Below are 56,887 nucleotides of genomic sequence, written 5' to 3' on the forward strand. Positions count from 1 at the left end.
CCCCCCCCCCCCCCGCCCCCCCCCCCCCCCCCCACCCCCCCGGGGCCCCCCCCCGGGGGGTGGGGGCCGCGCCGCCCCCGGGCCGGGGGCCCCGGCCCCACAATTCGGCGACCAACCCCCCCCGGCGCGCCCGGTTTGGCTCCACGTCGGCTCACGCCGAGGGTGTCTGCTCAGCCGCGGGATGAGGCCCTGAATGCTGCGGCCACCGCACCGGCAGTCCCGGAAGTGACTCAGACTTCCTCGGAGGACACAATCTTCTCGCCGTCTTTGGTGGCGCTGCCGGCCTTGAGCGCCGCGAGCCGCGCCTCGATCTCGGTTTGCTGACCCATGTCCTCGAGCGCCTCGAACTGGCGGTCCAGGGAGGAATCGGCGAGCTCTTGCTGGCCGGCCACGCGAGCCTCCTCGCGGCGGACCTTGTCCTCAAACCGGGAGACCTCGCTCGTGGGGTCCATGACGTCGAACGCCTTGAGGGAGTCCTGCACCTGGGCCTGGGCCTGGACGGTCTTCTGACGAGCGGCCAGCTCGTCACGCTTGGCGGAGAGCTCCTGGAGCTTGCCGCGCATGGTGTTGAGCCCGTCCTTGAGCTTCTCCACGACCTCGGTCTGGGACGCGATCTGGGGTTCGACCCCGCGGGCCTCGCTCTCGGACTGGATCTGACGTTGCAGCGCGACCTTGGCGAGGTTGTCGAACTTCTGGGCCTCGCTCTCCTTGCCGGACGAACGGAACTCCTCCGCCTTGTTGGACGCGGCCAGTGCCTTATTACCCCACTGGGCGGCCTCCTGGACGTCCTCGGCGTGGTCCTTCTCGAGCAAGCGGAGGTTACCGATGGTCTGGGCCACGGCGGACTCCGCCTCGCGGATGTTCTCGGTGTAGTCGCGGACCATCTGGTCCAGCATCTTCTGGGGGTCCTCCGCGGAATCGATCATCGCGTTGATGTTCGCCTTGGCCAGCTGAGCGATCCGCCCGAAAATGGACTGTTTGGACATGGTGTTCTCCTCTTCTCGTATCTCGGACAAAACTGAAATCTGTCACGGGGCGGCGGGTGCGTCGCTCACCCGGAGGGGGTCAGAAGTTCCCGCCCACACCGCCGTCGAAGCCACCGAAATCGCCGCCTCCGCCGCCGAAACCGCCGCCGAAGTCACCGCCTCCGCCGCCGTAGTGGCCCCCGCCGATGCCGCCGTTGAGGATCCCGCCCAGCAGGATCCCGCCGAGCATGGCACCACCGAGGCCGTTGCTGCGCCGGCCGTAACCCATGCCGCCGTAGCCCATGGGGGAGTTGTAGAACTCGTCCACGTCCGTCTGTGCGGAGCGCTGTGCGGAATCCGCGAGGCGGATGGACTGGTTGGCCTCGTTGAGTGCCCGCTCGGGATCAGAGTTCTGCAGTTGCTGCGCGATCTCCAGGTGGCGTTCGGCCTCCGCGAGTTCCGTGCGCGCGCGGGCGCCCACACCGCCGCGGCGCGCCCACACGTAGTCGGACGCGGTGGTCAGGCTCGCCTGCGCGCTCACGAGCGCGTGGGACAGGGTCTCGCGCGCGGAGCGGGCGCGGTCGTTCGCGCTACGGACGTCGTCCAGGCCCTTGTCGAGCTCGGCCTTGGCCTGCGCGAGTCGGCGGGCGGAGCCCATGGGGTCGTAGCGCCCGGAACGCATGTTCTGGGTCACGGTCTGCAGCACGGAGCGCACCCCGGCGGCGGCACCCGCGAGCTCGGGACGGGAGCCCTGCTGGACCAGTCCCTCGGCCTCGGCGACGTCCCGCTGGGCGATGCTCACGGCGTCCTTGAGGGACTCCTCGGCCTTGGCCAGTTCCCGGCGGGCGTTCTCCACCGAGGTGATCAGACCCTCGGCCTGGCCCTGCGCCTCCTCGGCGGCTCGGATGTTGAGCACGGCCTGGGAAACCTGTCCCGCGTCCAGGTGCTGTTGGGCCTGGGTGATCGCGGAGTCGGCGAACTCGAGGCGTTCGCGTGCCTGCTCGCCGTTGTCCCGCACGGGGGCCAGAGCGGCGTCGTCGTACGTTGCGTGCAGCGAGACGAGCAAGGACTCGGCGTCCTGCAGGCGCGGCTGGACACCGGCCACGGCGTGGCGCACGTCCTCGAGCGCCTCGGGGGCGCGGGTCTCGAGTTGACGCAACTGCGAGAAGTTCTGTTCCTGTTCCGCAAGAGAGCCGCGCGCCTGGTTGGAGCGCTCGATGATTTCCCCGAGCCACGCGCGCTGGTCCGCCTCGGTGTCCGGGATGTGGTCCTCGAGCTTCTGCTGCAGCTCGAAGGACGCGCGCATATGCTCCTTGGCCCGCGCGAGCGCGTGCTCGAACGGCTGGGTCTGCTCGCGGCCGTACTGCAGCTGCGCGAAGGTGAGTTCCTGCTCGGAGTGCTGGATCGCGTTGTCCGCCTCCACGAGCGCCGAACCCGCGCGCTTGTGCAGCTCGGGCAGGGGCACGAGCGGTCGCTGCGGCGCGCTGCTGCCGTTGTGCGGTCCCGGGGCCTGGGGTGCATCCGCACGACGACGCCGCCCGCGCATGAGCGACGCGACGCCCACGCCCGCGGCCGCGAGCCCGCCGAGCACCACGACCCCGCCGACCACACCGCCGGCCCCGTTCAGGCTCACCCCGCCGAGTTTCGAGTCGATCCCCTTCACGGCACCCTGGGCGGCGGCGTCCCAGTTGCCGTTGCGCAGGGCCGGGACGATGTTCTCGTTGTAGATCTCCTGGGTGTCCGAGCGGGACAGGGGACCCGCCGAGTTGGCCACGAACCGCGCCTGGCGGGTCTCGGTGGCCACGGTGAGCACGGCGTCGTTCGTCCCGAAACCATTGTTCCGGGCGAAGTCCTGGACCCACTGACCGGGATCGGTGGGGTTCGTGAACCGGTCCACGTACACCACGTAGAGCGTGATGTTGTGTTCGCTGGCGACCCTGTTGATCTCGTCCTGCAACTGCGACGTGTTGCCCAGGACGTTGGCCGAATCCACGATCCGTGTGCCGGGGTCCACCTGCTGAGGGGGCTCGGCCAGGGCGGCGGGCGCCGCGAACAAGCACACTCCCGAGAGTACGGTCGCGGAAACAGCGCGGCGCCAAACGGTGTGTGAATTCATGACCCTCGTTCCAATCGATCTCAGCCCGGCGGACGCCCGCCCGGGGATCGTCCCCGGGACATGATGGTCGTCCGAGTCACAGACTACGCTGAACGGACAATGCGGTCACGAGATCAGCGAGCGTCCCGGAGATCGCCAGACAACGTGCAGGAATCGGCCAGTTCTCACAGCCGCGGCTCAGTACGCCCGGGCATACTGGGCCACCGGAAGCCGCCGGGCGGGTCCCGGTATCCGCATCCAGACACACGATCCCTCGACGTCCTGTCACAGTCCTGAAGGAGAGAACATGGCCGATTCCTATGACCCCCGTGCGGGCGGCGATCCCCAGCGTCCCGTGCCCCGGTACGGCCAGTACGGCTCCGGGACGGAGGGCACCGGCCAGGGTTCGCCGTGGCACGCGCAGGACACCCAACCCATCCCGCCCGCGGGCGAACACCCCGGCGCCACCGGGGGTTACCAGTACGGCACCTATTCCGGTGGTCAGGACGGCTACACCGCGGCGTCGCAACCGGCCGGTGGTGCTGCGACCGCCACGACGCCCAAGCGCAAGTTCTCGGCGGGTGCCCTGGTCGCCGGGATGGTGCTCGCAGGGCTGATCGGTGCGGGGACCGCGGTGGGGACCGGCGCCCTCGCCGAGAACAACGGCGTGTCCGCGGCGGGCAACAGCTCCCCGGTGATCGTGAACAACACGGAATCGGTCAACCAGATCACGGGGGCCACCCACAAGGCCTCCCCGTCCGTGGTGACGATCTCCGCGTCCGCCGGGGACCGCGCGGGGACGGGGTCCGGTGTGATCCTGGACGATCAAGGACACATCCTCACCAACACCCACGTGGTCACGCTGGACGGCGCGAGCTCGGATGCCAACCTGGAGGTCCAGACCTCGGACGGTTCCGTGCGCAAGGCCAGCCTCGTGGGCACGGACCCCGAATCGGACCTCGCGGTGATCAAGGTGGACCCGAGCGGTCTCACGCCCGCGGAGTTCGGGGATTCGAGCAAGCTCAACGTGGGGGACACCGCGATCGCGATCGGCTCACCGCTCGGGCTGAGCGGGACCGTCACGGACGGCATCGTCTCCACGCTCAACCGGACGATCGCCGTCGCCTCCTCAGCGGCGCAGGAGACCCCAGAGGACTCCCAGCAGGGCGGCGGCGGGCAGGACTTCTTCTTCAACTTCCCGGACAACGGGCAGTCGGGCTCGCAGTCCGCGAAGTCGAGCGTCTACCTCAACGTCCTGCAGACGGACGCGGCGATCAACCCCGGCAACTCGGGCGGCGCGCTCGTGAACTCGAGCGGTCAGGTGATCGGCATCAACGTGGCGATCGCCTCGGCGGCGGGGTCCTCCTCGAACGACTCCTCCAGTGCGGGGAACATCGGGGTGGGATTCTCGATCCCGTCCAACACGGCCAAGCGGGTCGCGGACGAGATCATCAAGGACGGCAAGGCCACGCACGGCTACCTGGGCGCGTCCGTCTCCGCCTACACGCCGTCCGGGAGCAACTCGGAGCAGTTCTCCTCGGGTGCCCTCGTGCGCAGCGTGCAGGACGGCTCCCCGGCTGCGGACACCGGGTTGCGCGCGAACGACGTGATCACGCAGTTCAACGGCAAGCGCATCACGGACGCGGACGCCCTCACTGCCGGCGTGCGGGAACTCGCGGCCGGGACGGAGGCGGAGGTCACCTACCGGCGCGGCGGGGACGAGCACACGGCCAAGGTCAGGGTGGGCAACGCCGCCGAGCAATCGGGCAAGTAGGCGCCCGCGGCTCCGGCCGCGCCGACGGCGTTCACGACGGCGCTCGCAGGGTGTGCATACGCACGGTACCCGGCGAGCGCCGTCGTCGTGGCGGGATCACACGCCGTCGGGGAAGCCCAACTGCCGCCAGGCCTCGTAGAGTGCGATGGATGCGGAGTTGGCGAGGTTGAGGGAGCGACGCCCGGGCAGCATGGGGATCCGGACGTGTTCGGTGACGTGCTCGTCCTCGAGGACATCGGTGGGCAGCCCCGTGGACTCGCGGCCGAAGAGCAGGACGTCCCCGTCCTGGTAGGTCACGTCCGTGTGGCGGGTGCTCGAGTGGGACGTGAACGCGAGGACCCGGGCGTCCCCGAGCGCGTCCCACAGCGCTTCCACGCTGGGGTGCACGTCCATGACCGCGAGATCGTGGTAGTCCAACCCCGCCCGGCGCAGGTGGGCGTCCCCGAACGTGAAGCCCAGGGGCTCCACGAGGTGCAGGCGCGCGCCCGTACAGGCCGCCAGGCGGATGGCGTTTCCCGTGTTGCCGGGGATCTCGGGGGTGTGGAAGACGAAATGCAGCATGGCTGCGAGTGTAGGCGCGTCCGCCCGGCACGGCACCGGCGGGGCGGGGCGTTGTATCGACGCAGCCGGGGGTCTCACCGGCGGTGCGCTGGGGGAGGTCGCACCGGAGGTGCGCGGCCGAGGGAGGGCCGCGGTGGGCGCGCCTAGAATTGGACCCATGCCCACAACGCGCGTCTACATGGATCACGCCGCCACGACCGACATGCTGCCCGAGGCCGTCGAGGCCTACGTGGCGCAGGTCCAGCGCGGCGGCAACCCCGCGTCCCTGCACTCGGGTGGGCGCTCCGCGCGCATGGCCCTGGAGACCGGGCGGGACAGCGTGGCCGCCGCGTTGAACGCGGAACCGGTGGAGATCATCCTCACGTCCGGCGGGACGGAAGCGGACAACATGGCCGTGCTCGGGCTGTTCCGGGCGGCCCGGGACGCGGATTCGCGTCGCACCGTGATCGCGCTGTCCACCGTGGAACACCACGCGGTATCCGAGGCCGCCGAGTGGCTCGCCGCGCACGAGGGCGCCGAGCTCGCGTGGCTCGAGGTCGATGCCGACGGCCGGGTGGACCCCGACGACCTGCGGGAGCTGCTCGCCCGCCGCGGCGACGAGCTGGCCCTGGTGACTGTGATGTGGGCCAACAACGAGGTCGGCACGGTGCAACCGATCGCGGAGCTCGCGGCCCTGTGCGACCGGGTGGGGGTGTCCTTCCACGTGGACGCCGTGCAGGCGTTCTGCGCGGTGCCCGTGGACGCGCACTTGCCCGGGATCAGCACTCTTGCGGTGTCCGCACACAAGCTCGGCGGTCCGATGGGTGTGGGCGCGCTGTACGCCCCCCGCACGGTGACGTTGGCCGCCACGAGTTTCGGCGGGGGCCAGGAGCGCAGCGTGCGTTCCGGCACGGTCAACGCCGCGGGGGCGGCCGCGTTCGGTGCCGCAGTGCACGCCGCCCAGCGTGATGCGCACGCCGAGTTCGTGCGTCGCGCACGATTGCGCGACACCCTCGTGGCGGGGATCCGCGAACGGGTCCCGCAGGCCGTGCTGCGCGGGCCCGAGCCCGGCGCACCCGAGGACGAGTGGGCGCGCCCCACGCGGCTGCCGGGCAACGCACACTTCACGTTCCCCGGGTGCGAGGGCGATTCCATGCTCTTCCTCTTCGACGCCGCGGGGGTCGCGCTGTCCACGGGCTCGGCGTGCAACGCGGGCGTCCCGCGCGCATCCCACGTGTTGCTGGCCATGGGCGTGCCCGAGGAGACCGCGCGCGGTGCCCAGCGCTTCTCCCTGGGACACTCGAGCACGCCGGACGACGTCGCCGCGGTGCTGGCTGCCGTGGCGGAGGTCTACGACCGCGCCCACACCGCGGGGCTGTCCGGGCACGTCCCGGGCTTCGCGTCCTGAGCAGCGCCGTCAGGAACCGCGGAGTGGCCGGGAACGGCGGGGTCGGGAACGGCGTCGTCGGGAACTGCGGCGCCGTCGGGAATAGCCCCGGCGGCGCGCTGGTTGTTAAACCGGTTCGACCCACAATTTTCGACCCTCGACGGACCTGGAGGAATTGACGTGCGTGTTCTGGCAGCGATGAGCGGCGGTGTGGACTCGGCGGTGGCCGCGGCGCGCGCCGTGGACGCGGGGCACGACGTCACGGGCGTGCACCTGGCGCTGTCCCGCACCCCGGGCACGCTGCGCACGGGCGCGCGGGGGTGTTGCACGATCGAGGACTCCCGGGATGCGTGGCGCGCGGCCGAGAAGCTCGGGATCCCGTACTACGTGTGGGACTTCTCCGAACGGTTCCAGGCGGACGTCGTGGACGACTTCGTGGCCGAGTACGCTGCGGGGCGTACCCCCAACCCGTGCATGCGCTGCAACGAGAAGATCAAGTTCGCGGCCCTGCTCGAGAAAGCGCTCGCCCTGGGGTTCGACGCCGTGTGCACGGGCCACTACGCCAAGGTCGTGACGGATGCGGACGGGCACAAGGAACTGCACCGCGCGGCCGATTGGGCCAAGGACCAGTCCTACGTGCTGGGCGTGCTCACCGCCGAGCAGCTTGAGCACGCGATCTTCCCCCTGGCCGAGACCCCGTCCAAGGCGCAGGTGCGCGCCGAGGCTGAGGAGCGCGGGCTGTCCGTGGCCAAGAAGCCCGATTCGCACGACATCTGCTTCATCCCGGACGGGGACACCCGCGGGTGGCTCGAGGACCACATGGAGCTCGCCCCCGGGAGGATCGTGGACACCCAAGGCACCGAACTCGGTGAGCACCGCGGCGCGCACGCCTACACGGTGGGTCAGCGCCGGGGTCTGCACATCGGCCGGCCCGCCCCGGACGGCAAGCCCCGCTTCGTCCTGGAGATCCGGCCCAAGACCAACGAGGTGGTCGTGGGGCCGGAGGCCCTGCTGTCGATCGACGTCATGGAGGGCATCCGCCCGTCGTGGGCTGGGCTCCCGCCCCGCGAGGTCGCGGCGATGGCCGAGGACGTGGACGGTCGCTCCGATGAGTTCCCCGTGACGGTCCAGGTGCGCGCCCACGGCGATCCCGCGCCGGCGCGCGCGTGGCTCACCCGGCAGGACGGGCAGCAGCGGTTGTCCGTGCGCCTCGACGAGCCCCAGCGCGGTGTGGCTCCCGGGCAGACCATGGTGCTCTACCAGGGCACCCGTGTGCTGGGCCAGGCCACCATCGACGCCGCCTTCGCCGATCGCGCGGCCGCGGCCGCGTCCTGAGCCCCACGTGGGGCGGCATGACCGCCACACGACCGGGCGCCGGGCGCGCCACCATTACAGTGGACGCATGAGTGCAGTTACCGACCCCGCCGACCACGCGCCCGTCGACTCATCGGGAGCCGATTCACCGGGCACCGACCGTCCCGCGGACAGCGCGTTGACGCGATTGGAAGCCATTCGCGGCACGATCGACAACATCGACGCCGCACTCGTGCACCTGCTTGCCGAACGCTTCAAGGCGACCCAACAGGTGGGCAAGCTCAAGGCGGAGAACGACCTCCCGCCCTCGGACCCCGAACGCGAGAAGACGCAAATCCACCGGTTGCGCCGACTTGCGGAGGCCGCACACCTGGATCCCGAGTTCGCGGAGAAGTTCCTGAACTTCATCATCAGCGAGGTCATCCGCCACCACGAAGCCATTTCCGAAAACCACCAGCGCAGCACCGACGCATGAGCGAAGCAGTCACCGCGACCCTCACCCGTTCCCTACGGGGCACGGACCTCCTCGAGACGTTCACCGTGCTGCGCGGCGAGCTGGGCGCACCGCACCTGGCCACCGTGCCGCTGCTGCCGGAGCGGGGTCCGCACGCCGAGCTCGCGGCCCGCACGTGCGCCGTGCTCGATTCCCTCTACGCGGACCGGCAGCCCCACGGGTGGCGGATCAGCGGTGTCCCCGGCGACGACTCCCGCCGTGCACGCCGGCAACTGGAGAGCGACCTCAACATGGTCGCGGACGTCCTGGGCGCCGAATCCGGCGCGGACACGGGACCGATCACCTTCTCGCTGCTCGGCCCGGTCTCCCTCGCGGCGACCGTCCACGTGCACAACGGGGAGAAGCTGCAGTCGGATCCCGGCGCTCGCCGTGATCTCGCGCAGTCGTGGTGCTTGGGCATCGCAGACCTCGTGGCCGTGCTGCGGCGCAACACGGACGGGCGCGGTGTCGTGCTGGTGCTCGAGGAACCCGAGCTGGAACGCGTGGTGACCGGGCGCATCCCGACCGCGAGCGGCTACCGCACCCTGCGTGCGCTGCCGCGCCAGGAACTGCGCGCCACGCTCTCGGACGCCGTGGCCGCGTGCCGTGCGACGGGGGCGGAGACCGTGGTCCTGGACGCGGGCGCCGTCGGGATCGACTGGACCCCGCGGGTCGGCGCGGACGCCGCCGTGCTTGGTCTGCCGGACGGGCCCACCGAGCAGTGGGAGCCCCTCGCGGCCCTGCACGAGGCGGGGGTGCGGTTGTGTTTCGACACCGTCCCTGTGGCCGGGCGCACGCCCGTGTCCGAGCTCGTGCGGCGCGTGCTGGGCCCGTGGCGTGAGCTGGGCATGGATCCGGCGGCGTTGCTGGGAACCGTGCTGGCGCCGTCGGCGCGGATCAGCGAGCTCACCCCGCCGGAACTGCCGGACGCCCTGCAGCGGGTGACGCACCTGGGCGGCGCGCTCACCGAGGCGTGCAACGAGGGTTGAGCCCGGCCAGGCCGTAGAATCGAGGGCGTACACGGACGCCGATCCCGGCCGCTCCGGGTGTCAGGGACGAGCGCGAAAGCGGGCCATGAAAGCAAGAATCCTGGTGGTGGACGACGACGCCGCGTTGTCCGAAATGATCGGCATCATCCTCGCGTCCGAGGACTTCGAGCCCGTCTACTGCTACGACGGCGCCGGCGCCCGGGACGTGTTCCGCGCCTCCGAACCGGACCTCATCCTCCTGGACCTCATGCTCCCCGGCATGGACGGGATCCAGGTGTGCCAACAGATCCGCGCCGAGTCGGACATCCCGATCGTGATGCTCACCGCCAAGTCCGACACCGCGGACGTGGTGCGCGGGCTCGAGGCCGGCGCGGACGACTACGTCCCCAAGCCCTTCAAACCCGCCGAGCTCGTGGCCCGCGTCAAGGCGCGTCTGCGCCCTATGGACCGCGGGGCCACCCAGGAGATCACGCTCGGGGACATCGTGATCGATGTGACCGGGCACAGCGTGACCCGGGCCGGGCAGGAGATTTCCCTGACCCCGCTGGAGTTCGACCTGCTCGCGACCCTGGCGCGCTCGCCGCACCAGGTGTTCAGCCGGGACGAGCTGCTGCGTGACGTGTGGGGCTACCCCCACGCCGCGGACAACCGCCTGGTCAACGTGCACGTGCAGCGGTTGCGCTCCAAGGTGGAACGCGATCCGGAGAACCCGGAGGTGGTCCTCACGGTGCGCGGGATCGGCTACAAAGCCGGGGGACACGCGCATAAATGACGTCCGCCCCGGCGCGACCCGTGGCGCACAGCCCCGCCGAGCGGCGTCGACCCAAACGCTTCCGCAGGATCCGGCTGGGTCGGCGCATGCTCATCCGCCGCTGGCGGCAGTCCCTGCAGTTTCGCGCGATCGCCGTGGCGCTCACGCTCACGTCCGTGGCGTTCCTCGCCACGGGTAGCTTTCTGTCCCACCAGATCGCGGACCGGTTGTTCACCGACCGCCTGGACCAGGTGCTCGAGGAGGCCCGCAGCGACATCCGCACCGCCCAAGCGAGCTTCGACGCCTCGGACGCCTCCGACCGCACCGAGGTCCAGGCGCTGATCAACTCCACGCTGGGCGGGCTGAGCCAGGACACGAGCACCACCGACCACCGCTGGATCCTGATCCCCCTGGACCAGGGCGCGGGGCAGTTGTTCGTGGGCGTGCAGACCGAGAGCGCGTGGATGACCTCCGCCACCGTGCCCCAACAACTGCAACGGCGCGTGGCCAATGGGGACGGCACGTACTGGCAACCGGCCTCGGTCCGTATGGCGGAGAACGAGCCGAAGAAACCGGTCATCGTGATCGGGGACGTAGTCCAGCTCAATCAGAACTCTCGCTACGGGTTGTACTTCGTCTACGATTTCTCGGACCCGCAGGCCACCCTGGACTCGATCCACGCGGTGCTGTTGCTGTCCATGGTCGCGCTGTTGCTGCTCGTGGGAACCATCGTGTGGTACGTGACCCGGGAAGTGGTGCGCCCGGTCTCGAGTACGGCGCGCGTGTCGCAGCGGTTGTCCGAGGGTGATCTGGACGTGCGCATGGAGGTCCACGGCAGCAACGAGGCCGCCCGGTTGAGCCGTTCGTTCAACCGCATGGCGGATTCCATCCAGGAGCAGATCACCCAGCTCGAACAACTCTCGTCCATGCAGCAGACATTCGTCTCGGACGTCTCCCACGAGCTGCGCACGCCCTTGACCACTGTGAAGATGGCCGCGGAGGTGCTCTACAATGCACGCGAGGACTTCGATCCCGTCAACCGGCGCTCCGCCGAGCTGCTGCACAACCAGGTGGACCGCTTCGACTCGTTGCTCTCGGACCTGCTCGAGATTTCACGGTTCGACGCCGGCGCGGCCCGCCTGGACATGGCGTCCACGGACATCTTCACCGTCATCTACGACGTCGTGGAGGCGTGCGCGCCGCTCGTGCTCGAATGCGGTTCGGAGCTCACGGTGCGGTCCACCCTGACCCGCTGCGTGGTGCAGATGGACCAGCGGCGGATCGACCGGATCCTGCGCAATCTCGTGATCAACGCGCTCGAGCACGGGGAGAGCAAGCCCGTGGACATCTACGTGGGCGCCAACGAGAACTGTGTGTCCGTGGCGGTGCGCGACCACGGCATCGGGATGACCGAGGAGCAGACGACCAAGGTCTTCAACCGGTTCTGGCGCGGGGATCCCGCGCGCGCTCGCACGGTGGGCGGTACGGGCCTGGGGCTCGCGATCGCCACGGAGGACACGCGGTTGCACGGGGGCGCGCTCACGGTGTGGGCCGAACCCGACAATGGCGCATGCTTCCGGCTCACCCTGCCCCTGCTGCGGAACCAGGTGCTGGATCCAGAGCAGCCCAATCCGCTGCCCATGCCACCCGTGGAACAGCACAGCGAATCCACCGCTCGGGTCACCGACACCGGTTCGTTGCAGCTCACTGCCCCGGCCGTGCGCCCGAGCGAGGACCGGGACACGGGCCAGCTGCTCATGGACTTTTCGGACGCCGACGTGGCCGCCGGGGAGCCAGCCGCGACGACGGATGCGAACGCCTCGGCACAAGAGCGCACGGGCTCGAGCGCCTCGCGACACCGTGATCGGACGGAGGAGTCATGAATCCCGCAGACCACGATCGGACCCGTGATCGGGCGGATGCCATCCGGGCCGTCGGGGACGCGCGCCGGGTGAGCGACGTCGTGTTCGGGACCACGCGGCGTCGGGCGCGGTACACGGGCCTGGCGTGCGCGATGGTTCTGGGCCTGACCCTCTCCGCGTGCGGGGCCATGCCGCGCTCCGGGCCCGTGCACAAGGTGATCGAGCCTACGGAGCAGACCCAGCAGTCCGCGATGCCCTTCAATCCCCAGGGGCCCCGGGTGGGGGCCACGGCCCAGGAGATTGTGGAGGGGTTCCTGGCCGCCGGGGTGGGCGCGCAGGACGACTACTCCGTGGCCCGCCAGTACCTCACACCGCAGCTCGCCGCGACCTGGAAGCCGGATACCCGCGTGCTCATCCACTCGGGGGAGCCCACCACGGTGCCGCGGCTCAACGACGGCGAATTCCGCACGAGCATGGAGGTCAGCGGGGAGCTCAGTGCCAGCGGCGTGCTCGCCAAGCAGCCCTCGGGCAGCACGCGCGTCCTGGATTTCGTGCTCACCTCGGTGGACGGGCAGTGGCGGATCTCCCGGGCGCCCGACGGCGTGGTGGTCCCGCAAGCGGACTTCGAGAAGATCTTTTCGCCCACCAACCTCTACTTCTACTCGGCTCAGGACAGCAAGTACCTCGTTCCGGATCCGCGGTGGTTCGCGACCCGCTCCACGACCTCCACGGCGGCGGTGCGCGCGCTCATGCGCGGGCCCGCCGCGTATCTGGGCAATGCCGTGACCAGTGCGATCCCGCAGGGTACCGCGCTGTCCCGTTCGGCCGTGCCGGTGTCCGGGGGGACCGCGGCGGTGGACCTCACGCTCGCGAGCTTCGACCCCGCGGAGGTGAACCAGGCACGCCGGATGGAACAACAGCTGCGGGCCACCCTGCGCACCATCCCGAACGTGGACGACGTCGAACTGCGGATCAACGACGCCCCGGTGGACACCTCCGGCGGCAGCGACAACGACCCGATCCAGACCGTGACCGTCCCCAACCGGCAAATCGGGGTCTCCGACAACAAGCTCGCGTTCTACCAGGGCGGCCAGACCGAACTGATCCCGGACCTCACGGTGCCCGAGGGCGTCACGCTCAGCAAACCGGGAATGGGCGTGGAGGCCGGGGCCTTCGGGTTTGTGGACAGCGCCGGTTCCACGGTCTACACCGTGTCCCCCGGACAGCAACCCCGGCAGCGGTGGTCCGGGTACAAGCCCACCCGGCCGAGTTTCGACAACCTGGGGTGGGTGTGGGGCGCGGACCGCTCCGGGACCGTCCGGGTCGTGCGGGCGTCGTCGGAGGGGCAGGGTGACACCGTGTCCGCCTCGTGGCTCGACGACCAGCACGTGGCGTCCCTGCGGATCTCCCGCGAGGGCAGCCGGGCGCTCGTGGTCACGACCGACGCCGCCGCGACGCGTTCCACCGTGTGGATCGCGGGCGTGGTGCGGGACGCCTCCGGCAGACCCACCGAACTCGCGAAGGGCAATGCCGTGGCCACGGGCGTGGACGTGGACACCGCCCAGTGGATCGGCCCGGACGAGTTCGTGTCCAGTGCCCTGGACCAGGACACCAACGCGCAGCCCCGCCGGTACACGATCGCGGGCAAGGTGGACGAGCTGCCTGCCCTGACCGGGGTGACCTCCCTGGCCGGGGGCAACGGGTCCGCCGCGGTGTACGGCGCCTCGGACGGGCGGCTCTACATGCTCACGGGCAGTTCCTGGGCGCTGCAGAGCGAAGAGGTCACGGACACCGCATTCGCGGGGTGAGCACCCGTTCCTGAGTGGGTGCGCCGTGCGCTGCGCGCTGCACATGTCTGCCGTACCGGGGACGGACACCGTCCGCGCACCGTGAACTGGTGCCATGACCCGCTCCCGCCCCGTCGTTCCGTACCGCTCCTCGGCGGTGCCTCGTTCCGCGCTGTACCACGTCACTCCGGGCAGTGGCACCGTCGGCGCACCGTGGCGTCGCCCGTCGGTTCTCGCGCGGTGGGACCGTCGGGCCGCGGTCGTCAGCGGGTGGTGCACGCAGGCCCTGGACCTGGTGTTACCGGTGTCGTGCGCGGTGTGTGCCGCCCCGGGCGCCATACTGTGCCGTGCGTGTCGGATCGTGCTGCGCCGCGCCACGGCCCGGCCGCACCCGGTGACACCCCCGGCGGCGCTCGCCGCGTCCGGTGTGCGGGTCGTCGTCGCGGGGGAGTACGAGCACGAACTCGCCTCGTGCGTGCTGTCCTTCAAGAACGGCGGCCGTACCGATCTCGCTCCTGTACTCTCCGCCGTGCTCTCGGCAGCCCTGGCGACCGTGGCGCGCGAGCTCGGCGACGACAGGCCCACCCTGTACTGGGCGCCGGTGCCCACGAGCGCCCGCGCGCGGCGTCGTCGATGGTTCGATCCGGTCGCCACCCTGCTGCGCGGCGCGGCCCTGCCCCCGCGGTCGCACATCGCACCCGCCCTCACGCACCGCGCGGTGGCCGGGAGCGGCACCCAGAAGGGCCGCGGGAGGATCCAGCGCACCCGGGCGCTACGCGGGAGCCTGCGCGCCCGGGACATGTCGGGACTCACGTGCGTGGTCGTGGACGACGTGCTCACCACGGGCGCCACGGCCGCCGAGGCCGTCCGCGCCCTGACCGCGGCCGGGGCCAGGGTGCCCGCGGTCGTGACCCTCGCGGGGGTGCGCGTAGGGCGTTCACCGGGGGAGAACGCAGGATCATCGGATGTCGTCATCCATGAATTTCCCCGTTGTTTCCTCTAGCGTTAGATCACGGGAAGCATTGAAGGTGTCCCGTGTGGGAGAGCAGCACATCCCGCGTCATCCCCAAGATGTGGAGGGTCTCATGGAACTGAACATCCTAGGCCGCAACGTCACCCTGCCGGACCGATTCAAGGAATACGTCGAGGAGAAGAGCGAGCGCTTCCAGCAGCTCGGCGACAAGGTCCAATCCATCGAGGTTAAGGTCACCAAGGAACACGCCGCCTCCGGCCACCAGGGCATGCGGGTGGAGATCACCGTCGTGGGGCGCGGGCCCCTGGTGCGCGCCGAATCGCGCAACGACGACAAGTTCGCGGCGTTCGACGAGGCCTACGCCAAGCTCGTGGAGCGGTTGCGTCGGGCGCGTGACCGCCGTAAGGTCCACCGCACCGGGCACCAGAGGCCCATCGCCGTGCACGAGGCCACGGGATCGCTGCCCGTTGACCCTTCGGGACCGACTCCCACGTATGCCAGCCAGGAAGAACTCGCGGCGGCCGAGGACGAGGCCTTCAGCACCGAGTACCCCCTGAGCGATGCCCCTACCCCCGTGGAGATCCGGCGCAAGCGCTTCCCCGCCCACGAGATCACCGTGGACGAGGCCGTGGACCGGATGGAGCTCGTGGGTCACGACTTCTTTCTGTTCGTGGACAAGGAGACCCAGGAACCCTCCGCCGTGTACCGCCGTAAGGGGTGGGAGTACGGGGTGATCAGTCTCAGCAATGACGGACGCTCCGGGGAGGAGAAGGCGCGGGCCTACCAGCCAGACACCGCGAACTCCGAGGCCTCCTGAGTATTCGCAGCACCGCACCGAGGACGGGCCCGCGACCACGTCGCGGGCCCGTCCCGTGCCCGGCGAGCGGGCAGCGGGAACCTGGTCGTTGCCCGTCCCGCGCCTGCCGAGTGGGCATCGGGGATTCGGCGGCTACCCGTCCGGGGGCCACCCGGTGCCCGGCGCGGTGGCACGCGGCCGGCGTCCAGCCTGGCTCACGTACACTGTTCGGCGGTGCACCCAATGTCCTGCAGGTGCCCACCATTGATCTCGGAGGAGCGAACACACGTGGCGTCATTCCTGGAAAAGGTTCTTCGCACTGGGGACAAGCGGGTCCTGAAGCGGCTGAGGACTTACGCCGACGCCGTCAACAGCCTCGAGGACAGTTTCAAGGAACTCTCCGACGCCGAGCTGCGCGCCGAGACCGACTCGTTCCGGGAGCGCATCGAGGGCGGCGAATCCCTGGACCGGCTTCTTCCCGAGGCGTTCGCGGCCGTGCGGGAAGCGGCGTCTCGCACCCTAGGTCAGCGTCACTTCGACGTCCAGATCATGGGCGGTGCCGCTCTGCACCTGGGTTACATCGCGGAGATGAAGACCGGTGAGGGCAAGACCCTGGTGGCCACGGCGCCGGCCTACCTCAACGCGCTCGCGGGCAAGGGCGTGCACGTGGTCACGGTCAACGACTACCTCGCTGAGTATCAAGCCAACCTCATGGGCCGTGTCTACCGTTTCCTGGGGTTGGAGACCGGCGTGATCCTGAGCGGTCAGGACCCTGCGACCCGGCGTGAGCAGTACGCCGCGGACATCACCTACGGCACGAACAACGAGTTCGGCTTCGACTACCTCCGGGACAACATGGCCTGGTCCAAGGAGGATCTCGTCCAGCGCGGGCACAACTTCGCGATCGTGGACGAAGTGGACTCCATCCTCATCGACGAGGCGCGGACCCCGCTCATCATCTCCGGACCGGCCTCCGGGGAGGCCAACCGGTGGTACCGCGAGTTCGCGACCGTCGTGCAGAAGCTCGACCCGGAGACCGACTACGAGGTCGACGAGAAGAAACGCACCGTGGGCGTGCTCGAACCGGGGATCGAGAAGATCGAGGACTGGCTCGGCATCGACAACCTCTACGAGTCGCAGAACACCCCGCTGATCGGGTTCCTCAACAACGCGATCAAGGCCAAGGAACTGTTCCGCGCGAACAAGGACTACATCGTCGCGGGTGGCGAGGTGAAGATCGTGGACGAGCACACCGGCCGAGTGCTCTCCGGGCGGCGCTACAACGAGGGCGTCCACCAGGCCATCGAGGCCAAAGAGGGCGTGGAGATCAAGCCCGAGAACCAGACGATGGCCACCATCACACTGCAGAACTACTTCCGTCTGTACGACAAGCTCTCGGGCATGACGGGTACGGCCCAGACCGAGGCGGCCGAGTTCATGAATACGTACGAGATTGGCGTCGTGGCCATCCCGCCGCACCGCGGCATCGCCCGCGAGGACAAGCGGGACGTGGTCTACAAGAACGAGGCCACCAAGTACGCCGCCGTGGTGCGGGACATCGAGGATCGCCACGAGAAGGGCCAGCCAGTCCTCGTGGGCACTGCGTCCGTGGAGAAGTCGGAGTACCTCTCCCGTCTGCTGGCCAAGCGCGGTGTGCGCCACGAGGTGCTCAACGCCAAGAACCACGCGCGTGAGGCCGCGATCGTGGCCCAGGCCGGCCGCAAGGGCGCGGTCACCGTGGCCACCAACATGGCCGGTCGAGGCACCGACATTATGCTGGGTGGTAACGCCGAGTTCAACGCCGTGGAGAAAATGGCCGAACTCGGCCTGGACCCCGAACGCGATGCCGAGAAGTACGAGGCGCGGTGGCCCGACGTCCTCGCGGAATGCGAGGCCTCGACCAAGACGGAACACGAGGAGGTCCTCGAATCCGGGGGGCTCTACGTCCTGGGCACGGAGCGCCACGAGTCCCGCCGGATCGACAACCAGTTGCGCGGGCGGTCCGGTCGTCAGGGGGACCCGGGGGAATCCCGGTTCTACCTGTCCCTGTCGGACGACCTCATGCGCCTGTTCAACCCCGGTGCGGCGCAGCGCCTCATGGCGATCGCCCCGGACGACGTCCCCGTGACGGGTCGTTTGATCACCTCCGGTATCGCCAACGCGCAGAACCAGGTGGAGGGGCGCAACGCCGAGCAGCGCAAGAACGTGCTCAAGTACGACGACGTCCTGAACCGCCAGCGCGCCGTGATCTACCGGGATCGCAAGCGGATCCTCATGGGCGACGACATCGAAGATCAGATCCGGCAGTTCACGGACGAGGTCATCACGTCGGTGATCACGGAGCACACCGGGACGGGTCACCCCGAGGACTGGGACCTGGACGCGCTGTGGACCGCGCTGCGGGCCATCTACCCCGTCTCCCTGACCCGCGACGAGGTCCTCGAGGAAGCGGGCGGCCGCCCGCGGTTGACCTCGGACTTCCTCCAGGAGCAGATCCTCTCGGACGCCGCGGTCACCTACAAGGAACGCGAGGACGAACTCGGTTCCGAGGCCATGCGCAACCTCGAGCGCCGGGTCCTGCTCTCGGTGATCGGTCAGCGCTGGCCCGAGCACCTCTACGAGATGGACTACCTCAAGGAGGGGATCGGGCTGCGCGCCATGGCCCAGCGCGATCCGCTCGTGGAGTACCAGCGCGAGGGCCACGCCATGTTCCAGGAGATGATGGCCGCCATCCGCGAGCAGACCGTAGTGACGCTGTTCAACCTGGAGGTCCGCAAGCAGCGCACCGGCGCGGACGGTGGTGCCGTGGAGCTCACGACGCCCCAGCGTCCCGCGTTCCTGCAGTACACCGCCCCGGACGAGGACGGCACGCCGAGCGCGGCCGTGGAGCCCGAGCCCCGGGTGTCCTCCGACGACGAGCCTGCGGCGGAGACCGAGCCGGCGACAACGAACGGGGCCTCGGATGCCGACGGTGTCACCTCCGCTGGCGAGGGGGCCAACCGCGCCCAGCGTCGGGGGAAGTCCGCCAAGGCCAGCGGCAAGGCGAAGCGGGGCAAGCGGCGCTGAGGCCCGGCTGGACCCGGCGAGATCACCCGACCTCCAGATGGGTGACCCGCCACTGCCGCGCGATCCGCTCGATCCGTAACGCCACGGCGCGCGCCCGGGTGGATTCCTCCACCACGAGGGATGCCTCGTAGCACCCGGGGGCTGGGCTGCACACCCGGATCCGCCGGATCCGGGCGGCGCGGTGCACCTCGAACACGGCGCGCCGGTCCGGGCACTGTTCCTGCACGAGCTTGAGCATGGCCGCGCGCTGGGTGAAGCGTTCCACGACCTCAGGCTCCGTCCACCGGGACAGTTGGTTCGCCGGGCGGGTGCCCGCGAGGATCTCCACCGCGGCTTGCCCGATGCTGCGGGCGATCGCGCCGACCCGCTCCATCTCGTTCTTGCCCGTGAGGGCCGCCACCGTGCGGTCCTGGCGCCACGTGTAACCGCCCGCGGGAGTGCGGGGTGCTGATTCGGGGACGGCGACGCTCATGGTGTGCTCCTCGGTGACGAAGGGTGGGCCGGACGGCCCGGGGACGATGGAGAGAGGTTGTGACCCCGCCGCGAGGCGAGTTCCCGACGGTGTTCCGGGGCCCGCGTGGGTCGCGGGCGGGTCCTGAAGTGGCCGTGTGTGGAGTAATGGATCCCAGGGCGGACCTGCCTGGGGTAGACCTATCCGGTGCAGCGCTCCTCGTGCGGTGTGCCCGCCGGATCGAGCAGGTGGGGCGGAACGCGTAACTGGTCCCCGGGGCGGATCAGATCCCCCTGGTGCGCCACGGGGTTCAGCTCGAGCCACGCCGGGAGGTTGTGGCACACGGCGGCGTCCGTGGCCCCCGGCCCCAGCAATTGCTCGGTGAGGCCCCACAGGGTGTCCCCGGCCATCACGGTGAGGATGCCGTTGGAGACGCGCTGCCCAGCGGGCGGGTTGGCCGGCTCGAGCATCGAGGTCGGGGCCTCCGGGGCCCGTACAGGAGCGGCCGTGGATTCGGGGGTCGCTTCCGGGCCGCTCGTCTGCGCTCCGGGTGCGGTGTCGGGAACAGCTTCCTGAACGGATTCCGGCGCGGGGGCGGAGGGCTCCGCGAGCTGCTCGGTACCGGCGGTGGCCGGGGCCCAGAAGGGGTCGAGCGCGGCGTCGTCGGCGTGGGCGGGCGCCACGACCACGAGCTGCACGCCCACGAGGGCGACCGCGGTGCGCGCGACCAGAGTGGGCGTGAGGCGCGTGGCCCACCGCTCCAGGCCGTGCCAGCGCAGTCGCCGGGCCGCCCGGGCGAGGGCGAGCATCACCAGTCCACCGACCCACCACCCGGCCACGGCGAGGCATGCACCCGCCGCGACCACCGCAACCAACAGGTCGGGGTCTTGACCGGATCCTGTGGCGCGCAGTGTCTGCGCATATCCGAGGCCCAGAACCCCCAGCGCCCCGGCCAGCACGGGGACGCCGAGCCACGCGACGGCCAAGCGGGTGCCGGTGGAAGGTGCCGATCGATGGATCGTAGACATCTTTGCCTCCGAATAGTGCTGTTTGATGCCGTTTGACATTTCTAGATCATTCAGCGGTCTCGGTCGGTTGTCAATCATCGTTGCAATTGCATTCATGTCGGCATGACATCCGACGCGGAGCTGGCCCCTGCACGCCGTAGCGTGACCTCAGGACCCCGAGACCCAAGGACGGTGGCGGATGCGCTGGGACGACCTCTTCGAGGACATGGAGGCCCAACTCGAGCAGGCCAGGGTGCGGCTCGTGGAGCAGGAGGCCGTGGAGACCGCGCGGGCGGAGCTGTCACGACTCACGCTGCTCGAGCGGCTCGCGGCACACCGCGGCGGTCCCGTGCGGCTGCGCCCAGCGCGCGGTGACACCCTGGAGGGAGAGCTCGCGGACGTGGGCTCCGGCTGGGTTGTGGTGCGCGAGCGGCACCTCCAGCACCTGGTCCCACTGCACAGCGTGGTGTGGTGGGAGGGACTACCGCGTCGCTTCGAGGTGCTCCCGGAACGTTCGACCATCCGCAGGCTCGGCATGGGCCACGTCCTGCGCGCCCTCAGCACCGCGCGCGTGCACGTGCGGGTCGTGCTGCAGGACGAATCCCGTCACGGGGAGATCGAGGGCACGGTGGACGCCGTGGGTCAGGACTTCTTCGACGTCGCGATGCACCCGCAGGACCAGTTCCGCCGACGTAGCTCGGTCACCGCGGTGCGCACGGTGGGGTTCCATGCCGTGGCGCTGGTCTCGTCCCTCGATGCGGGGTGAGTCGCCCGGCGTCCCAAGGGTGTGTCAGCGCAGGGTGCCCTCACGCACCGCTTGCTCGGTGCGCTCGTAGCCCTGTTGGATGTACTCCTCCAGCTTGACCGTCTCCACGCGCCACTGCCCCCGGCCGCCCACCTGGATCGCGGGAAGCTCCCCCGAACGCACCATGGCACGCGCTTGCGGGACGGAGATCGAGAGGATCTCGGCGACGTCCGCGAGTGTGAGGAATCGCTGCTGGGACATTCCGGTCCATCACTTTCTTAGGTGCCGTTGCATGCTGTTTCATCGGGGTTCGCTCGTCATTGTCCCACGTGAGGGGGTAGGCGGCGGGTTATCAACAGGTCCTGGGCGGAATGAACACGTGGCCACCTCCGTCCACAGGTTGTTCGTCACACTTCCCAGCGCGGTGTGCGACGCGGCACACTCGGGTGCAGCCGGCGGGGGCCGGCGCATCACGAAAGGATGTCAGCATGGGGAGCACCGCGGCGCTCGAGCGCTCGGGACGGTCCACGGCCGCACGATTCCGCAAACCGTCCTGGCGGGATCCGCGGCTGCTCGTGGGGCTGCTGCTGGTCCTGCTCTCCGTGCTGGGGGTGACCCTGCTGGTCGCCACGGCCAACCGTACCCAGCCGTACTACGTCGCGGCCAACGACCTCTCCGTGGGGCAACGGATCACGCGGGAGGACCTGGGCACGGTGGACGCACACCTGCAGGATTCCTCCGCGCAGTACGTCCCGGACGGGCAACTGCGGGAGAACGCGGTGGTGACCCAGCGCGTGGCGCGCGGGCAACTCGTGCCGGCTGCGGCGGTGGGCACCGCGGACGAGCTCGACCGCACACCCGTGGGGATCGCCCTGACCACCCCCATGCCGGCCCAGGCGGAGGCGGGGTCCCACGTGGACGTGTGGGTGGCCGAGCCCAAACCCACGGGGCGCGGGTACGGGGCGCCCGAGAAACTCGTCACGGGCGCGGAGATCGCGCGCGTGGACACCAAGGACACGGCGCTTGGCGGTAACGCCTCGGCCACGGTCTACGTGCTCGTCACGCAGGCCCAAGTGGGTCCGCTCGTGGATGCGCTCGGCAACGACGCCAAGGTGACCCTGGTGCTCAACACGGCGGGTTCCGGCTCGTGAGTATCTCGGTGGTGACGCTCGGGACGAGCACGTGGCCGCTCGTGGACCGGCTCGAACGCTTGCACGGGGACGTCACGGTGGTGCGGCGCTGTCTGGACCTCGCCGAGCTGCTCGCGTGCGCCCACACCCGCATGGCCCACGTGGCGCTCGTCGCGGAGGGTGCCGAGGAGCTCACCGCGAGCCTGCTCGATCAACTCGAGACCGACGACCTGCGGGTCCTGGTGGTCGAGGGACACGACGAGTCCCGCGTGCAGCGTCTGGGTGTCGGCAGCGTGCCCCCGGACGCCACCGGGGAGGAGCTGGCCCGGATCATCACCCGCGCGATGCTCGGTCCCGCACGCTCGCCGTCGTCGGTGCGGGACGACGGCGCTGGGGCGCCGGGCGAACGCCCGGCACCCGAGCGTGAAGCGGCGTCGAGAGGAACGTCGTCAAAGGGAATGGCATCGAAGGCAGCGGTATCGAACAGCGCGGCGCCGACTGATGCACCCGCGGGCGGGCCGACGTCGCGCGAAGGAGCAGCCAGGCGAGCCGCGGGCCGAGCAGTCGCGAATTCCGCATCCTCCCCGGACAGCACCCATGGGGAAGGGCACATCGGCCCCGACGCCGCCGGACTCGGCTCGGGGGCTGCCGTACCCGGTGGGTCATCCGGCGATCCCGCGACGGCGCACGACCTCGATGACTCAGACGCCCTCGACCATGTCGAAGCCTGCCGGGTGATCGCCGTGTGGGGACCGATGGGAGCGCCCGGCCGCACGGTCACCTCGCTCAATCTCGCCGCCGAACTTGCCCTGCTCGGGCGGCGTGTGCTGCTCGTAGACGCGGACACCTACGCCGCCTCGGTCGCGGCGAGCCTCGGGATGCTGGACGAAGCCGCGGGGCTGGCGCAGGCGTGCCGGCTCGCCGATCAGGCGCGGCTGGACCGGGAGGGATTGCGACGCTGCGCGAGCACGGTGTCCGTCGCGGGCGCCTCGCTGGACGTCCTGACCGGGATCACCCGCTACGACCGCTGGCCCGAGATCCGGGGTTCCGCCCTGGACCTCGTGCTCGACCGTGCCCGGAAGGACTACGACGCCGTGGTCGTGGACACCGCCTCCGGCCTCGAGTCCGACGAGGAGATCAGTTCCGACTTCATGGCCCCGCGGCGCAATGCCGGGACGCTGACCGCGGTCGCGGCCGCGGACGTGGTGATAGCACTCGGCGCAGCGGACACCCTCGGTGTACCACGGCTCGTCAAGGCTCTGCCGGACCTGTTGGACGCGGCACCGGACGCGCGGATCGTCGTCGTCATGAACAAACTGCGCGCCGCCGCCACCGGTCGCTCCGCGGCCGAGTCCGTGCGGGAGGCCTGGGAGCGCTTCTCGCCCGGGCACCCCGTGGCCCACACCCTCTCGTGGGACGCCAAGGCGTGCGACGACGCCCTGCTCGCCGGTGCTGTGCTCTCGGAGACAGCGCCACGCAACACGCTACGTCACGAGATGAGTGCGCTGGCGGAGCTCGTGCGGCGGATGCGTGAGCCCGATGCACACGAGGGCGCGGCGGAACCCGTGGGCGCGGGAGCGGGCCCGGTGGGGACTAGGCTGGGGCGTCGGATGGGCGCGTGGTTGCGCCGCGGTTGAGCATCGGAAAGCGAGCGTTCCATGGCCTTCACGGATCCGTTGCGATCTGTCCCGGACTTCGACGCCGGGGACGCCGAGTGGCTGCACCTGCTCGTGGGGGACTGGCAGATGGTCGCGGACCTGGGCTTCGGGGACCTGCTGTTGTGCTTCCCCGCGGACGTGATCCCCGCCGCCGAGAGCCCCACGGGGGATCCGATCCCGGGTGAGGGCAGCGAGTTCCTCGTGTTGGCGCACGCCCGGCCCACCACGGGACCCACCGCTTACCAGAAAGACATGGTGGGGGAGGTCGTGGGTGGCGAGGCTGCGTTCACACTGCGCAGGGCGTGGGTGGACCGGCGGATCGAACGGGCCGGTCCGTCCGAGTGGTCGAGCCTCGCGTCGCGGTCGGTCACCCTCGTGCCGCTCGTGCGCAACAACCGCACGATCGCCGTCCTCAGTCTCACCGCGGACCCCCAGCACGACCGCTTGCCGTCCCGCATGGAACTCGTGTACCACGAGCTGGCTTCGGCCCTGCTGCGCATGGCGAACCAGGGGACGTGGCCGGATTTTGCGGTGCGCACCGATTCCCGCCGGGGCGCCCCCCGCGTGGGCGACGGCATGATGCGGCTCAACGCCGAGGGGACCGTCGAGTTCTGTTCCCCCAATGGTCTGTCCACGTTCCGGCGGCTGGGTCTGGCGGGGGACATCACGGGGCAGAACCTGTTGCACGTGACACGCCAGTTGCCCCTGACCGCCCCGGGCGTGGACGAGACCCTGGCGCCCGTGCTCGCGGGGACCATGCCGTGGCGCGCGGAACTGGCCACCGGCAAGGCCTCCGCCACGCTGCGTGCGATCCCGCTGCGGGAGGGCCCGGAACGCACCGGGGCGCTGTTGCTGTGCCGGGACGTCACGGAACTGCGGCGCCGCGACCTGCAGCTCGTGTCCAAGGACGCGACGATCCGGGAGATCCACCACCGGGTCAAGAACAACCTGCAGACGGTCTCCGCCCTCCTGCGCCTGCAGTCCCGGCGCATGCATTCCGACGAGGGACGCAACGGCCTGCAGCAGGCCATGCGGCGCGTGAGTGCGATCGCGCGCGTGCACGAGTCCCTGTCCCACGAGATCTCGGAGGACGTGGACTTCGACGACCTCATCCGCCACCAGGTCAAACTCGCGGTGGAGACCGCCTCCGCGGGCCAGCACGTGCGCACCCGGGTCAGCGGCCGGTTCGGGCGGTTGCCGTCCAAGAGTGCGACGTCCGTGGCCCTCGTGGTCAACGAGATCGTGGCCAACGCCGTGGAGCATGGGCTCAAGGACCGGGACGGCACCGTGGAGCTCGCGGTGACGCACCGGCAGGACGAGGTCACGGACGCGGGGGAGAGGTACCGCGTCGTCGAGATCGCGATCAACGACGACGGGCGCGGCATGGGGGACGCCGTGATCGAGGAATCCGGTGTGGACGCCTACCGCCCACCCGCGGAGGGCGAGGGACTCGGGATGCAGATCGTGCGCACGCTCGTGGCCGGTGAGCTGCAGGGCGGCATCCGGTGGCAACCCGCTGACGGGGGTGGGACGAGCGTGATCATCACCGCCCGGTTCCCGCGGGCGACGTCCGGGCGCTCCTGACACGCCCAGCCGGCCGCCGTGGGGAACGGACTCAGGAGGCGCGGCGGGCGCGGGCGGCGCGGCGCTTCAACGCACGCCGTTCGTCCTCACTCATACCGCCCCACACACCGGCGTCCTGACCGGATTCGAGGGCCCACTGCAGGCACGTGTCCATGACCTCGCACGTGCGGCACACGGCCTTGGCTTCCTCGATCTGCAATAGGGCGGGGCCGGTGTTGCCCACCGGGAAGAACAGTTCGGGATCCTTTTCGAGGCAAGCTGCGCGACTACGCCAATCCATGACGGCACGGCTCCTTTCGGGTTCGTGGGTGCGGGCCCGTGCGCATCCCAAGCAATGCGGCAGCGAGCCGCGTCGCGGATTTCCGGGGGGAATGACACACAGAAAAGGCCCGTGAATGTCGGGCCCTGGGGATTCTGCCCATTATTTTCCCACGTAAACACACAGTAAACAAGGGTGTGAGCGCTATATCACATCCCAAGGCGCCCCTCGCAACGATTGCCGCCGGATGTCCGTGCGCGAGGCCGGCCCCTGTACCGGCGGCTGGGACCCACCGATGAGACGGACCCGTGGGACCGGTTGCTCGGGCCGCTGCCCGCGCGGCCGACGGCCGGCATCGGTGGCCGGGACCGAGTGTTAGGACCGGTTTCCCGAATGAGCCGTCGGCACCGACCGGTGGCATCGGCCTCCGGCATCAGCGGACGGGACAGGTTCCCGGCATCCGTCACCGACCGCGGGCCGATGCGGTCACTACAGTGGGAGTGCTCCCGTTCCCGCCGAAAGGTTTTCCGCATGGCCGCCCCGGATCGTCGTACCGCCCCCGGAGCCGCGAGCTCCCGGCCCTGGACTGCATCCGTGATCACCGTGCTGGTGGCGTTGGAGGGTGCGGCATTGCTCGCGGTTGCCGTGGGCCTGGTCGTCTCCCTGTTCTCCGTGCATGTCCTACCCATCGCGGGGATCATCTTCGCGACCGTGGTGCTCGCCGCGGGTGCGTTGTGGCTCGGCGCGGCGGCCCGCGGGACCTGGCGAGGTTTACGCTGGCCGCGCGCCGCGGTCCTGGCGTCTCAGGCGTTCTTGTTGATCGTCGGACTGTCCTTCCTGCAGCTCACCATGGGCTTCTGGGGGATCGTGGTCGCGGCGATCGCGGTGGTCACCGTCCTGTGCTTGTTCGCACCGCGCACCGTCGCCTGGATGCATCGCACCCACGACGACGTCGCTCGCTGACCTCGCGGGACCTCCCGCGGAGCACGCCGGGACCTCAGGCACCGATGCTCGCGCGAGCCGGCAGTGATGGCGTCCACCGCAACGGCCCCCGGGTGACCGGACGGTTGCGGGGCGTGGCCCGCCGAACGGGGCCGAGCGTCGTCGTACCTCTCACCCTGTGACCGCCTGCGCGGGCGCGGGCAGCTGCACCGGTTCCGCGAGGCCGCGGTGCACCCAGACCGCGCGGCCGGGCGGCCCGCCCAGCGCAAGGCCCGTGAGGGACACGCCGAACACGTCACCGTCGAACACCCGCCGTGGACGCACCAGGAGCGTGTCCGCGTGCTGTCGCCACGCGAGTAGCGGGGGAAAGGTCCCCGCGAGCGCATCCGTGAGGCGCACGCCCACGATCATTCGTGCCCCGGGCTGGGCCGAGGCGGTGGCTGAGCTGTCCGCCGCCTGGTGGGACTCGACCGGGGCAGCATGCGCGGACCACGCGGTGGCCAGTGCCCGAAGGACATCGGAGGTGAGGTGGTCGGCGTCGTCGATGACGATCGTGGCCGACCGATCAGCTGACCTGGCGGCGTGCAGGAGCTCCTCGGCCTCGGCTGCGGTGCTGGGGGAGCCGGCGAATACGAGATGTCCAGGCCCGCCGTCTCCGGATGCGCGTGCAGCCAACCCGGAACGGGCGGCGTCAAGGAACGTGGATCGCCCCGACCGCGCCGGGCCGGCGACGATCAGGGTCGAACCGGGACCCCACGGGTGAACGGCGCATTGCCCGTCCCGCGTGACACCCAGCACCAAGCCGGCCACGGGCCGATCGGGGACATGCCACACGGTGGGCAAGGGGAAAGACGTGGGCCACGGGTTCGCCGGCTGGTGCGTCGGGGCGTCGGTGCGCCGTGCGTCCGGGGAATCCTGGGACGCGGCGGCGAGTGCACCCGCAGGTTCATCGGGCCGTGGCGGGACGAGCCGGGCATCCCGGAGGTCCGTGGGCACGGTGGGCCCGGGCGGGGCACTGTGGGCGACCGCGGGCGCGTCGGGTCCGAGCCCCCCGGCGAGCTGGACGACCGCGAGGTGCCCCGAAGAATCTTCCGCGCCCCACGGCGTGCAGCGGGCGGCCATCGGGCCCGCGAGGGCGGCTCGCTCGGGATGCGGCGTGAACGGGGGCAGGCGGGGCCACTGCACGAGGGCGTCGTTGCTCTGTCCTTGTGGGAAGTACAAGCGGTTGGAGCCGAGGTGGGACGCGCGTCCCGCAACCAGTGCGCGATCCCCCGCGACCACGCAGGACAACCCTCGGGACGCACCCGTGGCCATGAGGGACACCAGCTCGTCCTCCAGGTACGCCCACGTGCTCGCACGCAGGACCTGGCAACAGCGATCCCAGTCGTCCACGGCGAGAACGGCGCGTGACGGGGGATCCCTGGGAACGGTGGACGCGTGCTCGAGCCCCTCATGGAGTTGTCGCACCAGGTGGGCCACGTCCCCGGGCTGGTCCGCACGGGCGCAGCCGCGGACAGCGGGGTGCAGGGGCCGACCGTCCGCCGTGGTGAGCCCGTCCACGGCCTGGCCCGCGGCGGTGAGGACGTACACCGCCACCCCCGTGTGTGCCTCGTCCGTCGCGGTCGGGATCCGGATGTGGGCGCAGCGCCGCAGCACATCGCGCAGTCCCTTGCGCGTGGCCTCGGGGCGTCCGATCAGTAACAGCGGCCCGTCCTGCCACGGGTGCCACGAGACCCGCCCGCACCAGTGGGCCGCCGGATTCTCCGCGGCACCCAGATCCACCTCGTCACCGTCGGTGCGCACCGCGGGCACGTGGCGGGGCAGGGGCGGTGGGACAGCGGCGTCGGCGGGAACGCGAGACGATGCCATATCAGCGGAGGTGGGCGGCGGATACCCGTGCCAGGCGCGGGAGACGTCGCGCACCGCGGCGGTGACCCCGGCTTCCCGCTCCGAAGACGCGGTGAGGCGGACGTGCCCGGTTCCCGCGGCGGGCGGGCTCGGAAGGGGTCCAGGATCGAAACGAAGTACCAGGGGCTCGGGCCGCGGTGGGATCATGCGGGTCAGGACCGCCGCCTGCACCTCCACGGGCGGGCCGTCCCCGCGGTCCAGGAACCCGCGGCCCGGGATGCCCGGGGTGATGCGGGCCGCCGCGGCGGTTCCGAGTACGTCCATCGACTCCTGATCACTGCGCACCCGCAGACACAGTGCCTGGGTGATGTTGGCGCGCACGTCCGCGCTCAATGCACCCTGGGGACGCTGGGTCGCGAGCACGAGGTGCACACCGAGGGAACGGCCCACCGCGGCAATCACCGCGAGCTGTTGCCCTGCATCCGGGAAGGCATCCGTGAGCATCCTGGCCTCGTCCACCACGACCACGAGCTCCCGTAGGGGAAGTGCACCGCTCGCGGCGCACAGCAGCTGCGCCATATCATTGAGCCCGAGGGAGCACAGGACCCGCTCGCGGCGCTGCACCTCGGAGCGTAGGAAGGCCAGGGCGCGGCGGACCTCGTCGGGTCCCAGGTCCGTGAGCAGGGTCGTGACGTGCGGTAGCCCCGTCAGTGGGGCCAGGGCCGCCCCGCCCTTGAAGTCGATGAACACGAATTCCAGGCGCTCGGGTGGGAATGCGTGTGCGAGCCCCGTGACGAGGGTGCGCAGCACTTCCGACTTCCCGCATCCCGTGGTGCCCGCGACGAGCAGGTGCGGGTTCTCGTCGTCGAGCCGGACGACCTCCGGCCCCGCGGATGACACGCCGAACACCGCGGCCAGCGCTGCGTTCGACGTCGCGGGCTGGGGACGAGCGGCGGACCCGCCACGGCACGTGCCGACGAGCGAGGTGGAGGTCGGACCGAGGTGCACGGCCACCAGCTCGTGCGAGCCCACGCGGCGAGACAGTGGCCCACCGTGAGCGCCTCCCGCGGCTCGTCGCCACGCGCGGATCGCCGCCTCTGCGGTGTCGAAGGTCACGGTGTCCGGCGTGAACGCGAGGTGCGTCCCGCGCCCGGTCTCCGCAAGCCCCGGAACGGCATGGACCACTCGGCTGCTGAGCCGCAGGCCGTCCGGTCCCGCGGTGACGACGGTGTCCCCGGGGGCACCCTCCGGGTCTGCCGTCACGATGATGCGAAGCGTCCCGGGCGTGGCCGGCGCGGTGGCGGCCCACGCCGGTGTCACGACCTCCAACGCGACGTCCCGGTCCGGTGAAGAGGCCGTGGGATTCTCGCGGGGTGCTGCGAGCAGATCGTGGGCCACGGGCGGGCGCCACGTGATGCCCGGGGACACGCGCAATGCGGCGAGCGCCGCGGGCCCCGTGAACAACTGCACGGCCAGGGCATGGAGAACACCCTCCGCGCGTTCCCGGTCGAGAACCAGGGTCAGGCTGCCGATCCCCGCCAGATCCAGTAACACGGGAGCGTGGGAGTGGAATGCCGCGCGAGGCGCCGTCGCACGGTCACCGACGATGTGCGCGGACCGTGCCGCGTGACCCAGCCGGACCCACCGATGTGTCCGCTCAGCAGGGGCGCCGATCCGTCCGGGCGTTGTGGCGTCATGGGACAGTGCGGTGGCCGGGCGGGGTCCGCCGCCGTCACTCCAGGACGGGCTGCGCACCGCCCGGCCGCGCGCCACGATCTCCGCGGCCGACGGCGCCGCCTTCTCACAGCGGCGCAGGTCCCGCTGGAGTGCCGCGGCCAGGCGAAGTCGATGATCGCGCCGCGCGCCGCGCTCGCCGAACCAACCCACCGCGGACGTGACCGCACCAAGGGCACTGAAGACCAGGAAGAACCACCAGTGGGTGACCACCGCGATACCGATCCCGGCCAGGAGGGGGAGCAGACCCGTGATCAGGGCGATCCGGGACTTCCCGACCGCGGGGGAGTCCACACGCAAGGGGTGGGCCGGATCCGCCTCCTGGGCGGTGAATCCTGCCGGGGGCACCGCCGGATCCGGCCAGGCCAGGTCCTCGGTGTGCGCCGGGGGGAACGAGACCCGCAGGGTGCACGCGCGACCGTCCGCCCGCACGCGGACCCGGTCGCCGTGCCGCAGTGCTGCGCCTCCCGGGAGCACCCGCAGGCCCACGTCATCCATGATCAGGGTCGGGTGGGCGGGATCTTTCCGTAGCTGCGACGCGGGGAGCAATCGTGGCTCGTGGGGCGTGAGGCCGAGCTGATGCGTTCCGCGGGCCAGCGGGAGGCGCGTTCCCACCCCGACGCCCTCCACGGCCACGAGATACGCGGTCTCCTGTGGATCCGCGAGCGGCTCGACCGGGGATGGGGGACCCGGCGTCGAGGCCTGAGCGGGCCCGGCCGGCACGTCCGCGTCGTCGAGGGTCCGTGCCTCCGGGGTCAGGACCACCGTGGCACCATCCGTCAGGGGCGGGGTGCCCACGCGCGCGGCCGCGAGATCGACGCCCGAGACCACGGCGGTGCACGGCGTCCCCAGGAGTCGGGCGAGTTCGGCGCGCAGGTCCGCCCCGCGCGCACCCGATGCGGCGGTGAGGTGCGCGGTGTGGACCACGCCAGAACCGGCCCACGTGATCCGGAGACTCAACTGCATGACAGCACTTCACCCGCCGGTGACCGCCCGCGGCGAGGACACGTCCCGCCGTGTGGATCCGCGCGGCGCGGGGGAGTACAAGGGCTCGCTCGTGCAGTGGGCTCACCGCGGGCCGATCTTCCCACCGAACGCCCATGCACGCGCCGTGGACGCGGTCCGGATTGGGGCGTGAATCATGAGACAGTAAAGGCCATGAGACCCCGCAAGGTTGTCATCGTCAGCCGAATCTTCCTCCCCGAACCGGCGGCCGCGTCCTTCCGTCTGGCCGCCCTGGCCAGGGGCTTCGCCGCCGAGGGGGCCGACGTCACGGTCCTGACCACGAACCCGCCCCGCGCCATGGCTGCGGCCACGGTGGACGAGCCGTACCGCATCGTGCGGGTCCCCGTTCTGCGGGACAGCGAGGATTACGTCCGCGGTGTGGCCCAGTACCTGAGTTTCGACGTCCAGGCCTTCGCCCGCCTCCTCACCATGGACGCGGACATCGTGGTGAGCGAACCACCCCCCACCACGGGACTCGCGGTATGGCTGTCGAGTGCACTGCGGCGTCGTCCGTACATCTGGTACAACCCGGACGTGTGGACCTCCGCGACCCTGAACATGGACGTCCCCTCGGTGGTGACGCAGCTGATGCGCGTCGCGGAGACCGTGTCCGCCCGGCGCGCCGGCGGTGTGATCACGGTGTCCGAGTCGATGGGCGAGGAACTGCGCCGCGTGACCGGGGTCGGGCGGGACAAGATGTTCCTCGCCGAGAACGGGATCGACACCGACACCTTCACCGCGGACGGCCCCGCCGAACCGTGGGACGGACCGTATTTCGTGTACGCGGGGTCCGTGTCCGAATGGCAGGGTATGGACATCTTCATCGAGGCGCTCGCCCGGATCCTGCCGCGCCACCCCGGGGTGACCCTGCACGTCCTGGGGCGCGGGTCGGACCTCACCCGCGTCCAGGAGGTCGCCGCGCGGCTGGCCCCGGACAACGTCGTGTTCCACGGCGTGCAGCCCCCGGCGCGCACCGCGGCGTTCCTGCGGGGTGCCGTGGCCGCCCTCGCCTCCGTCATCCCGCACACCGGGTACGACTTCTCCAAGCCCACCAAGCTCTATGCGGCCGCCGCGTGCGGCATACCGTCCATCTACGCCGGGGTGGGCGCGGGTGCCCGCCTCGTGTCCGAGAACCGGTTGGGAACGCCCGTGGAGTTCACCCCCGAGGCGGTCGCGGACGCCATGGAACGCGCGCTCGACGACGCCCGCTCGGGTGAGCGCGAGGGCGCGCGTGAGCGCCGTCGGACGTGGGCCCGCGAGAACGCGTCGCTCGCGGCGTCGGGGCGAGCCGCCGCCGCGTGGGTGCTCAGCGGCTTCACCCGGGACGCCCGCTGAACGCGGAGCGCGCGCCGCGCTGTCATCCCGGCGCCGCGGTACGTGGACCCCGCCGTCCTCCGAGCTGCGGCGCCGTCGCCGAAGCGGCCGAGCGGCGTCGCACCCCGCGCACGACGCCGCCGTGTGACGGCGCTCATGAGGCGCGGCGCTGTGCGGGTCACACAGGGCGCACGGGGTGGTGTCCGGTATTTTTAGGCCAGACGATGTCCGTGCATGAATCGCGGAAGATGCTAGGAGAAACACATGAACACTGATCTGGTGGTCGTGGGCTCGGGTCTGTTCGGTTTGACCGTGGCGGAACGAGCGGCGCGAGAAATGGGTCTGAAGGTCACCATGATCGACCGGCGTTCCCACCTGGGCGGCAACGCCTACAGCGAGAACGAGGAGCGGACCGGGATCGAGGTGCACCGCTACGGGGCCCACCTGTTCCACACCTCGAACGAGCGCGTGTGGGAGTACGTGAACCGCTTCACCGCGTTCACGAACTACGTGCACCGGGTGTACACCCGGCACAAGGGGGAGGTGTTCCCCATGCCCATCAACCTGGGCACGATCAACCAGTTCTTCCGCGCGGCGTACTCCCCGGGGGAGGCGCGCGATCTGATCCGCGAGCAGGCCGGTGAACTGGCGGGCACGGATCCGCAGAACCTCAACGACAAGGGCATCCAGCTGATCGGGCGCCCGCTGTACGAGGCGTTCATCAAGCACTACACCGGCAAGCAGTGGCAGACCGATCCGAAGGACCTGCCCGCGTCCATCATCTCCCGGCTGCCCGTGCGCTACACGTACGACAACCGCTACTTCAACGACACCCACGAGGGCCTGCCCGTGGACGGGTACACCGCGTGGCTTGAGCGCATGGCGGACCATCCGAACATCGACGTGCGCCTGGACACCGACTTCTTCGACGACTCCCAGGAGTTCTCCAAGTCGAACGTGGTGGGCCAGGTCCCCGTGGTCTACACGGGCCCGGTGGACCGGTACTTCGACTACGCCCAGGGCGACCTCTCGTGGCGCACGATCGATCTGGAGGAGGAGGTCCTGGACATCGAGGACTTCCAGGGCACCTCGGTGATGAACTACCCGGACGAGGACGTCCCGTTCACGCGCATCCACGAGTTCCGCCACTTCCACCCGGAGCGTGATTACACCAAGGACGCGACTGTGATCATGCGGGAGTTCTCGCGTTTCGCCGAGAAGGGTGACGAGCCCTACTACCCCGTGAACACGCAGGCGGACCGCGAGAAGCTGCTCGCGTACCGGGATCTGGCCAAGGAGGAGTCGTCGGTGTTGTTCGGCGGCCGCCTAGGCACCTACAAGTACCTGGACATGCACATGGCCATCGGCTCGGCATTGTCCATGGTGGACAACAAGATCGCACCGCATTTCACCTCCGGTGCGCCCCTGAGCAGCGGAGGAGTGGACGAGTGAGCAGCGAACGCGTGGAACAGGCCAGCCAGCCCGAACCGCAGACCCCGGATGACCAGGAGTACCTGGCCAAGATCAACACGGAGCCCAGCACGGCGAAGGACCTGCGGGAGGTAGCCCGGGTCGTGTTCCCCGCGAACAAGGACTTGGACGCCCTGCCGCTGTACATCGACGGTCCCATCAACCGGGACGGCCCGTCCTCGGCCGGCGCCGACACCGCCAACCAGCACCCGGACGACATCATCTCGCGCCGTTCGGTGCGGATCCGGGCCGGGCGACGCGTCTCGTTCGGCTCCTACTTCAACGCGTTCCCGGCGTCCTACTGGCGCCGCTGGACCGTGGCCGAGTCCGTGGTGCTGCGCGTGCGCACTACGGGTGCCGGATCGCTCATCGTGTACCGCACGAATGCTCGCGGGGTCGCGCAGCGCGTCGAGGACCGTCGGGTCAGCGGGAGCACCACGTGCGAGTTCGAGCTCACGCTGGCCCCGTTCGGTGACGGTGGCTGGTACTGGTTCGACCTGATCGCGGACGAGGAGGGCATGGTCCTGGACGCGGCGTCCTGGCTCGTGCCGTCCCATGGTCGCCCGGTGGGTCGCGTGACCCTGGGTGTGACGACGTTCAACCGCCCGGACTACTGCGTCAACACGATCAAGACCATTGCCGAGGCGGACGGCCTGGACGAGGTCCTCGACGAGCTGATCATCGTGGACCAGGGTAACAAGCTGGTCCAGGACGAACCCGATTTCCCGCAGGCCGAGAAGGCCATGCGCGGGAAGCTGCGGATGATCCGGCAGGGGAACATGGGCGGTTCCGGTGGTTTCGCCCGGAACATGTACGAGGTCGTGCGCGGCCGGGACACCCCGAACGGCGTGGAGAAGTCCGACTACGTCCTGATCCTGGACGACGACATCCTGCTCGAGTCCGAGGGCGTGCTGCGGGCTACTGCGTTCGCGGACATGTGCCACACCCCGTCCATCGTGGGCGGGCACATGTTCGACATGTACAACAAGCCCCTGCTCAACGCGTACGCGGAGGTCGTGAACCCCTATCGGTTCTTGTGGGGTCCCATCGACGGCCTGGGCGGCGTGGACTTCGCCGAGCGCGGTCTGCGTTCGCGTCCCCAGCTGCACCGGCGCTGGGACGCCGACTACAACGGCTGGTGGATGTGTTTGATCCCGCGCGTGGTCCTCGAGGACATCGGGCTGTCCCTGCCGGTGTTCATCAAGTGGGACGACTCCGAGTACTCGCTGCGCGCCAAGGCCGCCGGCTACCCGACCATCTCCCTGCCGGGTGCGGCCGTGTGGCACGTGTCGTGGGCGGACAAGGACGACGCCGTGGACTGGCAGGCGTACTTCCACGAGCGCAACCGCCTGATCGCGGCCCTGCTGCACTCGCCGTTCGCCAAGGGCGGGCGGATGCTGCGCGAGTCCCTGACCACGGATACCAAACACGTGGTGTCCATGCAGTACTACCCGGCCAAGTCCGTGTTGCTCGCGATCCAGGACGTCCTGGACGGCCCGGACGGGCTGCACGCCATGCTGCCCACCCGCATGCCCGAGATCCGCGCCATGAAGGACGAGTACTCGGACGCGCGCGTGGTCAAGGACCCGGCCACTCTGCCGCCGGTCCGGCGCAAGAAGCCCCCGCGCACCATGGGGGCTCCCAAGTCCCCGACCAAGGCGCAGCTGATCCCGTGGGCGCTGCGCACCGTGCTCAAGCAGACGCTGCGCCCCGTGCGGGACATGGCCAAGGAGTACCCGGAGGCCAGCGTGGCGCACATGGACAGCCACTGGTCCTACCTGGCGTCCCTGGACTCGGCGATCGTCTCCAACGCGGACGGCACCGGGGCGTCCTGGTACCGCCGGGATCCCGCTCAGGTCCGTGAGCTCATGATGGAGAGCGTCAAGCTCCACGCCGAGTTGCTCTCCCGTTGGGACGCGCTGAGCGAGCAGTACCGCGCCGCCCTCCCGGAGATCACCTCGGTGGACGCGTGGGCGCGGACTTTTGCGGAGAACGGCCCCGCGCAGTAATTTGGCCCCTGCACGACGCCGCACGCAGACTTCCGCGTGCGGCGTCGGCGTGTATCCGGTCACGGCGCACAACGGCCCGTGCGAGGAAAGGACGGCAGATGGAAATGCAAGCCCCCGCGACGCAGTTGCGGCCTCCGGGGCAGGACCGCGGCCTGCGGGACGTGTTCGCCAACAGGTTCCTGCTCAAGCTGATCGTGGACAAGGAGATCCAGATCAGGTACCGCGGCACGGTGCTGGGTCTGTTATGGTCCTACCTCAAGCCGGGCGTGCAGTTCCTGGTGTTCTACATCGCCATGGGCGTGTTCCTGGACCTGAACCGGGGGATCGAGAACTTCGCGGTCTACTTGTTCTCCGGGATCGTGGTGATGAACCTGTTCGGTGAGGTCTTCGGCAACGCATCGCGTTCGGTGGTGGCCAACGGCGGTCTGCTCAAGAAGATCTACCTGCCACGGCAGTTGTTCCCGGTGTCCAACCTGCTGGTCGCGTTCATCCACTTCGTCCCGCAATTGGCCATCCTGCTGCTCGCGTGTCTCGTGACCGGGTGGCGCCCGGACCTCAAACAATTGCTGGCCGTGGTCGTGGGGACGCTGATCATCGCCCTGTTCTCCCTGTCCCTGGGCATGTTGTTCACCACGTTCAACGTGTTCTTCCGGGACGCGGAGAACATCGTGGACCTGATCGTCATGGTCTCCACGTGGGCCTCGCCCGTGCTCTACATGTGGACCATGGTGCGGGAGAAGCTGTGGGACTGGGTGTATTACGTCTACATGGTCAACCCCCTCACGGTGGCCGTGGAACTGTTCCACTACGGGTTCTGGTTCCCCACCACGGATAACCCGCAGATCTGGCACGTCCCGCCCCACTTGATGACGGGCTGGACCCCGTTGGCCATCGTCACCAGCCTGATCCTCTTCGTGATCGCGGACCGGCTCTTCCGGTCCCAAGAGGGCAACTTCGCGCAGGAGCTGTGAATCATGTCTAGTTCAGTCACCCCGCACACCCCCGGGCGCACCGAGGCGGACGTCGCCATCCGGGTCAGGCACATGACCAAGGAGTTCGTGCTGCGCCACACCCGCTCCATGAAGGAGGCCTTCGTGTGGCTCGTGAAGGGCCGTAAGGGGGACCTCACGGCCAAGTTCACGGCACTCAACGACGTCTCGTTCGATGTCTACGACGGTGAGACCGTGGCCCTGCTGGGCTTCAACGGTTCGGGCAAGTCCACGACCCTGAAGATGATCTCCGGGGTCATGAACCCGGACTCGGGGGAGGTGCTCACGCGGGAGCGCGTGGCGGGGCTCATCGAGGTGGGCGCGGGGTTCCACCCGGATCTCACGGGCCGCGACAACGTCTACCTCAACGGCGCCATCCTGGGGATGGACAAGGCGGAGATCGACGCCAAGTTCGACGACATCGTGGCCTTTTCCGAGATCGCCGAGTTCATCGACACCGAGGTCAAGTTCTACAGCTCCGGCATGTACTTGCGCCTCGCGTTCTCCGTGGCCATCCACACGGACCCCGAGGTCTTCCTGGTGGACGAGATCCTCTCCGTGGGGGACGAGCCGTTCCAGAAGAAATGCATCGGTCGGATCAAGGACCTCGTGCGCCGGGGCAAGACCCTCGTGGTGGTCAGCCACGACCTCAACCTCGTGATGGACATCTGCGAACGCGGGATCGTGATGGACCACGGCAACAAGGTCTTCGACGGCAACGTTTACGGCGCCGTCGCCCACATGCGCAACCAGCCTGAGGAGGAGGTGCGCCGCGAGCACGCGGAAGGCCTCGCGCGTGCCCTCGAGGACAAGCGTCGCAAACGCGAGTGGCAAGCCCGCGAGGCCGCCGAACGCGGCGAGGAATTCGTACCCCAGTACGACCCGGACCTGGACGGGCCCCTGGCTGGCTGACCGGGCAGGGTCCGTGCCCGGACCAGAGAACGGCGGCGCCGCGAAGGTCCTGCTCTCGCGGCGCCGTCGTTCCCCGTGGTACTGCCGGGCTCAGTCGCCGCATCCGGTGATCTTGTAGAGCTTCGCCTCGGGGCCGGTCTGGGCTACGAGCTCGAAGCCGTTCTGCGGTGTGAGCTGGTCGTAGCCCTTCGTGTCGAAGTAGCCGTACGGGTTGACCTGGCGGGTGCCGAAGTCCAGGACGAACTGGACGTCGTGCTTCTTGAGGGCGGGGCAGACCGCGGGGTTCGTGGTCAGCTCGTCCAGGTGGTGGGCGATGGTGGAGGCCTCTTTGTCCGCAACCAGGCCGTTGTGGGGGAAGAGCACGCGGGTGCCCGAGACGGCGTACGCCTGGGAGGTGCCGGTGAGCGGGTTGCCGAACACCACCGCGTCCTGGGGAACGTACCGGGGCAGCTCTTCCAACAGCGCCTGCTCCTCGGGGGAGACCAGGGCATACGGGTAGTCCCCGTAGCCCGCGTACTGGTGCTTGCCATAGTTCACCGTGTCCGTCATGGGCTGGGTCTGCAGCAGCTGCCAACCCACGAACACCGCCAGCAGGCCCCCGAGCGCCCTGACGGCGGGGGAACGCAGGGCAGTCGATGCGCGATCCCCCGCCAGCCGTAGCCGCCCCGAGGCGCGGGGGCTCCGGATCGCGCGGGTTACCGCGCGGCGCGCGTGCGAGAGCAACCAGCGGAGGATAGCCACGGCCCCGGCGGTGGCGAGGGGCACTGCCAGGACGGGGATCAGCGCGAGGATGCGATGGACGTCGTTGTACCAGACACCCCCCCAGTCGTAGCGCAGCTCCACGTCCCGGGACGAGGCCACGAGCACGTAAAGCCACACGAGAAATGCCCAGGCGCCGACGACCCACCGGGAGGTGTGGCGCAGCAGACTGCCCGCTCCCACGAGCACTACGATCACCAGCGCCCACGGTAGATGGGGGGCATCGGGATGGACCGTGGCCAGGGCCTCCCCGAGGGCCTGGGGCTCCGTGGCGTGGGGTGCCCACGTGGAGGCGGTCTGGGAAGCGCGCGCCGCGAACCAGATCTGCTGCAGCACCGCGGGCCACGCCACGAGACCTACCGCGCCGAGGAGCGTGAGCCACCAGGGACGGGAACGGCGCACACCGCGCCACCAGACCGTCAGAAGCATGATCCACAGCAGCGCCAGGCCCACCACCACGGTGGAGGGGTGTGCCAGCCCCATGGCGCCAGTGACTGCGAGGACGGTCAGCCACAGCGCACTTCGTGAGCCCGCATGCGGCTCCCGGGAGAGGCTGAGAGCTTCTGCGAGGAGGCCCAGCCAGGTGGGGAGGAATGCGATGGACATCGCGTTCGGGAAGAGATTGCCATAGAAGCTGAGCAAAAAGGGGAACGCGGGAAAGGACGAGGCCAGGAGTCCCGCCGCCACCGCGATCGCCGGCCTGGATCCGAGCAGCCGGGTGGTGAAGTAGAGGCACCCCAGCACCCATGCCACGCCGCACACCATCATGGTCATGGCGTTGGCTGTGAGAACCACCGGGAGGTGGCCCACCTGCGTGACGAACGCTGCGGTGTCGTGCCACGCGGCAGGGTAGAAGGAGGGCGTGCCGACGCCCAGACCACCCAGGGTGAGGGAGGATGCCTGTCCGGTGTCGTGAATGTAGCGCACAGCGTTGTAGTGGAAATTCGCGTCATAGGTCTGCGAGTAGGCGTCCGGAACCTGGATGATCAGATGCAGCCGCTGCACCACGATCCCGATGCCCAGCAGCGCACCGCACCACAGCCCCACCGTGGTGGCAGTGACGCGTTCCCGCCCGAAGGCGGTGCCCACCCGCGGCCCCGCCAGGTGACGTCGTGCGGGGATCAGCGCGACCCACAGCACGAGGGCGACAACCACGAAGGCCGCCGCCACGGTGAGCGGGTTCCACGGCACCCCCACGAGGCCGTAGATCACGGCCGAGGCGCTGAACCCCGCGGCCGACAGGGGAATGATGGCCGCGCAGCGGGCGAGCCCGCGCAGACCCAGAGCGATACTGAGCAGGGTACCCGGCAGGACCATGAGCAGCCCTGCGAGGGCGTAGGGGGGAAGGGCTTCTGTCCAGCTCACGGGACCGGTGACTCCAAACGGCAGGGGGTTGGGTACGTGCGAAGTTTAGTGGACGCCGCCCCGGGAGGTGCCCCCACCGGCTGCTTGCCCTGGGTCCCCTCGGTGCGGGGACGGGCCGGAGGGAGACCCGGGGATGCCCAACCCGGGACTGGGGGGTGCCGCGCGCTATGGAACAATGGTCGGGTGAGTCGAGCGTGGATTGTGATGCCCGTGTACAACGAGGCCCAGGTGGTGGGGGGGGTCCTGGAGAACCTCCGCCGGACGTTCCCGCACGTGGTGTGCGTGGACGACGGCTCCCGTGACGACTCCGCACGGATCTGCCGCGAGGCCGGCGCCGTGGTGGTCCAGCACCCCATCAACCTCGGTCAGGGTGCCGCCCTGCAGACGGGTTTCGAGTACGCCTTGCAAGACCCGGAGATGGACTGCGTGGTCACGTTCGACTCCGACGGCCAGCACCGGGTGATCGACGCGTACGACATGGTTCAGCGCATCCGCTCCGGTGAGGCCGAGGTGGTCCTGGGCTCCCGGTTCCTGGACGACCGCACGCAGGTCTCACCGCTAAAACGCTTCGTGTTGCGCACCGCGGCGTTCGTGTCCAAGTTCACGAGCGGGATGGACCTCTCCGACGCCCACAACGGGTTGCGGGCCATCGACCGGGGGACCCTGGGCAAGATCCACCTCAAGCAGAACCGCATGGCCCACGCCTCCGAGATCGTCAACCAGTTCGCGCAGATCCAGCCCCGGTGGGTCGAGCACCCGGTGGAGATCATCTACACGGAGTACTCCAAGGGCAAGGGCCAGTCTCTGCTCAACGGTGTGAACATCCTGACCGAACTGTTCGTGAAGTAGCGGGAGCCCCCACATGACCATCGTGGTCCAGATCGTCCTCATCCTCGCCGTGGCGTACGGTGCGCTCACGCTCGTGCGCGGCGGGGCCAACGCCAAGCATCAGGCGATCCGCCGGCTCGCGGCCGTCGCGTTCTTCGTCTTCGCGGCCATCTCGATCCTGGTCCCGGACCTCGTCACGAGCGTCGCGCGGTTCCTGGGCATCGGCCGTGGTACGGACCTGGTGCTCTACGCGCTCGTGGTGCTGTTCATGGTCACGCAGTACACCACAGCGCAGCACCGCCGTGCGGAGGAGGTCAAGCTCACCCGCATCGCCCGGCACATCGCCATCTCGGAGACCGAGAAGCCCTGGGAGCCCGACGCCGCCCACGGCGAGCGCCGCTCGGTGCGCGCCTTCCGCCGCACCTCGCCGCTGGGTCGGCCGGTGGAGGCGCCATCGTCGGCGTACTCGTCCGGGCACAACGCCGCTGGGCCGGGTTCCGCACAGCAAGAAAATACCGGGCTATAGGCCAGAGGCCCACACCCGGTACATAGTCATTTTACTCCCCGACATCGGGCCCAGCGATGCCGGGCTGAGAGGCATGGTCATACATCCTCAAGCCGAGGCACGCAGTCTTCCTCTCGGTCAGGAAATCGGGCACACCACATTGTTTGGCGACAGGGTCTGCGAGCAGGGCCTGGGGCGACCGGGAACCGGCGAGTCCCGCTGTGAGACGTTATTTATCCCGGTCGGATCGCCCCTATGAGTAACCGTTCGAACAACTTCAGGTAGGCCGTCCACGGATCTGCGAACCGTGCCACCGGGTCGGCAGGATCTCGAGCAGCGACGCAACAGAAGAAACGGAAGTCTCTGTTGGCCAAGACGGTGTCCACGAAGCCCTTGTAAGTATTGAGGGCGCCCTGGGTGAGATCCGTGAGGTGGAACTTGCCGTAGTCATGGGTTCGGTCTCGGTACTTCTGTATGCTGCGCAGAACCCGGGGAGGCTCGGGGTGAAGGAGAAGGCTGACAGCGAAGAGTCTGTCTCGAGAGATCGAGCCTGTTTCGTCGAGAAAAGTGAGAGAGGGGATGGGCTCTAGGCAGAAACAGGTGCTTGGCCACTCTTCCCTCCTTCCATCGGTGGCGTCACCTTAAGGCGGGCGGATCGCACGCTCATTCTCAACTTGCGCCGTTGGCCCCGCACGGAGCTCGTGCTGCAAAGGACCAAGTCTCTTAGTCACGTCGCGGCGACCAGCTCGGCCGGACTAGCGAGTCCTGCCCCATTGGTCGTGATGCCGATCACACTCGATGCAGTTGCATAGTGGGTCGAAACATGACGCCCATGGCCGGGTTCATCGGTGCACGTCAGCGGGATTATCCACAGACCGAGTGCCGTGTCGTGTCGATCAGCTGCGATTTCCCCTAGCGTTCCCTGCAGAGTTGACCAGCCGGTAACGGGTTCGGGGGAATCCCAGGGGGAGTCATGGCCGTAGGGGTCGCCGAGGACGCGATCGGGTTGATCGAGGCGGATGTGCGTGAGCAGATCCGGCGCAGCGGGTTGGATCCGTTGCATGAGGTGGAGCCCACCCGTCAGATCGTGGCCGCTGTGGTGGCGGAGTACGACGTGCGTTCGGCGCGTGCGGGGTTGCCGCGGGTGCAGGACCTTGAGGCTGCCCGTAAGACGGTGCTGGACCTGGTGGCCGGGTACGGTCCGTTGCAGCCGTTCCTGGATGATCCCGAGGTCGAGGAGATCTGGATCAACGGCCCGACCGAGATCTACATCGCCCGCGACGGCGAATCCGAGCTGACGAGTCTCGTGCTGAGCGAGTCACACGTGCGCACCCTCGTGGAGCGCATGCTCAAGTCCTCGGGGCGCCGCCTGGATCTGAGTTCCCCGTTCGTGGACGCCTCCCTGCCGGACGGTTCCCGATTGCACGTGGTGATCCCGGACGTCACCCGGGCGCATTGGGCGGTGAACATCCGCAAGTTCGTGGCACGGGCCCGCCGCCTGGAGGATCTGGTGGGGTTGGGCTCGCTCACCACCCAGGCCGCGCAGTTCCTGCATGCGGCGGTGGATGCCGGGTTGAACATCCTGGTGTCGGGGGCCACCCAGGCCGGGAAGACCACCCTGCTCAACTGCTTGTGCGCGGCGATCGGCCCGCGGGAGAGGGTGATCACGGTCGAGGAGGTCTTCGAGCTGAAGGTGGCGCTGCGCGACGTCGTCGGCATGCAGTGCCGCCAAGCGAACCTCGAGGGCACGGGCGAGATCCCGCTGCGCCGGCTCGTGAAGGAGGCGCTGCGCATGCGCCCGGACCGGTTGGTCGTGGGGGAGGTGCGCGAGGCCGAGAGCCTGGACATGCTCATCGCGCTGAATGCCGGGCTGCCGGGGATGTGCTCGCTGCACGCCAATTCGGCTCGTGATGCCGTGACCAAGATCTGCACCCTGCCGCTGCTCGCGGGAGAGAACATCAGTAACGCGTTCGTGGTACCCACCGTCGCCTCGTGCTTCGACCTGGTCGTCCATTGCCACCGCGCGCCCTCGGGTCACCGGTACGTCGCCGAGATCCTGGGCATCGGTAACCGGGTGGAGAACGGCGTCATCGAGACGTACCCGATCTTCCGCTTACAGGACGGTGCCCTGCGCGCGGTGGCCTCGGAGCTGCCCTCGGCCCACAAGTTCACGCGCGCGGGCTATTCTCCGGCGTCGCTGATTCACGACGACGCTCCGGCGAGTACCGCGTCCGACGACGCCGGCCGCATCGCCACGCCCGCGGACGACGCGCCGCGAACGGGGCGGCGAGACCCATGAGTGCGTTGTTCGGAGTACTGCTGGGAACCGGGGTGTTCCTCGTGTGGTGGTCGTGCTGGACCCGGCCACCCGCCGCGCGGACCAAACACGCGCGGGCAGGCTACCTCCGCACCCTGTTGTTACGGGCGGATCTCCCGGGCCTGTCACCCGCGGCGTTCATCGGGCTGAGCCTGCTCCTCGCTCTGGTGGCGGGGGTGTTGATCCTGGCGCTGACGTCCGCCGCGGTGTTCGGCCTGTGCGTCTTCCTCGTGACACTGTGCCTCCCGCTGTGGCTCGTCAAACGGCGCGCACGACGCCGCACGGCCGTCCTGCGCGAGGTCTGGCCCGACGTCGTGGACCATTTGCGCTCCGCGATCCGCGCGGGGATGGGCCTGCCCGAAGCCCTGATGCAACTGCAGTACCGGGGACCGGAACCCCTGCGACCCGCGTTCGCCCAGTTCGCGGCCGACTACCGTGCTAGCGGTCAGCTCCACGGGTCGCTGACCATGCTCAAGCAGCGGCTCGCCGATCCCGTGGCGGACAACATCGTGGAGGCGCTGCGCGTGACCCGCGAGGTGGGCGGCACCGATCTGGGGAAGTTGCTGGGCACCCTGTCCGAGTTCCTGCGGGAGAACGAACGAACCCGCAGTGAACTGGAAGCCCGGCAGTCCTGGACCGTGAACGCCGCTCGGCTGTCCGTGGCGGCACCGTGGCTCATCCTCGCGCTCATGGCCACCCAACCCGCAGCGGTCCGCGCCTACAACACGGCCACCGGCGCCGCCGTGCTCCTGGGTGGGCTCGCGATCTCGGTGCTGGCGTACCAGCTCATGCTGCGCCTGGGCGCCTTACCCACCGAGCGGAGAGTGCTGCGATGAACCTCACCGTGCTGTCCGGGGTGCTCGGACTTGTCCTCTCGCTGGGACTGTGGCTCATCCTTGCCGCGGCCAAGGCCGTGGGAGCGCCCAGCTTCGCGGACCGGATCGCCCCGCAACTGCGTGCCGCGGAGCTCTCCGCCGGACTCGGGGACAACCCCTGGCGCTCACGGCGCTCCCGCGGCCAGTCCCTGACGGGTGCGGCGGGCAACGCCCTCATGCACTGGATCCTTCAGCGCGCAGCGCCCCTGTTCTCCAACGCGGACGTCCTCGCCCGACGACTCGTGCGGGACGGTTCCCGTAAGGATGTCATGGACTACCGCGCCGAACAGGTGCTCTTCGGTGTGGCCGGAGCGGTCGTGGGCAGCGTGATCGGAACGGCCCTGGTGCTGCGGGCGGACGTGAACATCGCGATCCTCGCCGTGGGTGCCGTCCTCGGCGCGGGGACCGGTGTATGGCTGCGTAACTACCTCTTGAGCCGCAGTATCCAGCGCCGGGAGAAGCGCATGCTCGCCGAGTTCCCCGCCGTGGCAGAGCTCATGGCGCTCGCGGTAGGCGCCGGGGAAAGCACCGTAGGCGCGCTCGAACGGGTGTGCCGGGTCGCGGAGGGCGAGTTGGTCGGGGAATTCCGAGCGGTGCTCGCCCAGACGCACGCCGGGTCCGGATTGACGACGGCGCTGCAGGACTTCTCGGCGCGCACCGACGTCGTGGCGCTGGGCAGGTTCGTGGACGGCATCGTCGTCGCCATCGAACGGGGCACCCCGCTCGCTGACGTGCTGCGAGCCCAAGCTCAGGACGTGCGGGACCACGACAAACGGGTCCTGATGGAGATCGCCGGCAAGAAGGAGATCGCGATGCTCGTCCCGGTCGTGTTCTTCATCCTGCCGTTGAGCGTGATGTTCGCGGTGTTCCCCGGACTCGCGGTGCTGGACCTGGGGTTCTGACGGATCGGCTCCCGAACCCACTGACTACACAAGGAGAAAATCATGAAACACCTGATGCGCTGTCATGCGGCCACCGTGTGGCTGCTGACCGTCTCCCTGCCCGCCCGGCTCGCACCGAGTGATGACCACCCGGATCGGGGGGACGTACCCGGCTGGGTCATGCTTACGCTCATGTCCGCGGTGCTGGTGGCGGGGTTGTTGCTGATCGCCCGGCCCGCCTTGGAGGGGCTGTTCCAGGATGCCATCAACCGCGTCTCGGGCCTCTGACCCCGCGCTCGACCTGGACGCCGGCAACGCGGTGGCCGAATACGTCATGGTCCTCGCGCTCGCGATCGTGCTGTTCGGCCTCATTCTGCAGGTCGGATTCGCGCTGCACGTGCGCAACACCCTGATCGACGCCGCCGCGGCCGGGGCCCGGTACGCGAGCCTCGCGGACCGCACCGACGAGGACGGCATCGCCCGCACGCGCGGGATCATCACCGACACCGTGGGCGCGAATTATGCGCGGGACATCTCCGTGTCCCGTACCAGCGTGGGGTCACTGCCGGCGGTCGAGATCCGTGTGGTCTCGCCCCTACCGGTCGTGGCCACGCTGGGCCCGCCGCGCGCGCTGGAGGTGAGTGGGCATGCGGTCGACATGGATTCGTGAGGTCCTCGCGCGGCGCGGTTCCGGGGACGATCCGGACCGGGGGAGCGCGATCGTGGAGTTCATCGGACTGGGCCTGCTATTGCTCGTGCCCGTGATGTACCTGGTGGTCACGGTGGCCCGGGTCCAGGCGGGCTCGCTCGCCGTGGTCGCGGCGGCGGACCAGGCGGCTCAGGCCGTGTCCGTTCTCGAGGCCAAAGACCTCAACCGCGTAAGGGTGCACGACGTCGCCGCCGTTGCGGCCCAGGATCACGGTTTCGACCCGCGGGACCTCGCTGTGACGGTGAGCTGTTCGGACGGGACATGTGAGACACCCGGTTCGGTGGCCCGGGTTCACGCCACCGTCACTGTGGAACTCCCCTTGATGCCGGGGTTCGTCACAGCCAGGATCGCCACGCTGTCCTCGGACGTCACCGTGATCGCGGGGCGGTACTCATGATGCGCGCAATGCTATCCGGCCGCGACGTGATGCGGCTCTTCATCGGTATCGCGACTGCGCAGATCGACGACCTCGACGGGCCGCGGCCACACGAATGCCCGGCGCAGGGGACGAGTCAGGACCGCGATGAACCGCATCGTGCGAACCCCGAGGATCCTGACTCCGGTCAGACCACGATCGTGCTGATCGGTTTCGCCCTGGTGACTCTGCTCCTGGTGGTCACAGTCATGGCGATCACCAGCGTGTACGTGGGGGAGCGGCAACTTCAATCGCTCGCCGATCGGGCGGCGGGGGCCGCCGCGGACACGTTCACGAACGTGGACCGCTCCGGTTCGGGTCCGCCCACACCCATCCTCACGAACGGGGCGGTGGCCGCCTCGGCCACGAGTTACCTGGGGACCGTGGGGGCTTTCCACGATGTCAGCGGGCTGTCCCTCGCGGCGCCCACGGGATCGGCGGACGGGACGACCGCCCAGGTCACGCTCTCGGCCGTGGTGCATCCGCCGGTGGTCAACGTGTTCATCCCAGCGGGTGTCCCGATCAGCGCCACGGGGGACGCGCGAGCCGTCATGCAGCGGTGATTCACCTCACCCGGTTTGCCGTCTGACCAGAGGTTTTACAGGTGACGTGTTGTGTACCGTTGACGCGTCACTTGCGGAGTGACTTTCCGCGATAAGTAAGACTGCCATGACCGATGCTCTGACCACCACAACCGACACCGCACGCGCAACCTCCTGGGCCGTCGTCCAGCACGACGGCGCTCCCTCGGTGTCCGTAGGCCTCCTGATCCTGCGCCTGGGCCCGATGCCCCAAACGGCCCGATGACGGGTGCCGTCACGAGTGACGCTCCGCCATGAGCGAGGCCCCGCTACAAGCGAGGTGTCGCTATGAACCACGCACCGCTAGGAGCACGGCCACGCTACGCGTGATGCACCGCACTGAACGAAGCACCGATATGACGAAGGCACGGCCGGGAGATTCCCGGCCGTGCCTTCGCCACATTGCAGTGGGCATGACTCAGCGGCGCAGCATACGCAGCAAGCGACGGGCCGTGGCCACCCGGCGGTATGCGGCCACGGGAGGCACCACGCCGATGAGGCGGCGGGTGGCCTGGCGGCGCACGGTGGAGCGCAGCACCTGACGCAGCACGGGGCCCAGGGTGGATCGGGAACGGCTCATGACAAGACGACCTTTCGAAGGAGGGGATCAGTACTGTTCATGGTTCCGTGGCAGGACCGCGGAGGTGTCGAACGCTTCTCGCTGGCTCACGGTACCGGTGCGGTCGATCACCGTGACGTGCTGCGCGGAACCGCGCTGCGAACCGCCGGTGATGTCCGCACCCGAATCGGCGACCACGTTGATGAGCTCCACCGTGGGACCCACGTGCACGTCGTCGAGCAGCACGGAGTTGCGCACCACGGCCCCGGCCTCGATCACGCAGTTCTGGCCGATGATCGAGTGTTCCACGGTGCCGGCCACCCGCGCCCCGGGGGCCACGTACGAGCGGGAGACCGCGGCGTCGTCGGTGATGAACGCGGGCGGGGGAGCAACCTGGCCGCTCCAGATGGGCCATGCGGGATCGTCGAGGGTCGCGCCGTCGCCGTCGATCAGCTGCATCTGCGCGGTCCAGTAGGACTGGACGGTCCCGAGGTCCATCCAGTACCCCAGGTGTCGGTGCTCGACCACCCGGTGGTGTTCCAGGACGTAGGGGATGAGGTCCTCGCCGTAGTCGCCCAGCTCGCCCAGTTCGGACTGCAGGGTGTCCAGCGCCGACAGCAGCACGTCCGTGGAGAAGAGGAACATCTCACCGGCCACAAGGTTGCCCTTGGGCTCCTCGGGCTTGTACGCGAACTCGGTAACCTGGCCGGCTTCATTGGTGCGCACCACGCTGTAGCGGGAGGGATCCTCGGGGACCTCGGTGGTGACCATGGTCAGATCAGCGCGCTTGGTCAGGTGGGTGTCCACCACGGACCGGAAATCGATCGTGTAGAGGTGGTCCGCGGAGAGCACGAGGACCAGATCCGGGTCCGCCTCACGGATGATCGTGCTCTGGCGGTAGATGGAGTCCGAGTTGCCGCTCGCAAAACCCTCGCCGTGGGACCCCTCGTAAGGCGGCAGGATCTGCAGCCCGCCGTGGGAGCGGTCCAGGTCCCACGGGCGACCGCCGGCCATGTAGGCGTTGAGATCGTGGGGCAGGTACTGCTGCACCATCCACACGTCCGGGATGTGCGAGTGCGCCAGGTTGGACAGGGACACGTCGATCAAGCGGTACGTGCCGCCCACGGGCAACGCGGGCTTGACCACGTAATCGGTCAGGGCGCCCAGTCGAGACCCCTTGCCTCCCGCCAGGATGAGTGCGAGTACGGTGGGGCGTTCCATCGGCGGGCTCCTCAGCAGCGGTGTCGCAGGGAATCCTACCGACTCACGGACCCGGGGGCCATGACGTAAAGTGATGTGTCATGGCCTCCATTGACTACGCTGCAGAAATCCGTGCCCTCCGAGCCACCTACGACTCCGTGGCGGCGGTCAGCGACGTCGAGTCCATGAAGAAGCAGATCGCCGTCCTGTCCGAGCAGGCCGCGGCCCCGGACCTGTGGGACAACCCGGACGAGGCCCAGAAGGTCACCTCGCAGCTCTCGCACCAGCAGAGCAAGCTGGACCGGCTTAGGAAGATCTCCGGGCGCATCGACGACCTCGAGGTCATGGTGGAACTCGCGGAGGAAGAGGACGATCAGGACACCCGGGACGCCGCCGCGGAGGAACTCGAGTCCATCCGCAAGGCGCTGTCCGAACTGGAGATCCAGACCCTGCTGGCCGGCGAGTACGACGAACGCGAGGCCGTGGTCACCATCCGCTCGGGCGCCGGTGGTGTGGACGCCGCGGACTTCGCGGAGATCCTCATGCGCATGTACCTGCGCTGGGCGGAGCGCCACGGGTACCCCACCAAGGTCCTGGACACCTCCTACGCGGAAGAGGCGGGTCTGAAGTCGGCCACGTTCGAGGTCAAGGCGCCCTACGCGTTCGGGACCCTGTCCGTAGAGGCGGGTACGCACCGGCTCGTGCGGATCTCTCCGTTCGACAACCAGGGGCGGCGCCAGACATCCTTCGCCGCGGTGGAGGTCATCCCGCTCATCGAGTCCGACGACACGATCGAGATCCCGGAGTCCGAGCTGAAGGTGGACGTGTTCCGCTCCTCGGGTCCCGGTGGTCAGTCCGTGAACACGACCGACTCCGCGGTGCGCATGACCCACATCCCCACGGGCATCGTGGTGTCCATGCAGAACGAGAAGTCGCAGATCCAGAACCGCGCGGCCGCGCTGCGCGTGCTGCAGTCCCGCTTGCTGCTGTTGCGCCAGCAGGAAGCGGACGCCAAGAAGAAGGAGATGGCGGGGGACGTGAAGGCATCCTGGGGTGACCAAATGCGCTCGTACGTGCTCAACCCCTACCAGATGGTCAAAGATCTGCGCACCAACTACGAAGAGGGCAATCCCAGTTCCGTGTTCGACGGCGGGATCGACTCGTTCATCGACGAAGGCATTCGCTGGCGCGCGGACGCCCGCCAGCACGACGAGGACTAAGGGCTCCACGCCGCACGACGACGCCGCCCCGCCCGGCAGGTGCCCCGCGCACCCCGGGCCGGGACGGCGGCGTCGTCCCCGGCGGGACCCGGTGAAGGAAGAACAGGCCGATGGCCAAGAAGAACGCTGATGACGGCCGCCAGATCGTGGCCAACAACAAGAAGGCGCGCCACGACTACAACATCTATGACACCTACGAGGCCGGACTGGCGCTCATGGGGACCGAGGTGAAGTCGCTGCGCATGGGGCGGGCGTCCCTGGTGGACGCGTTCTGCCAGTTCGACAACCGCGGCGAGCTGTGGCTCGAACACGCCCACATCCCGGAGTATCTGCAGGGCTCGTGGACCAACCATTCCGCGCGGCGGCGGCGCAAGCTGCTGTTGCACCGCTCCGAGCTGGATAAGATCGCGGGCAAGACGCGCGAGGCCGGTTACACCATCATTCCGCTGTCCCTGTACTTCGTGCACGGCAAGCGCGTAAAGGTGGAGATCGCGGTGGCCCGCGGCAAGCGCGAGTACGACAAGCGTCAGACCCTGCGCGAGAAGCAGGACAACCGCGAGGCCCAGCGCGCCATGCGCTACCGCAACATGCGCGGTTGAGCCCTTCGACTCACGGCGTCCCGGCCGGTACCTCCAGTGCGAGGTGCCGACCGGTCCAGTTCCTGCGCAACCAGCGGTCGTGGGAGGCCACGAGCACGGTCCCCGGGTAGTCGGGCACCGCCGCCTCGAGCTGTGTGGCGAGCACGAGTGAGAAGTGGTTGGTGGGCTCGTCCAGCAACAACACCTGCGGCGGGTCCGCGAGCAGCACCGCCAGGGCGAGCCGACGCCGCTGTCCCACGCTGAGCTCACCGACCCGCCGGTTCTCGTCCCGCCCGGCCAGCAGGCCGAACGTCCCGAGGGGAACGGTCTCCGCGCGACTCTCTCCCACGAGCTCATGGTAGATGTGGGCCGCCGTGTGCTCCGGGTCGGCGCCGGGCAGTGTGGCGTCCTGATCCAGTAACCCCACGCGTACGTCGGGTGCGACGTGCACGGAACCGCGCGTGGGTTCCAGTCGCCGGGCGAACAGGCTCAGCAGGGTGGATTTGCCCACGCCATTGGAACCCGTGATGAGCCACGACTCACCCGCGCTCACGGCCAGGGACACGGGTGCCATCCGTCCCGCGACCTCGGCCGCGGAGGCGGTCAGTACCGGGCCCGTGCGGTGCAGTGCGGCCTCCGATCCGGACAAACCCGCGGTGAGTCCCTGGAAGTACAGCTCCCGGGGTGGCTTGCGGATCTGCTCGTTTTCGACGGTGGCCAGGCGGGTCCGCGCGTCGTTGACCCGTCGGGAGACCACCGCGGCGTTGCGGTCCGCGTAGAACTTCTTCGCCGCACGACCCTCCGTCTTGGGGGACCGGTCGCTGTGGCCCACGGTCTGCTGCTCCCGCACGGCCGCGCGGAGCTTCTTCAGTTGCGCCTGTTCGTCCCGATACGTGCGTTCCCAGCGCTCGCGGGCATCCATGCGGGCGAGCACGTACTGGGAATAGGTGCCGCCGAAGCGGGTCACGCCGATGCCCGTCCCGGTGCCGTCACCCACGAGGTCCGAGGTGACGGCATGCGGTCGGGGTGCGGGGTCCAGGTCCACGAGCGAGGTCACGGCGGTGTCCAGGAATGCGCGGTCATGGCTCGCCAGCAGCACCGGTCCGTGCCACGACCGCAGGGTCGCGCGCAGGAAGTCCGTGGCGGCGTCGTCCAGGTGGTTCGTGGGTTCGTCGAGCAGCAACACGTCCGGGGTGGAGAGCAGCAGCCAGGCCAAGGACAGCCGTGAGCGCTGTCCGCCGGACAGGGCACCCGTGGACCGGTCACGATCCACGCCTCCCAGGCCGAGCCCGTCCAGGGTGACGTCGATGCGGGTGTCCACGTCCCACGCGCCGATCCGTTCGGCAGTGTCCAGGGCGGCGGCGTACGCGGTGGCGGCACCCTCGTCCTCCGGGGCGCGGGCGAGAGCGTCAGCTGTGCGGTCGACGGCGGATGCTGCGTCCCGCACGGTCCGCACCGCCGACTCCACGGCCTGGGCCACGGTGTCGTGCGGCGCGAAGGGGGGTTCTTGGTACAGCAGGCCCACGCGCAGCGGATCGCCGAGGCCGACGGCGCGGACCTCACCGGCGTCGGGCGCGCAGGCCCGCCATGATGCGCAGCAGGGTGCTCTTGCCGGAACCGTTCTCTCCGATCAGACCCGTGGGATCACCCGCGGTCACGGAGAAGCTGATGTCCGTGAGCACCCGGTGGGAGCCGTAGGAGGCGGAGACGCCGGACACGCGGATGTGCGCGGCCGTATTAGGGGTGGCGGGAGAATGCGGGGGATGAGCCATGGGTGTCCTCGGATAGCCGGGATCCCCGCCGGGCAGCGGCCACGGGCGCGGGGAGGTCGAACGGCTCATCGGAACATGCGTTACACCCTAGGGCATCCCGCGGGGGAGGGCCAGGGTAGGGCAGCACGGGTGGAGCCGGCGCGGTCCGAGGAGCCCGGTCCGCGGCCCCTGCCGATTTGACGGTATGGCTAGGGTGGGCGTAATCTGATGTGTCCATGAGCGGGCGAGTCACTGAGATCCGCTGGCACGTGGAAGCTCATTGAAAAATGAATATGGGGATGATCGGTTTCGACGATGTGAGTTGAGACAGGGGAAGCGGGTTGAGGACGCAGAGTTATCTCGTAAACGCTCTCTGTAAAACAATAAGTGCCAAATCCAAGCGCACTGACTTCGCTCTCGCTGCGTAAGTAGCGACAGCAGTCTGGCAGCCCAGGTTCACCTTCGACCTGGATCCTGCCATCAGCTAGAAGGTCACTGCTGCGGACGCAGGTTACGGGCGTTCGTGGGACTCTTACGTAACTGAGTTCGGCGGTCACTCGTGTGCGAGATGACCGGAACTGAGAAACCTGTAAGCACACTGCACCCGGAGAAGCCCTGACAATGCTGCATCGGACGGGGGTTCAATTCCCCCCATCTCCACTGTCGTCCTGTCCCAGGACGTGAGAAGACCCTGAACCAATGGTTCAGGGTCTTTTTGTTTGCCTGAGCCCGGGAACATCTGAGTCCCGAAAAAGCACGCGGCCGATGGCTCCGAGTGCGTTATCGGGACATATTTGTGTCCAGGGGTCCGCGTTCGGAGGGGCAAGCACGGGAGTCCGGCGGACCCGAGGTCCATGTCCGCATGCGTGCCCGACCGGCGGGAGTCCTCGGACCTAGGGTGGAGGCAGGACGGACCCCACAGTCCCCAGTCCTTCGGCACGCGTTCACCGTGCGGGTGGAAGTGGCCGCACCCCTGACCGTGGGCCGGACCGCCGCCGGAACACGCAGGGTCGTACCGATCACCGGCGGCGCAGTGACCGGTCCCCACGGCTCCGGGCGTGTGCTGCCCGTGGGAGCCGATTACCAGGTGGTTGGTACCGAGATCCCCTGGCTCGAGGCCAAGTACGTCCTGGAACTCGCCGAGGGTCACCCGGTCTATGTGGGCAACCGTGCGATGCGGGTGGCCAGCGCGGAGGACTCCCGGGCCATCGCCCAGGGGATCCCGGTGGACCCGCAGCGGGTGTACTTCCGATGCGCCCCGTGCTCACCGCGGACGAGGACGGGCCGTGTACGTGGCTCAACCACACCGTGTTCGTGGGATCGGGGGAGCGGGACCCGGACTGTGTCCGCCTGGAGATCTCTGCGGTGCAGTGAGGTGTGGAGAAGTGCGGTGAGGTGGGCCGACCTTACCTGGGGGCGGAGGTCCCTGGCAGGGACCTTCCGCACCTTGCGGCGGTGTGCCCGGGCCTGGGCAGTCCGCACATGGAACGAGGGCCAGGACCCACGCCCGCGCCCCGGGGACAACTGTACTGCGATAAAACCGTGTACCGGCCGGTACATGTGCGTGGTGCAGCACAGTGGTTCAAGGCGGCCGGAAGGGGCGTGCCCGAGCGGGGTGGGCTGGGGCGTCCCCGGCATTCCCGGCGCGATGTGGAAGACTTGAGCCGGAAACCCATCATCGAAACCGAGAGGTAGGCGCTTCCATGAGTGAGCGGTCCAACGATCAGTCGGGTTCGTCCTCGGCCTCCCACCGGGACCAGCCGCAGTACGGTCAGTACTCCGACGACCGGGTTCAGAGTGCGGGCGGGACGCAGCAGCCCGAGTACGGCCAGTACAGCGATCCGTCCGCTCAACAGGGCGGCCAGGGCTACGGGAACAACGCCTCTCAGGCCGGCGGCTACGGCACCACCGGCCAGTCCGGCACGTCCGATCAGTACGGCTCGTCCAACCAGTACGGTGTCTCCACCCAGTACGGTGGTGACGACCAGTACGGCCAGTCCGGTCAGCAGTCCTACGGCGGCCAGGCTTACGGTAATCATGGCTACGGCAACCAGGGCTACGGCGCCGGCGGCTACCCCCAGCAGGGTTACGGCGTCCAGGGCCAGGACACCCAGGGTGGTTACCCCACGCACTACCAGAACGAGTACAACCAGGGTGGGTACGACAACCAGGACGGCTACGGCAACCCCTACGCTCCGGTGCCGGGCCGCGGGCTGGGCATCGCCTCACTGGTGCTCGGTATCCTGGGCATCCTCACGTTCTGGCTCGCCGGTCTGGGCGGTGTACTGGGCCTCGTGGGCCTGATCCTCGGCATCATCGGCGTGGTCAAGATCCGTAAGTCGCGCCGTGGTTCCCCGGCACTCGCGGTCGTGGGCATCGTACTCTCCGCACTCGCGCTGCTGGGAGGCATCCTGATGGCCGTGCTGTTCGCCTGGGTCTTCGGTCAGGCCGCCGACTGCATGGACCTCGCGGTGGCCGGAAACGACGCCGCGTACCAAGAGTGCGTGCAGAACGCCCTCAACGATTCCTTGAACTCCTGAGGTCCCCGCGGGTGATCCCGCCCCTCGGATGAGACGGACGAGCCCGGTGTCACGCACGTGACACCGGGCTCGTTCAGTCCTGGGGGGCGCCGGTACCGAGGACGTCCAGAGCGGCGTCGTGCAGGAGACCGTTGCTGGCCAGGGCGTTGTCCCCGAAGGGACCGTCCTGCCCGGCCAGGGACGTGAAACGCCCGCCGGCCTCGGTGACGATGGGCACGAGCGCGGCCATGTCGTAGAGGTTGAGTTCGGGTTCGCACGCGAGGTCCACCGCGCCCTCGGCGACCATACAGTAGGACCAGAAGTCCCCGTAGGCCCGCGTGCGCCACACGGAATCGGTGAGCTCGATGAACTGCTGGCGCACACCCAGATCCCGCCATCCGCTCAGGGACGAGTAGGACAGCGATGCGTCCGAGAGCTGGTTGACTGAGGAGACCGACAAGCGCGTGGCCTGCGAGAGTGAGCGCCCCGTGAAGGCCCCCGACCCGGCGGCGGCCCACCAACGGCGGTTGAGCGCCGGCGCGGACACCACGCCCAACACCACCTCACCGTCCTCGATCAAACCGATCAGCGTGGCCCACACGGGTACGCCGCGCACGTAGTTCTTGGTGCCGTCAATCGGGTCGATGACCCACTGGCGGCCGCCCGAACCCGTGGTCCCGAACTCCTCACCGATCACGGCGTCCCGGTTGCGTACGCGCCCCAGTTGCGCGCGGATCACCTGTTCGGCCTCGCGGTCCGCGTCCGTCACGGGTGTGAGATCGGGTTTGGTCTCCACGGTGAGGTCCTGGGACTTGAACCGTTTCATGGTCAGTCCGTCCACGGAATCCGCGAGGATGTGGGCCAGGCGGAGGTCGTCCGTGTAACTGCTGGGTGCACGCATGCGTCTACGTTATCGCTTGTCCGAGCTGCTTCTCGCTGTCCCCCCGCTGTGTCTGCCCGCGCGACGCCGCGAGCAACCTGCGCAGCGATTCGAGCCGCTGCGGGGCCGCCGGGGAGGCCCCCGGGCGGTGCACCCACGCGTCCAGCGCGCACCCGGGGGAATCCTCCGTGTGCAGGCACCCGCGAGGACAGTCTGCGGTGGCGGGGACCAGGTCGGTGAACGCGTTGAGCAGTTCCTCCTCGGGCACGTGGGCCAGACCCAGGGAACGGATCCCGGGGGTGTCCACGACCCAGGTCCCGGGGCGGGTTCCGGGCACCGTGAGGGCGCGCGCGGAGGACGACGTGTGCCGGCCACGGCCCGTGACGTCGTTGACGCCGCCGGTGGCCCGCTGCGCTCCCGTGAGGGCGTTGACCAGCGTGGACTTGCCCACGCCGGAGGGCCCCAGGAACACGCTCACATGACCGTCCAGCAACGACCGCAACCGCTCGAGGGAATCGGGGGACACGGCCAGGGACTGCTCGTGGATGCCGGCCTCGGGTCGTTCGCCGCGGTCGGTCGCGCGCTGCGTGCTGAGGGTGATCACGTCCAGATCGTGGAGGTAGTCCAGGAACTCCGTGGGATCGGCCAGATCGGACTTGGTCATGCACACCACGGGGGTGATTCCCGCGTCCCATGCCGCCACCAACCCGCGGTCCACGAATCCCGTGCGGGGGGTGGGAGAGGCCGCCGCGAGCACGAGCACGAGCCGGTCCGCGTTCGCCACGATCACGCGTTCCACGGGATCGGTGTCATCGGCACTGCGACGCAGCACGGTGGCGCGCGGTTCGATCCGCACGATGCGTGCCAGGGTGTCCGGGGCACCGGTGACGTCACCCACGACGCCCACGAGATCCCCGGGCACGATGGGCCGGCGCCGCAGCTCCTTGGCGCGCACGCACGTCACCGTGCGCGGTTGTTCCTCGTCCTCTCCCACCACGCACGTGTACCGGCCGCGGTCCACGGCCACCACACGTACGATCACGGCGTCCTCGTGCGTGGGTCGCTGCTTGGTGCGAGGGCGGGAGCCGCGCTTATT

The 56,887-nt window shown here is 69.3% G+C and carries 51 protein-coding genes, 1 other RNA gene and 1 pseudogene (1 of these 53 cut by a window edge); 38 read left to right on the forward strand and 15 right to left on the reverse strand.

Features of this window, described 5'->3' with window-relative positions; genetic code table 11:
- Positions 1-230 precede the first annotated feature (230 nt).
- Both A5728_RS03880 and A5728_RS03885 read right to left on the reverse strand, forming a co-directional pair.
- On the reverse strand, positions 231-986 hold the full coding sequence (locus tag A5728_RS03880; RefSeq protein WP_064845797.1) for a PspA/IM30 family protein: 756 nt from the start codon (positions 984-986) through the stop codon (positions 231-233).
- A gap of 79 nt (positions 987-1,065) precedes the next feature.
- Positions 1,066-3,081, reverse strand: a complete 2,016-nt coding sequence (locus tag A5728_RS03885; RefSeq protein ID WP_064845798.1) for a TPM domain-containing protein — start codon at positions 3,079-3,081, stop codon at positions 1,066-1,068.
- Between the two features lie 286 nt (positions 3,082-3,367).
- Between A5728_RS03885 and A5728_RS03890 the strand changes: the two genes are divergently transcribed.
- A complete protein-coding gene (locus A5728_RS03890) occupies positions 3,368-4,834 on the forward strand; it encodes a S1C family serine protease (protein ID WP_064845799.1) in 1,467 nt (488 codons plus the stop codon).
- 96 nt (positions 4,835-4,930) lie between these two features.
- Here the strand turns inward: A5728_RS03890 and A5728_RS03895 are convergent, their stop codons facing one another.
- On the reverse strand, positions 4,931-5,395 hold the full coding sequence (locus A5728_RS03895) for a tRNA (cytidine(34)-2'-O)-methyltransferase (protein WP_064845800.1): 465 nt from the start codon (positions 5,393-5,395) through the stop codon (positions 4,931-4,933).
- 157 nt (positions 5,396-5,552) lie between these two features.
- Here A5728_RS03895 and A5728_RS03900 point away from each other — a divergent pair, with 157 nt between their 5' ends.
- The 10 genes from A5728_RS03900 (at position 5,553) to secA (ending at position 18,792) form a co-directional block, all read left to right on the forward strand.
- Entirely contained in the window at positions 5,553-6,782 is a 1,230-nt protein-coding gene (locus A5728_RS03900) for a cysteine desulfurase family protein (protein WP_064845801.1), read from the forward strand.
- Positions 6,783-6,941: 159 nt separating this feature from the next.
- A complete protein-coding gene (gene mnmA, locus A5728_RS03905) occupies positions 6,942-8,096 on the forward strand; it encodes a tRNA 2-thiouridine(34) synthase MnmA (RefSeq protein ID WP_064845802.1) in 1,155 nt (384 codons plus the stop codon).
- 67 nt (positions 8,097-8,163) lie between these two features.
- On the forward strand, positions 8,164-8,550 hold the full coding sequence (locus A5728_RS03910) for a chorismate mutase (RefSeq protein WP_064845803.1): 387 nt from the start codon (positions 8,164-8,166) through the stop codon (positions 8,548-8,550).
- Positions 8,547-9,557, forward strand: a complete 1,011-nt coding sequence (locus tag A5728_RS03915; RefSeq protein WP_064845804.1) for a hypothetical protein — start codon at positions 8,547-8,549, stop codon at positions 9,555-9,557. Before A5728_RS03910 ends, A5728_RS03915 begins: the two co-directional genes overlap by 4 nt.
- Before the next feature lie 85 nt (positions 9,558-9,642).
- Complete coding sequence (mtrA, locus tag A5728_RS03920) at positions 9,643-10,329, forward strand: MtrAB system response regulator MtrA (RefSeq protein WP_064845805.1); 687 nt, start codon at positions 9,643-9,645, stop codon at positions 10,327-10,329.
- Complete coding sequence (mtrB, locus tag A5728_RS03925; RefSeq protein WP_064845806.1) at positions 10,326-12,191, forward strand: MtrAB system histidine kinase MtrB; 1,866 nt, start codon at positions 10,326-10,328, stop codon at positions 12,189-12,191. The genes mtrA and mtrB overlap by 4 nt, the downstream gene beginning before the upstream one ends.
- Positions 12,188-13,978: an LpqB family beta-propeller domain-containing protein gene (locus tag A5728_RS03930; RefSeq protein ID WP_231885497.1), complete on the forward strand. Its 1,791-nt coding sequence runs from the start codon at positions 12,188-12,190 to the stop codon at positions 13,976-13,978. The genes mtrB and A5728_RS03930 overlap by 4 nt, the downstream gene beginning before the upstream one ends.
- A gap of 94 nt (positions 13,979-14,072) precedes the next feature.
- Positions 14,073-14,960: a ComF family protein gene (locus tag A5728_RS03935; protein WP_156523376.1), complete on the forward strand. Its 888-nt coding sequence runs from the start codon at positions 14,073-14,075 to the stop codon at positions 14,958-14,960.
- A gap of 82 nt (positions 14,961-15,042) precedes the next feature.
- Positions 15,043-15,747, forward strand: coding sequence for a ribosome hibernation-promoting factor, HPF/YfiA family (gene hpf, locus A5728_RS03940; protein WP_064845807.1), 705 nt, complete (start codon positions 15,043-15,045; stop codon positions 15,745-15,747).
- A gap of 222 nt (positions 15,748-15,969) precedes the next feature.
- Positions 15,970-18,792: a preprotein translocase subunit SecA gene (secA, locus tag A5728_RS03945; protein ID WP_369795607.1), complete on the forward strand. Its 2,823-nt coding sequence runs from the start codon at positions 15,970-15,972 to the stop codon at positions 18,790-18,792.
- Between the two features lie 22 nt (positions 18,793-18,814).
- On the opposite strand, the gene A5728_RS03950 is transcribed toward secA, so the two are convergent.
- Positions 18,815-19,264, reverse strand: a complete 450-nt coding sequence (locus tag A5728_RS03950; protein ID WP_064845809.1) for an Rv3235 family protein — start codon at positions 19,262-19,264, stop codon at positions 18,815-18,817.
- A 179-nt stretch (positions 19,265-19,443) separates the two neighbouring features.
- Positions 19,444-20,271, reverse strand: coding sequence for a LysM peptidoglycan-binding domain-containing protein (locus A5728_RS03955; RefSeq protein WP_156523377.1), 828 nt, complete (start codon positions 20,269-20,271; stop codon positions 19,444-19,446).
- Positions 20,272-20,449: 178 nt separating this feature from the next.
- Here A5728_RS03955 and A5728_RS03960 point away from each other — a divergent pair, with 178 nt between their 5' ends.
- The gene (locus A5728_RS03960) at positions 20,450-21,016 is read left to right on the forward strand and encodes a hypothetical protein (RefSeq protein ID WP_064845811.1); all 567 of its coding nucleotides are present in this window, start codon (positions 20,450-20,452) and stop codon (positions 21,014-21,016) included.
- Between the two features lie 24 nt (positions 21,017-21,040).
- Here the strand turns inward: A5728_RS03960 and A5728_RS03965 are convergent, their stop codons facing one another.
- Positions 21,041-21,256 (reverse strand): helix-turn-helix domain-containing protein, encoded by a 216-nt coding sequence (locus A5728_RS03965; RefSeq protein ID WP_064845812.1) that lies wholly within the window; start codon positions 21,254-21,256, stop codon positions 21,041-21,043.
- Between the two features lie 227 nt (positions 21,257-21,483).
- On the opposite strand from A5728_RS03965, the gene A5728_RS03970 reads away from it, so the two are divergent.
- The 3 genes from A5728_RS03970 to A5728_RS03980 are packed head-to-tail and all read left to right on the forward strand — an operon-like array spanning position 21,484 to position 25,367.
- Positions 21,484-22,146: an SAF domain-containing protein gene (locus tag A5728_RS03970; protein WP_064845813.1), complete on the forward strand. Its 663-nt coding sequence runs from the start codon at positions 21,484-21,486 to the stop codon at positions 22,144-22,146.
- Positions 22,143-23,762: an AAA family ATPase gene (locus A5728_RS03975; protein WP_064845814.1), complete on the forward strand. Its 1,620-nt coding sequence runs from the start codon at positions 22,143-22,145 to the stop codon at positions 23,760-23,762. The genes A5728_RS03970 and A5728_RS03975 overlap by 4 nt, the downstream gene beginning before the upstream one ends.
- 21 nt (positions 23,763-23,783) lie before the next feature.
- A complete protein-coding gene (locus tag A5728_RS03980) occupies positions 23,784-25,367 on the forward strand; it encodes a sensor histidine kinase (RefSeq protein ID WP_064845815.1) in 1,584 nt (527 codons plus the stop codon).
- 31 nt (positions 25,368-25,398) lie between these two features.
- Here the strand turns inward: A5728_RS03980 and A5728_RS03985 are convergent, their stop codons facing one another.
- Complete coding sequence (locus A5728_RS03985) at positions 25,399-25,647, reverse strand: WhiB family transcriptional regulator (protein ID WP_019309413.1); 249 nt, start codon at positions 25,645-25,647, stop codon at positions 25,399-25,401.
- Positions 25,648-26,157: 510 nt separating this feature from the next.
- Here A5728_RS03985 and A5728_RS03990 point away from each other — a divergent pair.
- On the forward strand, positions 26,158-26,589 hold the full coding sequence (locus tag A5728_RS03990; protein WP_064845816.1) for a hypothetical protein: 432 nt from the start codon (positions 26,158-26,160) through the stop codon (positions 26,587-26,589).
- 150 nt (positions 26,590-26,739) lie between these two features.
- Here the strand turns inward: A5728_RS03990 and A5728_RS03995 are convergent, their stop codons facing one another.
- Entirely contained in the window at positions 26,740-31,116 is a 4,377-nt protein-coding gene (locus A5728_RS03995) for an FtsK/SpoIIIE domain-containing protein (protein WP_064845817.1), read from the reverse strand.
- On the opposite strand from A5728_RS03995, the gene A5728_RS14035 reads away from it, so the two are divergent.
- The 6 genes from A5728_RS14035 to A5728_RS04020 all read left to right on the forward strand — a co-directional run bounded on the left by A5728_RS14035 (position 31,115) and on the right by A5728_RS04020 (position 37,849).
- Positions 31,115-31,288: a hypothetical protein gene (locus A5728_RS14035; protein ID WP_156523378.1), complete on the forward strand. Its 174-nt coding sequence runs from the start codon at positions 31,115-31,117 to the stop codon at positions 31,286-31,288. The two genes, A5728_RS03995 and A5728_RS14035, sit on opposite strands and share 2 nt — an antisense overlap.
- Positions 31,289-31,308: 20 nt before the next feature.
- Positions 31,309-32,490 carry a glycosyltransferase family 4 protein gene (locus tag A5728_RS04000; RefSeq protein ID WP_064845818.1) on the forward strand — a complete coding sequence of 394 codons (1,182 nt, stop codon included), beginning with the start codon at positions 31,309-31,311 and terminating at the stop codon, positions 32,488-32,490.
- A 243-nt stretch (positions 32,491-32,733) separates the two neighbouring features.
- Complete coding sequence (glf, locus tag A5728_RS04005) at positions 32,734-33,921, forward strand: UDP-galactopyranose mutase (protein WP_035965266.1); 1,188 nt, start codon at positions 32,734-32,736, stop codon at positions 33,919-33,921.
- A complete protein-coding gene (locus A5728_RS04010; RefSeq protein WP_156523379.1) occupies positions 33,918-35,948 on the forward strand; it encodes a glycosyltransferase in 2,031 nt (676 codons plus the stop codon). The genes glf and A5728_RS04010 overlap by 4 nt, the downstream gene beginning before the upstream one ends.
- Positions 35,949-36,046: 98 nt before the next feature.
- The gene (locus A5728_RS04015) at positions 36,047-36,919 is read left to right on the forward strand and encodes an ABC transporter permease (RefSeq protein WP_064845819.1); all 873 of its coding nucleotides are present in this window, start codon (positions 36,047-36,049) and stop codon (positions 36,917-36,919) included.
- Positions 36,920-36,922: 3 nt separating this feature from the next.
- On the forward strand, positions 36,923-37,849 hold the full coding sequence (locus A5728_RS04020) for an ABC transporter ATP-binding protein (RefSeq protein WP_064845820.1): 927 nt from the start codon (positions 36,923-36,925) through the stop codon (positions 37,847-37,849).
- 90 nt (positions 37,850-37,939) lie between these two features.
- Here A5728_RS04020 and A5728_RS04025 read toward each other — a convergent pair whose 3' ends face one another.
- Entirely contained in the window at positions 37,940-39,973 is a 2,034-nt protein-coding gene (locus A5728_RS04025) for a DUF6541 family protein (protein ID WP_064845821.1), read from the reverse strand.
- Positions 39,974-40,156: 183 nt separating this feature from the next.
- On the opposite strand from A5728_RS04025, the gene A5728_RS04030 reads away from it, so the two are divergent.
- From A5728_RS04030 to A5728_RS14425, 10 genes are all read left to right on the forward strand, one after another.
- Positions 40,157-40,822 (forward strand): glycosyltransferase family 2 protein, encoded by a 666-nt coding sequence (locus A5728_RS04030; protein ID WP_231885498.1) that lies wholly within the window; start codon positions 40,157-40,159, stop codon positions 40,820-40,822.
- A gap of 13 nt (positions 40,823-40,835) precedes the next feature.
- The gene (locus A5728_RS04035) at positions 40,836-41,327 is read left to right on the forward strand and encodes a DUF2304 domain-containing protein (RefSeq protein WP_064845823.1); all 492 of its coding nucleotides are present in this window, start codon (positions 40,836-40,838) and stop codon (positions 41,325-41,327) included.
- 952 nt (positions 41,328-42,279) lie between these two features.
- Positions 42,280-43,605 carry a CpaF family protein gene (locus tag A5728_RS04040; protein WP_082943222.1) on the forward strand — a complete coding sequence of 442 codons (1,326 nt, stop codon included), beginning with the start codon at positions 42,280-42,282 and terminating at the stop codon, positions 43,603-43,605.
- Positions 43,602-44,459 (forward strand): type II secretion system F family protein, encoded by an 858-nt coding sequence (locus A5728_RS04045; protein ID WP_064845824.1) that lies wholly within the window; start codon positions 43,602-43,604, stop codon positions 44,457-44,459. Before A5728_RS04040 ends, A5728_RS04045 begins: the two co-directional genes overlap by 4 nt.
- Positions 44,456-45,400, forward strand: a complete 945-nt coding sequence (locus A5728_RS04050; RefSeq protein ID WP_064845825.1) for a type II secretion system F family protein — start codon at positions 44,456-44,458, stop codon at positions 45,398-45,400. Before A5728_RS04045 ends, A5728_RS04050 begins: the two co-directional genes overlap by 4 nt.
- 42 nt (positions 45,401-45,442) lie before the next feature.
- The gene (locus A5728_RS04055; protein WP_094067118.1) at positions 45,443-45,667 is read left to right on the forward strand and encodes a hypothetical protein; all 225 of its coding nucleotides are present in this window, start codon (positions 45,443-45,445) and stop codon (positions 45,665-45,667) included.
- A complete protein-coding gene (locus A5728_RS04060) occupies positions 45,639-46,049 on the forward strand; it encodes a TadE/TadG family type IV pilus assembly protein (RefSeq protein ID WP_064845826.1) in 411 nt (136 codons plus the stop codon). The genes A5728_RS04055 and A5728_RS04060 overlap by 29 nt, the downstream gene beginning before the upstream one ends.
- Entirely contained in the window at positions 46,027-46,485 is a 459-nt protein-coding gene (locus A5728_RS04065; RefSeq protein ID WP_231885499.1) for a hypothetical protein, read from the forward strand. The genes A5728_RS04060 and A5728_RS04065 overlap by 23 nt, the downstream gene beginning before the upstream one ends.
- Before the next feature lie 8 nt (positions 46,486-46,493).
- The gene (locus tag A5728_RS13435) at positions 46,494-47,066 is read left to right on the forward strand and encodes a pilus assembly protein TadG-related protein (RefSeq protein WP_231885500.1); all 573 of its coding nucleotides are present in this window, start codon (positions 46,494-46,496) and stop codon (positions 47,064-47,066) included.
- Between the two features lie 106 nt (positions 47,067-47,172).
- On the forward strand, positions 47,173-47,310 hold the full coding sequence (locus tag A5728_RS14425; protein ID WP_197493088.1) for a hypothetical protein: 138 nt from the start codon (positions 47,173-47,175) through the stop codon (positions 47,308-47,310).
- 192 nt (positions 47,311-47,502) lie between these two features.
- Here A5728_RS14425 and A5728_RS14040 read toward each other — a convergent pair whose 3' ends face one another.
- Together A5728_RS14040 and A5728_RS04075 are read right to left on the reverse strand one after the other, a co-directional pair.
- Positions 47,503-47,664 (reverse strand): hypothetical protein, encoded by a 162-nt coding sequence (locus A5728_RS14040; protein ID WP_156523380.1) that lies wholly within the window; start codon positions 47,662-47,664, stop codon positions 47,503-47,505.
- 27 nt (positions 47,665-47,691) lie between these two features.
- Complete coding sequence (locus A5728_RS04075) at positions 47,692-48,864, reverse strand: glucose-1-phosphate adenylyltransferase family protein (RefSeq protein WP_064845827.1); 1,173 nt, start codon at positions 48,862-48,864, stop codon at positions 47,692-47,694.
- A gap of 80 nt (positions 48,865-48,944) precedes the next feature.
- Here A5728_RS04075 and prfB point away from each other — a divergent pair, with 80 nt between their 5' ends.
- Together prfB and smpB are read left to right on the forward strand one after the other, a co-directional pair.
- Positions 48,945-50,063 carry a peptide chain release factor 2 gene (gene prfB, locus A5728_RS04080; RefSeq protein WP_064845828.1) on the forward strand — a complete coding sequence of 373 codons (1,119 nt, stop codon included), beginning with the start codon at positions 48,945-48,947 and terminating at the stop codon, positions 50,061-50,063.
- Between the two features lie 110 nt (positions 50,064-50,173).
- A complete protein-coding gene (gene smpB, locus A5728_RS04085) occupies positions 50,174-50,662 on the forward strand; it encodes an SsrA-binding protein SmpB (RefSeq protein WP_055085472.1) in 489 nt (162 codons plus the stop codon).
- 10 nt (positions 50,663-50,672) lie between these two features.
- Here smpB and A5728_RS04090 read toward each other — a convergent pair whose 3' ends face one another.
- Together A5728_RS04090 and A5728_RS15070 are read right to left on the reverse strand one after the other, a co-directional pair.
- Positions 50,673-52,166, reverse strand: a complete 1,494-nt coding sequence (locus A5728_RS04090; RefSeq protein WP_369795606.1) for an ATP-binding cassette domain-containing protein — start codon at positions 52,164-52,166, stop codon at positions 50,673-50,675.
- Between the two features lie 34 nt (positions 52,167-52,200).
- Entirely contained in the window at positions 52,201-52,413 is a 213-nt protein-coding gene (locus A5728_RS15070) for an ATP-binding cassette domain-containing protein (protein WP_197493090.1), read from the reverse strand.
- Between the two features lie 274 nt (positions 52,414-52,687).
- Here A5728_RS15070 and ssrA point away from each other — a divergent pair.
- The 4 genes and pseudogenes from ssrA (at position 52,688) to A5728_RS15005 (ending at position 54,932) form a co-directional block, all read left to right on the forward strand.
- Positions 52,688-53,055: a transfer-messenger RNA gene (gene ssrA, locus A5728_RS04095) on the forward strand.
- 199 nt (positions 53,056-53,254) lie between these two features.
- Positions 53,255-53,593, forward strand: a pseudogene (locus A5728_RS15075) (DUF3237 family protein); the annotation flags it as partial.
- 59 nt (positions 53,594-53,652) lie between these two features.
- Entirely contained in the window at positions 53,653-53,766 is a 114-nt protein-coding gene (locus A5728_RS14710; RefSeq protein WP_206478652.1) for a DUF3237 family protein, read from the forward strand.
- Positions 53,767-54,095: 329 nt separating this feature from the next.
- Positions 54,096-54,932: a DUF4190 domain-containing protein gene (locus A5728_RS15005; RefSeq protein WP_064845829.1), complete on the forward strand. Its 837-nt coding sequence runs from the start codon at positions 54,096-54,098 to the stop codon at positions 54,930-54,932.
- A 73-nt stretch (positions 54,933-55,005) separates the two neighbouring features.
- On the opposite strand, the gene hisN is transcribed toward A5728_RS15005, so the two are convergent.
- Complete coding sequence (gene hisN / locus A5728_RS04105; RefSeq protein ID WP_064845830.1) at positions 55,006-55,812, reverse strand: histidinol-phosphatase; 807 nt, start codon at positions 55,810-55,812, stop codon at positions 55,006-55,008.
- A gap of 4 nt (positions 55,813-55,816) precedes the next feature.
- Positions 55,817-56,887: the 3' portion of a ribosome small subunit-dependent GTPase A gene (rsgA, locus tag A5728_RS04110; protein ID WP_064845831.1), read on the reverse strand. The gene runs 45 nt beyond the window's last position; the window shows 1,071 of its 1,116 coding nt (coding positions 46-1,116); its start codon lies beyond the right edge, outside the window; the stop codon is at positions 55,817-55,819.

The organism is Kocuria sp. ICS0012 (assembly GCF_001665945.1).
In the GTDB taxonomy this organism is placed as follows: domain Bacteria; phylum Actinomycetota; class Actinomycetes; order Actinomycetales; family Micrococcaceae; genus Kocuria; species Kocuria marina.

Excerpts from the sequence above, each read along its gene's own strand:
- A5728_RS03880 (WP_064845797.1), bottom strand. The coding sequence starts at position 986 with ATGTCCAAACAGTCCATTTTCGGGCGGATCGCTCAGCTGGCCAAGGCG.
- A5728_RS03885 (WP_064845798.1), bottom strand. The coding sequence starts at position 3,081 with ATGAATTCACACACCGTTTGGCGCCGCGCTGTTTCCGCGACCGTACTC.
- A5728_RS03890 (WP_064845799.1), top strand. The coding sequence starts at position 3,368 with ATGGCCGATTCCTATGACCCCCGTGCGGGCGGCGATCCCCAGCGTCCC.
- A5728_RS03895 (WP_064845800.1), bottom strand. The coding sequence starts at position 5,395 with ATGCTGCATTTCGTCTTCCACACCCCCGAGATCCCCGGCAACACGGGA.
- A5728_RS03900 (WP_064845801.1), top strand. The coding sequence starts at position 5,553 with ATGCCCACAACGCGCGTCTACATGGATCACGCCGCCACGACCGACATG.
- A5728_RS03910 (WP_064845803.1), top strand. The coding sequence starts at position 8,164 with ATGAGTGCAGTTACCGACCCCGCCGACCACGCGCCCGTCGACTCATCG.
- A5728_RS03915 (WP_064845804.1), top strand. The coding sequence starts at position 8,547 with ATGAGCGAAGCAGTCACCGCGACCCTCACCCGTTCCCTACGGGGCACG.
- mtrA (WP_064845805.1), top strand. The coding sequence starts at position 9,643 with ATGAAAGCAAGAATCCTGGTGGTGGACGACGACGCCGCGTTGTCCGAA.
- mtrB (WP_064845806.1), top strand. The coding sequence starts at position 10,326 with ATGACGTCCGCCCCGGCGCGACCCGTGGCGCACAGCCCCGCCGAGCGG.
- A5728_RS03930 (WP_231885497.1), top strand. The coding sequence starts at position 12,188 with ATGAATCCCGCAGACCACGATCGGACCCGTGATCGGGCGGATGCCATC.
- A5728_RS03935 (WP_156523376.1), top strand. The coding sequence starts at position 14,073 with ATGACCCGCTCCCGCCCCGTCGTTCCGTACCGCTCCTCGGCGGTGCCT.
- hpf (WP_064845807.1), top strand. The coding sequence starts at position 15,043 with ATGGAACTGAACATCCTAGGCCGCAACGTCACCCTGCCGGACCGATTC.
- secA (WP_369795607.1), top strand. The coding sequence starts at position 15,970 with ATGTCCTGCAGGTGCCCACCATTGATCTCGGAGGAGCGAACACACGTG.
- A5728_RS03950 (WP_064845809.1), bottom strand. The coding sequence starts at position 19,264 with ATGAGCGTCGCCGTCCCCGAATCAGCACCCCGCACTCCCGCGGGCGGT.
- A5728_RS03955 (WP_156523377.1), bottom strand. The coding sequence starts at position 20,271 with ATGTCTACGATCCATCGATCGGCACCTTCCACCGGCACCCGCTTGGCC.
- A5728_RS03960 (WP_064845811.1), top strand. The coding sequence starts at position 20,450 with ATGCGCTGGGACGACCTCTTCGAGGACATGGAGGCCCAACTCGAGCAG.
- A5728_RS03965 (WP_064845812.1), bottom strand. The coding sequence starts at position 21,256 with ATGTCCCAGCAGCGATTCCTCACACTCGCGGACGTCGCCGAGATCCTC.
- A5728_RS03970 (WP_064845813.1), top strand. The coding sequence starts at position 21,484 with ATGGGGAGCACCGCGGCGCTCGAGCGCTCGGGACGGTCCACGGCCGCA.
- A5728_RS03980 (WP_064845815.1), top strand. The coding sequence starts at position 23,784 with ATGGCCTTCACGGATCCGTTGCGATCTGTCCCGGACTTCGACGCCGGG.
- A5728_RS03985 (WP_019309413.1), bottom strand. The coding sequence starts at position 25,647 with ATGGATTGGCGTAGTCGCGCAGCTTGCCTCGAAAAGGATCCCGAACTG.
- A5728_RS03990 (WP_064845816.1), top strand. The coding sequence starts at position 26,158 with ATGGCCGCCCCGGATCGTCGTACCGCCCCCGGAGCCGCGAGCTCCCGG.
- A5728_RS14035 (WP_156523378.1), top strand. The coding sequence starts at position 31,115 with ATGACAGCACTTCACCCGCCGGTGACCGCCCGCGGCGAGGACACGTCC.
- A5728_RS03995 (WP_064845817.1), bottom strand. The coding sequence starts at position 31,116 with ATGCAGTTGAGTCTCCGGATCACGTGGGCCGGTTCTGGCGTGGTCCAC.
- A5728_RS04000 (WP_064845818.1), top strand. The coding sequence starts at position 31,309 with ATGAGACCCCGCAAGGTTGTCATCGTCAGCCGAATCTTCCTCCCCGAA.
- glf (WP_035965266.1), top strand. The coding sequence starts at position 32,734 with ATGAACACTGATCTGGTGGTCGTGGGCTCGGGTCTGTTCGGTTTGACC.
- A5728_RS04015 (WP_064845819.1), top strand. The coding sequence starts at position 36,047 with ATGGAAATGCAAGCCCCCGCGACGCAGTTGCGGCCTCCGGGGCAGGAC.
- A5728_RS04020 (WP_064845820.1), top strand. The coding sequence starts at position 36,923 with ATGTCTAGTTCAGTCACCCCGCACACCCCCGGGCGCACCGAGGCGGAC.
- A5728_RS04035 (WP_064845823.1), top strand. The coding sequence starts at position 40,836 with ATGACCATCGTGGTCCAGATCGTCCTCATCCTCGCCGTGGCGTACGGT.
- A5728_RS04040 (WP_082943222.1), top strand. The coding sequence starts at position 42,280 with ATGGCCGTAGGGGTCGCCGAGGACGCGATCGGGTTGATCGAGGCGGAT.
- A5728_RS04045 (WP_064845824.1), top strand. The coding sequence starts at position 43,602 with ATGAGTGCGTTGTTCGGAGTACTGCTGGGAACCGGGGTGTTCCTCGTG.
- A5728_RS04050 (WP_064845825.1), top strand. The coding sequence starts at position 44,456 with ATGAACCTCACCGTGCTGTCCGGGGTGCTCGGACTTGTCCTCTCGCTG.
- A5728_RS04055 (WP_094067118.1), top strand. The coding sequence starts at position 45,443 with ATGAAACACCTGATGCGCTGTCATGCGGCCACCGTGTGGCTGCTGACC.
- A5728_RS04060 (WP_064845826.1), top strand. The coding sequence starts at position 45,639 with ATGCCATCAACCGCGTCTCGGGCCTCTGACCCCGCGCTCGACCTGGAC.
- A5728_RS04065 (WP_231885499.1), top strand. The coding sequence starts at position 46,027 with ATGCGGTCGACATGGATTCGTGAGGTCCTCGCGCGGCGCGGTTCCGGG.
- A5728_RS13435 (WP_231885500.1), top strand. The coding sequence starts at position 46,494 with ATGCTATCCGGCCGCGACGTGATGCGGCTCTTCATCGGTATCGCGACT.
- A5728_RS14425 (WP_197493088.1), top strand. The coding sequence starts at position 47,173 with ATGACCGATGCTCTGACCACCACAACCGACACCGCACGCGCAACCTCC.
- A5728_RS14040 (WP_156523380.1), bottom strand. The coding sequence starts at position 47,664 with ATGAGCCGTTCCCGATCCACCCTGGGCCCCGTGCTGCGTCAGGTGCTG.
- A5728_RS04075 (WP_064845827.1), bottom strand. The coding sequence starts at position 48,864 with ATGGAACGCCCCACCGTACTCGCACTCATCCTGGCGGGAGGCAAGGGG.
- prfB (WP_064845828.1), top strand. The coding sequence starts at position 48,945 with ATGGCCTCCATTGACTACGCTGCAGAAATCCGTGCCCTCCGAGCCACC.
- smpB (WP_055085472.1), top strand. The coding sequence starts at position 50,174 with ATGGCCAAGAAGAACGCTGATGACGGCCGCCAGATCGTGGCCAACAAC.
- A5728_RS15070 (WP_197493090.1), bottom strand. The coding sequence starts at position 52,413 with ATGGCTCATCCCCCGCATTCTCCCGCCACCCCTAATACGGCCGCGCAC.
- A5728_RS15005 (WP_064845829.1), top strand. The coding sequence starts at position 54,096 with ATGAGTGAGCGGTCCAACGATCAGTCGGGTTCGTCCTCGGCCTCCCAC.
- hisN (WP_064845830.1), bottom strand. The coding sequence starts at position 55,812 with ATGCGTGCACCCAGCAGTTACACGGACGACCTCCGCCTGGCCCACATC.